The sequence below is a fragment of the Nonomuraea sp. NPDC049625 genome, assembly GCF_040675285.1.
Taxonomy (GTDB): Bacteria; Actinomycetota; Actinomycetes; order Streptosporangiales; family Streptosporangiaceae; genus Nonomuraea; species Nonomuraea angiospora_A.
This window is the reverse complement of the sequence record NZ_JBFAOQ010000027.1, coordinates 1-43,748: the sequence shown is the minus strand read 5'-3', so window position 1 is coordinate 43,748 and position 43,748 is coordinate 1. Positions and strand designations below refer to the sequence as shown.

The following is a 43,748-nucleotide window of genomic DNA, read 5'->3' as shown; positions in this document are numbered from 1 at the left end:
GCCGTACGCCTTGAAGGGGACGACTGTCGTCCACCCCGTCGTCCACCCCTGCTGCCATACCCCGCTGTATGAGCCGTCCTTGTGGAACTTGCTGAGATCCGCGTTTCCCGGCCCGCTCTTGTACGACAGAAGGTACGGCTCGCCGTATAGCTCGAACGGAGCGAGTGTCGTCCACCCCGCCGTCCACCCCTGCTGCCATACCCCGCTGTATGAGCCGTCCTTGTGGAACTTGCTGAGATCCGCGTTTCCCGACCCGCTCTTGTACGACAGGAGGTAATACTCGCCGTACGCCTTGAAGGGGACGACTGTCGTCCACCCCGTCGTCCACCCCTGCTGCCATACCCCGCTGTATGAGCCGTCCTTGTGGAACTTGCTGAGGTCCGCGTTTCCCGACCCGTTCTTGTACGACAGGAGGTACGGCTCGCCGTATAGCTCGAACGGAGTGAGCGTCGTCCACCCCGCCGTCCACCCCTGCTGCCATACCCCGCCGTATGAGCCGTCCTTGTGGAACTTACTGAGATCCGCGTTTCCCGACCCGCTCTTGTACGACAGGAGATAATACTCGCCGTATAGCTCGGACGGAGTGAGCGTTGTCCAGCCTGTCGTCCACTGTTCTTCCCAAACTTGAGTTATTTGCATAGTGGGAGTCTTACTTGATGGTCGGACGGTGTCAACCGGCATGAGCGAACGGCATGATCCGCCTTTCCCGACCGAGTGAATCCGATGTAAGCATTCACGTCGTGCACAGGCCCGCGGAGGAGATCTGTGACTCCCCGACGCCACCCGGCCGTGCTCACCAGTTGTGATCACGACCGGTGGCCTGACAGCAGTCTTGCAGGCCCCCAGGTCACAGCAGATGACCTGAGCCCCGCGCAGACACGAGTTTCGGTCAGGACAGCCGGGGGATGAGTCCGGCGGTGGCGGCCGTGACAACGCTGCGGGGCGCGTTTTCCCATGTCGCGTTGCCCGCTAAGTGCTTTATGTCAAGCCGTCCCGGAGCTCCCGGTCACGCACTGTCGCTTTGGGCCGTGTGCCTTGATTCTTACTGGCACCCCTACTCGTGGGCGTGCGCTTGGCATAGGCGCTCCGAACCGGCCGGTTCACGTTGAGAAACGGGCATCTGAGAGCACTTCTAAGCGCTCCGAGGAGCTTTGCGACCCCATCCCCGGCGCGCGACGCGCGTTTGGAAGCGCTCGCGCGCGATTCTGGCCACGCGTAGACGCAAGCCAGAGCGCTCGCATCAGCGCGGTCACGGGCGGAGATCGTGCGAGTCCGGCGAGGTCGTCAGAGGGGTGCCGGCAGCAGTAACCGCGCGATATTTAGTTTGAGTACTACAGCGACCCTTCAGAAGAAAAGGACGGGTGACAATCGTGACGCTGGCAGAAGAGCGCACCGAGAAGCTGTTTGAGCAGTTCGAGCAGTTTTACAACGACGGCGACGGCTATTTGACTCGAAGGCAGTCCGACCCATGCCGGGCACGGTCATCCAGAATAGAAACTTCGGCGTCCGGCCCGGTCGCCTGACTTGCAGTTTCCGGTGAACGCGGCCCCTTTCAGCCGTATTCGAGCGGTCCTGCGGCGGGGCCTGCCGCGCCGCACTGCGGTTCGCGCTCCCGCCGCGCCCGACGCACCGCCTGCAACCGAGCCTTCTCCCCGCGTCGGCAAGCTCAAAGGCAAGCAATCCAAACCGCCCGAACCCGCCCGGTGCTCCATCCGCTGCCGCTACACCGAGGGCGAGGTCTCCCTCACAGACCTCGCCACCGACTACAGCATCGGCCGCTCCACCATCCATCGCGTCATCCACGACCCCCACGAACTGACCGGCCCAGGCTCCGCAACCGGTCAGTTCGTGGGGTCGTGGTCCGGGGCGAGGACGCCCGGGATCAGGCGATGGTGAGAGGTCCATCGGCCAGGTACGCCGCCAGCGGACCGGTCATCCGGTCCCGTGCCGGCGGATGCAGGTCCAACCCGTTGGCGTAGGTGGCGAGGTGGCCGACCTCATCGGAGGCCATGGAGTCGAGGTCGCCGAGCAGTTCGACCGCGCGCGGAACCACCCGGGAGAGGGTGTCCTGCACGCAGTACCGGACGTACAGCGAGTCGGCGAGCGTCGACTCGTCCGGGTCTCCGTCGTCGATCCGGCGGGCGACGCCCTCCGCGGCCGACATCACGCCCTCGGCCTCCACCAGCAGCTGGACCCGCTCGGACTCGGGCACCCGGTTGTCGAGCAGCACCCGCTCGACCAGTGCGCCGGCGGCCCCGAGGTAGCTGCCCGTCATCAGCAGTTGGAACCAGGCGAAGCCCGCGGTCAGCATGACCTCCGGCCGCCCGTCGGGGGCCGAGGCCTGCACCAGCAGCTCCGGCGGCACCAGGACGTCGTCGAGAGTGACCTGCTCGCTGTCCGCCCCCGCCCCGCCGACGCTCACACCCTCGCTTTCTGCGGACACCAGCGCCACCGCCGGTACCTCGCCGCCGTCGTCGCCCCAGGCGGGGACCATGACACTGACGGCGAGCACGTCCATCGACCGGGCCAGACTGCACGGGCGCGTCCTCCCGCTGACCGACAGCCCGTCGGGCCCCGCCGTGGCGGTCATCAAGGGGGACAGGATTCCGGCGCCGGGGCGCTCCTCGGCGAAGCCGAACGCCACGAGCTGATTGCCGGCTGCCACCCCCTCGACAAGCATCGACTCCTGGCCATCGTCGGTGGTGGCCAGACCGACCAGGGTGGCCATCGAGAAGTGGTGCAAGATGGTGGCCACGGCCAGCGACGGTGTCCTGCTGCCCAGCGCGCGCTGCACCCGCAGAGCGTCCAAGGCGGTGGCTCCCCGCCCCCGCTGGGCGATCGGCACCAGCAGCCCGGGGCCGCCGCTGTCACGGAACAGCTGGATGCCGGGACTATCCGGGCCCTCCAGCTCCATGAGGGATACCGCCCGCAGGCTCTCGTCCAGCCCCGGCAGCAGCTTCGCCACAGTGGCGCGTTCCCGCTCCAGAAACCGCATATCCCCTCCCACTTTCCCTGGGACGACCGACAAGGATGGGCAACAAGCCGATCAAGTTCACCCACACCGCAGCGCCGAGGGCATCAACCCGGCGGAATGGACTCCCCGGGAACTGCGGCACAGCTTTCGTCTTGCTGCTCTCAGCTCATGACGTGCCAATCGAGCACATCGTGATGGACGAGATCTTCCCGCTCGCTCCGGAACCGTAGTCACGCAGATAGACACGCGGACACAAATATGCCCCGTCCATGTGATCACGGGCGGGGCATTCCTGCTGGTAAATAATGGTGGTCAGGGGCAGGGTCGAACTGCCGACCTTCCGCTTTTCAGGCGGACGCTCGTACCAACTGAGCTACCTGACCCAGAGCGGTCCTGACGGGACTTGAACCCGCGACCTCCACCTTGACAGGGTGGCGAGCACTCCAAACTGCTCTACAGGACCTTGCGTTTCTTGCTGTTCTTTCCGTTTGCGCTCGTTTAGCTTACCAGCTTTTCGGTGGTCTTCGACCAGCCGTTTTCCGGTGCGCTAACCGCTCGCAGTGCCCCCAACGGGATTCGAACCCGTGCCGCCGCCTTGAAAGGGCGGTGTCCTAGGCCGCTAGACGATGGGGGCTCAGGATTCCCTGTCGCCTTCCGTCGGAGACCTCTGAAGCATAGGGGACGATTGCCCCTGATGCCAAAGTGGCTTACCGGCGGACGGCGTTTGTGTGCCAGAGATCGGTCCCGTTGGCGACGGGGCGTTCGTTGGCTCCGGGGAAATCATACGTTGTGGGTCGGGCTCCACGTGACGCTGGATGTACACCGACTGCTCCCCCAGCCCGCCCAGCGTGATGTCGTCCCATGCCTGCATGCGCTTCGTCTCCCTGTCGAAGTACAGGACAGAGGCCTGGACGGGCGTGGGCTGGGCGTGTTCGAGGGCGCGCAGGCCGGCGCCGCCGGTCGAGCCCTGGACGAGGAGGCGGGTGCCCGAGGGGAGCATGGACGTCTTGCGGGCGTGGGTGTGGCCGGCGAGGATCATGGGGGTCGCGCCGGAGAAGCCCTTGCCGACGTCCGGGTCGTGTACGGCGATCACGTCCGGCTTGTTCACCTTGGCGAGGTGGGAGCGGGCGTAGTCGCCGAGCACGGTCGGGTCCGAGTCGGCGGCCACGGATTTGTCCGGGGTGAAGCGGGGGTCGCCCAGGCCGTAGATCTTCAGGCCTGCCACGGTCTCGGTGGTGTCGTCCAGGACGATGGAGTTCTTCTGCTTCTCGACCGCTTTCTGGGTGGTCATCGAGTCGTGGTTGCCGCGTACGTACACGTACGGGACCCCGAGGCGGCCGATCTCGTCCACGAACTTGTTCTCGGCCTTGGTGCCATGGTCGGAAATGTCGCCCGTGTCGATGACCATGTCCACGCTGAACTGGTCCTTGAGGGAGCGGATGACGTTCCAGGCGATGGGGTTGATGTGGATGTCGGAGACGTGCAGGACCCGGATGGTCTTGGGGTTGGCGTCGTACAGCGGCAGGGTGGAGACCGTGTCGTACAGCTTGGAGACGTTCGTGACGAGTTTGGTGAGTTGCGACCGGTACGACTCGAAACGGGAGACGATCGACTCGGCGCTGCCCACGAGCGACGGCGCGGCGGCGACGAGGCCCGAGTAGCGGGGCTCGACGAGAGAGCTGGGGCGGAACGTCAGGGCCGCGAGGACCCCCGTGCCCGCCAGCGCCACGGAGGCGGCCAGAAGGCCCATCAGGGCCACCCTGGGGCGCCTGAAGACCATCAGGACCGCGATCAGCGCCCCGGCGCCCGCACAGAGCAGCGAGCGGATCACCAGCGCGCGTACGCCGTCGAGGAGGTCGTCCTCGATGAGCCCCGGCAGGCGGTCGGCCAGGCGCGGGTCCTCTATGAGGGCTTTGGCGCGTTCCTGGTCGATGTTCTCGAGCGTGATGCGCAACCGCAGCGGCGCGTCGTGCGTGCGGAACGTGAGCGTGCCGAGCGGGCTGGCGTCCACGATCGTCTCGCCGCTCCAGGCCGGCCGGAGCGACATGCCGGTCTCCACGGGCCCGATCTGAGCTCGTACGGTGCCGCTGAGGAAGATGCCCAGCCAAGCACCCACCGCGGCCACGAGGAGCACCGCCGCGCCCTTCGCCACCCTGGACTGAATGACTGCCTTTGACCTGTGAACGAACTTCATACGCTTTCTTGCCTACCCGAGGAACGGGGCAGAATGGCAAGTGTGATCGAGGTTACGCGGGAGAAGTTCGAGGAACTCGTGGCCGAGGCATTGGACACGATCCCCCCGAACCTCACGCGCGCCATGAGCAATGTCGTCGTCACGGTCGTCGATGACCCGCCGGAGCCCCACCTGCTCGGCCTGTACACCGGTGTCCCCCTCACGGAACGCGGCGACTGGTACTCAGGGGTCCTGCCCGACCGCATCGAGATCTACCGCAATCCGATATGCCAGATTTGCGATACGGAGGAAGACGTCGTCGCCGAGGTGCGCGTCACGGTCATCCACGAGGTCGGCCATCACTTCGGCATCGACGACGCTAGACTTCACGAGCTGGGCTGGTAACCCTTTGCTTTTGGTTGACTTCTTTGGGTTGCGGCTTGCCATAATGATCGGGCACCTTAGGTGACGTAGCGAACACTGTAAGTCAGGCACAGCGGAGTCCAATGGGGGCCATGCGGGCAGGTCGTCCGCCGGGACGGCATCGCCGTGCTGAAGGGCACGCCACATATCGGGAAGTCATCGCACTCAGGGAGTTCAGAGCACTCTGGTACGGACAGGGCCTTTCCCTCCTTGGCGACCAGCTCGCCCAGGTGGCACTCGCCGTACTCGTCTATGACCGCACGCAGTCACCGCTGGCCACGGCGGCCGTCTACGCGCTGACGTACCTCCCGTCCATCGTGGGCGGGCCGTTGCTGGCCGGGCTGGCGGACCGGTTCGCGCGTAGGGCCGTGATGCTGACCTGCGACCTGATCCGGGCCGCGCTGGTGGCCGCGATGGCGGTGCCGGGCATGCCGTTCTGGGCGCTGTGCGCGCTGGTGTTCCTGGTGGTGCTGCTCAGCGCGCCGTTCTCGGCCGCCCGGGCGGCGCTGCTGCCCGAGGTGCTCGAAGGCGACCGGTACGTCATCGGCTCGGCGATTCAGAACATGACGAATCAGGCCGTACAGATGCTCGGTTTCGCGGCGGGCGGAGCGGTGATCGCGACCATGGGCCCCTACCGGGCGCTCGCTCTGGACGCGGCGACGTTCCTCGGCTCCGCGCTGATCCTCGTGTCAGGGGTACGGCGCCGGCCCTCCGCTACCCACGACGGCTCGAAACCGTCCATGTGGACGATGACCGCGGCGGGAGCCCGGCTCGTGTTCGGGTCGCGGAAGCTGCGGACGCTCGTCCTGTTCGCGTGGTTGTGCGGCTTCTACATCCTGCCTGAGGGCATCGCCGTGCCGTACGCGGCCAAGCTGTCCACGGGGACCCTGTTCGCCACGTGGACACTGCCGGTTCCGGTGATCACCGGGCTGCTGATGGCGGCGATGCCGACCGGGACGGTGCTGGGGGCGTTCCTTTTCAGCAGGTTCGTGCCGCCGCCGCGGCGGCTGCGGCTCATGGGGTGGCTGGCCATGCTGAGCTGCGCGCCCCTGATCGTGACAGCGCTGTATCCGCCGCTGGAGGTGGTGCTCGCCGCATGGGTGCTGTCGGGGGTCGGCGGGGCGTACCAGCTCGCGGCCAATGCCGCCTTCGTCCAGCAGGTGCCGGCCGAACGTCGCGGCCAGGCGTTCGGCCTCGTGCAGTCGGGGCTGATGTCCGTACAGGGGATCGGGATCTTGGTGGGCGGGTTCGCGGCGGAGAGACTCGGTCCTGAGCCGGTGGTCGCGCTGGCCGGATTCACCGGCCTGATCTGCGCGGCCGTGCTGGCCCTGTTCTGGACCGAGCCTCGCGAACGCGTGCCCGCCGCAGCCTGATCACGACTGGGGCTTCTGCTCGCCGCTCCAGTCCGTCCTGCTGCGGTCCTGCTGCTTGTTGATGAGGTCCTGCACGATGGAGGTGTCGCTGTCCTCTTCGGGCATGAGGAGCCAGCCGATCGCGTACACGCCGACGCCCAGCCCGCCGAACAGCGTGGCGATCGCAAGCGCGATGCGCACCAGGTTGGCGTCGATCCCGACGAACTCGCCGATGCCGGAGCAGACGCCCGCGATGATCCTGCCCTTGTGGGTCCGACGCAGCTTCTTGACGTTGTATTCGCTCATGTCTCAAGACTGCCCGTGGGCCCGGTGTTAGCACATCAGGATTCCCCCTGGTAGAACCCTGGTAGCCCCCTATGTGATGAAGGGACCCGCGATGGACGACCTGCTCCGCCTGGACGACCGGCTCGACGCCGACCAGCGGCTGATCCGCGACACGGTCAAGTCGTTCGTCTCCGACCGCGTCCTGCCGCACGTGGGCGACTGGTTCGAGGAGGCGGTCTTCCCGGCGCGCGAGCTCGCGCCCGAGCTCGGCGCCCTCGGGCTGCTGGGGATGCATCTGCAGGGGTACGGCTGCGCCGGGACGGACGCGGTGTCGTACGGGGTGGCGTGCCGCGAGCTCGAGGCCGGGGACTCGGGGCTGCGCTCCTTCGTGTCGGTGCAGGGCTCGCTGGCCATGTTCCCCATCTGGCGGTACGGCTCCGACGAGCAGAAAGAGGAGTGGCTGCCGCGGATGGCGGCCGGTTCGGCCATCGGCTGCTTCGGCCTGACGGAGCCGGACTATGGCTCCGACCCCGCCAACATGCGGACTTATGCCAAGAAAGACGGATCCGACTGGATCCTCAACGGCTCCAAGATGTGGATCACCAACGGCTCCATCGCCGACGTCGCCGTGGTCTGGGCGCAGACCGACGAAGGCATCCGCGGCTTCGTCGTACCGACCTCCACCCCCGGCTTCTCCGCCCCTGAGATCCACAAGAAACTGTCCCTTAGGGCCTCGGTCACCTCGTCCCTCTATTTCGACGACGTACGCCTGCCCGCCTCCGCCGCCCTCCCGGGCGTCACCGGCCTCCGCGGCCCCCTCTCCTGCCTCTCCGAGGCCCGCTTCGGCATCGTCTGGGGCGTCGTGGGCGCCGCCCGCGCCTGCCTGGAGGCCGCGGTGATCTACGCCAAGAGCAGGGTCCAGTTCGACAAGCCGATCGGGGCGTTCCAGCTGACGCAGGAGAAACTCGCCTGGATGTACGTCGGCGCCGCCCAGGCCCAGCTCACCGCCCTCCATCTGGGCATGCTCAAGGACGCCGGCCAACTGGAGCCCCGGCAGATCAGCTTCGGCAAGCTGGCCAACGTACGCGCCGCCCTGGACATCGCCCGCCAGGCCCGCTCAATCCTGGGCGGGAACGGAATCACCCTGGAGTACCCTGTGATCAGGCACATGAACAACCTGGAGTCTGTGCTGACGTACGAGGGCACCCAAGAGATTCACACGCTGGTGCTGGGGGAGGCGCTGACGGGTCTGGCCGCTTACCGGTGATGTAGGCGTCGCGGGTTGGGCGGTAATCTCTGTACCCTTGCTGTTGCGAGGGGCGTTAGCTCAATTGGCAGAGCTGCGGACTTTTAATCCGTAGGTTCCGGGTTCGAGCCCCGGGCGCCCTACCACTCCCACCTTCGGATCGAAGAATCAAGCGGTGGGTCATGCCTGGATCACGTCTGGGGCAAACCGACACCACGGGTACTTTCCGGCAAAGCACTCAGCGGGGCTGCCGGTTCGCAGGGCGGCGCCGGAGCTGAATCGTCCGCTTCCCTGTGCCCGTATTGCCCGGTTCGCCCGAGCCTCTCGCGGACGAGGAAGGCGCGGCGGCCCAGGCGGCGAAGATCGGCTACCCGGTCGTGCTCAAGGCGCCGGCCGGGGGTGGCGGACGCGGCATCGTCCCGGTCCACGAGCCGGCCCGGCCGGCGGAGGCGTTCGGCGCCGCCCGTTGCGCGGGGCCGCTCCGTGCAGGGGCACCAGCGGAAGATCATCGAGGAGTCATCGGCCCCCGGCCTGCCCGATGATGTCCGGCACGCCTTGTGGGAGGCCGCCGTCACCGGAGCCCGCGCCATCGGGCTGCGCAACATCGGCACCTTCGGGTTCTTCATGGAGACGAACGCCCGCCTCCATATCGAGCACCCGGTGACTTCACTGCACCAAAGCAAGCCGACACACCCGATGGCGTGTCACCCAACACCCCAACATTCGTGGTCAGAGCTGTAGCGACTGAGTGCCCAGGACGATGGCGAGGGCCAGGCGGTCGGCGTCCTCGGTGCCGGGCTCGGCGGTGTAGACGGTGATGCGCAGGTCGTCCAGGGCGACGAACAGCGTGTCGCAGTCGAGGGTGATCGGGCCGACCGCCGGGTGGTTAATGGTCTTTTGTCTGGACGCGTCGGTCAGGGGTGGTGGTGTCTCGGCGTCCCAGAGTTCGGCGAAGCGCGGGCTGCCGGAGGCCAGGTCGGTGATCAAGCGTCGCAGGGTACGGTCGGCGGGGTAGCGCGAGGCCGTCAGGCGCAGGTCGGCCACGAGCCGGGCTTCGTGCTCGGCCTGCTCCTGCGGGGTGTGGACGACCCGCGAGGGCAGGCGGGCGACGTTGCGCCAGACGGCGTTGCGTTCCAGGCCGCGCCAGGTGGCCGTCTCGCCCATGAGCGCGTCGTAGGGCTCGTTGGCCAGCACGAGTGTCCAGCTGGCGTCGTACACGACGACCGGGGTGTGCGACAGCCGGTCGAGCAGACGTTGCACGCTCGGGGTGACCCGCGACGGCACGATGTCCGGGCCGGGCGCGGCGTGCCCGGCCAGCCGGTAGAGCAGGTCGCGTTCGGTGTCGGACAAGCGCAGCGCTCGGGCCAGCGACTCCACGACCTGCGCCGACGGCGCGGTCGCTCGCCCCTGCTCGAGGCGGGTCAGGTAGTCGGCCGAGATGCCGGCGAGCGCGGCCAACTCCTCGCGGCGCAACCCGCTGGCCCGGCGTCGGCGGCCCACCTGCACACCGACGGCCTCGGGTGCCACCCGGTCGCGCCAGCGGCGCACCGTCGGGCCGAACTCCCACGCTTCCACGCTCTCCATTCTGCGCATCTCTGCATGGGTTGTCCTGGCCCTGGCAGTCCTACGAAAACCGGACGAATGGCTGCGGCCCGACCGGTCCCGCAGGCTGGGGCCATGACCGAACCCGGAACCGTTCTGATCACCGGCCCGACCCGCAACCTGGGCCGTCACGCCGTGCTGGCCATGGCCGACCGCCCGGACGGGCGGCGACCCGACCTGCTGCTGGTCGGCCGCGCCGGGCGGGACCTGACGGCGGTCGCCGATGAGGCCCGCAGCCGCGGCGCCGGCGTCCACGAGATCGGCTGCGACCTGTCGCGCCTGGCCGACGTCCGTGCCGCCGCGGCCACCGTGCGCGCCCTGCTCGCCGCCGGCGCCGTACGGCCGCTGCGCGCGCTGGTCGCCAACGCCGGCACCATGTCGGCCGACACCCGGCGGGCCTCGCCCGATGGCTACGAGATGACGTTCGCCGTCAACTACCTCGCCCACGCCCAGCTCATCGGCGACCTGCTTGGTTCGTTCACCGCCCCGGCGCGGGTCGTGCTGCTCGGCTCGAACACCTATCACGCCAATTTCTGGCGCAAGCTGCTGGGTGTGGCCGAGGCCAAGTGGGCCGATCCCGTCGAGCTCGCCCGCCCGGCCACCGGTGAGCGGGCCCCGGGTATGGCCGCGTCCGGCGTCGCCTACTCCAACGCCAAGTTGGCGATCCTGTACTACGCCCATGAGCTGCAGCGTCGCGCCGGCGCCGGGATCAATGTGTCGGTGTTCGAACCGGGCTGGATGCCCGGCACCGCGCTGGGCCGTGGCGCCCCCGAGGCGGTTCAGGCGATGAGCCGCGCCTTGGGCCGGGTACCCGGCGTGTCGACGCCGCAACGCTCGGGGCCGCTGCTGGCTGCGATGGCCCTCGACGACAGGTGGGCGCACCTGCGCGAGGGCGCGTTCGTGGTGAAGACCAAGCTGACCGAGGTGCAGCCGGTCGCCCACGACCGCGACCGGGAGCGGCGCCTGTGGGAGGCGACCACCGAGCTGTTGGAACGCGCAGGCGCGTCGCGTCAGTAAGTACCGCCCAGGCCGTGCCGTATCGGGCTGTCCGCATCGCCGTGGCCAAGATCCCCCCGCGTCGCCCCAACTGCAAGCCGCACGCTGAGCGCTTCATACGTTCGGTACGCGAGGAGGGCACCGACCGGATCCTGCTGTTCAACCGCGGTCACGCCGGGGCCGGGTTCTGTATGTCGGAGAGCAGGCCGGGCTGAAGCGTCTTCTCCAGGTCGGCCGATGTCCAGGCATCGCCCTTCGTGATGGAACGGTAGGGCCGTTCCGGGAAGGCGCGTTGTACGAGGCCGCCCATCAGGTGAAACACCTCACCGTTGATCCGGGCCGCTTCGTCCGTGCACAGGTAGATGATGGCCGGCACGATGAATTCCGGGTCGGGCAAGGAGTGGGCTTTGCCGCCGGTCTGCTCGACCCCGGATTTGTCGCGCATTTCGTTGACACGGCGACCGTAGCCGAGGGTCACCCGCGTCTCGGCGGCAGGCGCTATGGCGTTGGACGTGATGCCGTACTCCGCCATCTCCCGGGCGAGGGCTCGGGTGAGACCGATGATGGCGCCTTTGGCCGCGCCGTAGTTGGCCGCTGCGGCACGCCCATGCGTCGCCACCCCGGATGAGAAATTGATGATCCGGCCGAACCCTTGCTCTCGCATAGAGGGAAGCGCCGCTTGGATGCAGGCGAAATGCCCTTTCAGATGCACGTCGAGGACGGCATCCCAATCCTTCTCCGGCATGTCGAAAATCATGTTGTGGCGGAAGATGCCCGCGACGTTGACGAGGATGTCGAGGCGGCCGAAGTTGTCCACGGCCGTCTTCACGAGGGCCCGTCCCCCGTCCATCGCGGCGATGTTTCCGGTGTCCGGTACCGCGGTCCCGCCCCGCCCCAGGATTTCCTGGACAACCTCACTGGCGGGACCGTCATCCGTTCCCGCACCCTCGGGGTCGACTCCGAGGTCATTCACGACGACACTTGCGCCTTCGCCGGCCAGCCCTATCGCGACCGACCGTCCGATGCCGCGTCCGGCACCGGTCACCGCGGCTACTTTTCCCTTGAGCAGGTCGCCCATTCGATTTCGCTCCTTCTGGATCGCCGCTCCGCGGTCACGCTCTTGCCAGCGTCGGCATCAGTTGTGACAACTCCTGCGACGGCCACATCCCCGGGTGGAAGAGCGCATCCCCCGGAACGGGGTGGCTCAGGACGGAGATGGTCCGGCCCTTGACCTGGAAATGCCGGCCGTTGATGCCGGCCGCCTTGCCGCCACCGAGGTATACCGCCAGTGTCGCGGCCGTCTCCTCGTCTGCGGGTTGCGGGTGCCGAGGCGTCACGATCATGTTGACCGTGACCCCGTACCTGCCGACGTCTCGGCAGACCACGCGGGTGAATCCGGCGATCCCGGCCTGCGCCGCCACGAAATTCGCCTGCCCGCCGACCCCCTGGAGGCCCTCCTCGGAGGCCACGTTGACGATGCTCCCGGCCCTCTTCTCGCACATGAGCGCGGTCGCCGCTCTGCTACAGGTGAAGAGCGCGCGAAGGTGGCCGTTGACGACGGCGTCCCAGTCCTCCTCCAGCATGCCGGCCAAGGACACATCGCGAATGGGGCGGGACGTGTTCACCAGCAGATCCACGCCGCCCAGGCGATCCACGGCCGCCTGGATGAGCCGTTCCGCCCCCGGCGTCGTCGTGACATCCTCGTCAGCGGAGACCAGTGTCCCGCCATCCTCTTCGACGGGCGCGAGCCTGTTCGCCACGACTCCACCTCCTGCTTGCGCAGCTCGGATGGCGATGGCTCGTCCCAGGGCTGTGCTCGCGTCCGTCACGACGACGGCCTTGCCGTTCAGTGCATCCATCGGTCCTGACTTCCTGCCGGTAGCGGGGTTGTCACCAGGCGACCGGCAGTTCGTGGACGCCGTAGGCGGACATGTCATGCCGGAACTTCACGTCCTCCAACGGCACGGCCAGGCGCAGCCCCGGCAGCCTGCGCAGCAGTGCGGGCAGCGCGACCTGCAGTTCCACGCGCGCCAGGTTCTGTCCCAGGCACTGGTGGATGCCGTAGCCGAAGGCCAGATGCCCGCGGGTGTTGCGGCCGAGATCCACGGTGTCGGGCTGGTCGAGGAAAGCCGTGTCCCGGTTGGCGGCGGGCAGGTTGACGGTCACCGCTTCACCGGCCCGGACGAGTTGCCCGCCGACGGTGAGGTCCTCGGTGGCCACCCGTACGATCATGTCCTGGGCGATGGACAGATAACGCAGCAGTTCCTCGACGGCGTTCGCCACCACGGCGGGGTCGTCGGTGTCGCGGATCCGGGCGGCCTGATCCGGATGCTGCAGCAGCGCCAGCGTGCCCAGGCCGATCATGTTGGCCGTGGTCTCGTGCCCGGCGAACAGCAGGATCATGCCGTTCATCGCGGCTTCTTCGCGGCTGAGCTCGCCCGTGGCGACCCGCTCGGTGAGCAGGCGGCTGATGAGGTCGTCTCCCGGCTCGCGTTCCTTCTGCTCCACCAGGCCGAGCAGGTAGCCGAACAGCGCCCCGCTGGCCTGCGCCTTGTCCTGCGGCGAGGCGTCGGCGTGGTTCATGGTGGCGCTGTGCTGCTGGAAGAACTCGTGGTCGTCGTACGGCACTCCGAGCAGGAGCGAGATCACCAAAGATGGGAGAGGCAGCGCGTACTCGCGAACCAGGTCCGCCGGCTGCCCCTTGCCGATCATTTCGTCGATGAATCGTTCGGCCATCTCGTGGATCTGCGGACGCATCGCCTCCACGCGCTTGACCGTGAAGTCGGCGGTGAGCATGCGGCGCAGCCGGGCATGATCGGGATCGTCCATCCGCGGGAACGCCGGGACCTGCGTGTGCGGGAGCACGGACGGGTAGCGCTGGGCGTCGGCGCTGAGCCGCGGGTCGCTCAAGACCGCGCGGACGTCCTCGTACCGCGTCACCACCCAGGCGGTGTGGCCGTTCCACATCCGGACGTGCTGCAGGCCGTCGGCCTGGCGCCAGCCGGCGTACTCGGCGGGCGGGTCCAGGGGGCAGCGCTGGGAGCGTATGCCGGGGAAGACCGGAAGGCCGGAGTTGTCGTGGGTGTCGGTCGTGATGGTCATGCGAAACTCCAGAAGGGTGTCGTGGGCGGGGTCGGCGACGCCACGGTGCGAGTCACGCGGCTGTCGCGCCGGCGTGGGCGATGCCACGGTGCGAGTTACGCGGCTGTCGCGCCGGCGATGGCGGTGGCCCATGGGGTCCGAGCCGCGATGAGGGCGCGCCAGGCGCGCAGGATCCTGGGTGACAGGCCGGCGGCGAGCACTCCGGCCAGCCGGTCGCCGGTGCGGTAGGCGATCAGGAGACGGCGTTGGGAGACGTCGCCGTCCAGGACGAGTGCTTCGTCGTGGTCGCGCAGGTGACCGTAGGCCTGGATTTTCATGCCGTACTGGTCGGACCAGAAGTACGACACCGGCGCGAACGGCCGCCGCGCCTGCGGGTGGAGCAGGTTATGGGCGACGGCCAGGCCCTGCTCGGCCGCATTGGTGCGGTGCTCGATGCGCATCGCCGTGCCGAACAGCGGGTTGTGCCAGCGGGCCACGTCCCCGACCCCGTACACGCCGGGGGCGGCGGCGCTGAACTCGTCACACACCAGCCCGTCGCCCAGGGGCAGCCCGCTGCCGTCCAGCCATGCGGTGTTCGGCACCGAGCCGATGGCCACCAGCACGTCGTCCGCCGGCAGGACCGTCCCATCGGCCAGCCGTACCCCCGTGACCGCCCCACCGGCGCGAACGATCTCGGCGACGGCGGCGTGCGTGCGCAGCTCGACGCCATGGTCGCGGTGGGTCCGGGCCAGCACGTGGCCGGCCTGCTCGCCGATGGCCTGCGCCAGCGGAAGCGGGCCCGCCTCCAACAGCGTCACCTTCACACCCAGCCCGCCGGCGACGGCGGCCACTTCGGCGCCCACGAACCCGGCACCGACGATCACCAGTCGCCGCCCCGGAAGCAGCCGCGCCTTCAGCGATACGGCGTCGTCCAGGGTGCGCAGCGTGTGCACGCCCGACACGACCTCGCTGCCCGGCAGCTGCCGGGGACGCACTCCGGTCGCGATGACCAGAGCGTCGTAGGGCACTTCGGCGCCATCGGCCAGCGCCACACTCCCGCCGCTCAGGTCCAGCCCGGTCGCGGGCACGCCCAGACGCAGTTCCAGGCCCAGCGCGTCCAGCTCCGCCTTGCCGCGCAGGGCGAGCCGGTCCGGCTCCCACTCCCCGGTCAAGACCTGCTTCGACAGGGGCGGGCGGTCGTAGGGCAGCTGCGGCTCCTGGCCGATGAGCGTGATCGCTCCCCCGTACCCGGCCCTGCGTAGCCCCTCCGCGGTGGCCAGCCCGCCCGCGGACCCACCGACGATCACTATCCGATTCACGACTCGGCCAGATGGATGGCGGCCGCCGGGCAGACCGCGGCCGACTCGCGGACCGCGTCGTGCACCTCAGGTGCGGGCGTCTCGTCCAGCAGCACCACGATGCCGTCCTCGTCACGCTGGTCGAACACCTCGGGCGCGATCAGCACGCACTGCCCGGCGGCCACACATTTGTCGGCCTCGACTGCCACCTTCATCTGACTCTCCTTGGTTGAGCTCCGGCGGCGCGCTCCTCGCAGCAGGCAACGGCAGCCAGCGGCCGGTAATCGATAGCCAACTATTACTTATTGCGCCAAAGGAAGTCAACAACAATCGATAGCCAACTATCGGTTGCTATCCTTGCCTGGTGACCACCGACAGCTCACGGCCGCTGCGTGCCGACGCCATACGCAACAGCGAGAAGCTGCTGCGAGCCGCCAGGCAGGTCTGGGCCGAACAAGGGCCTGACGCACCCCTCGAAGAGATCGCCCGCCGCGCGGGGGTAGGCATCGCCACCCTTTACCGCCGATTCCCGGACAAGGCGGTGCTCGCCCGGAACGCTCTCGACCAGAGCTTCACCGAGGACATCGCTCCCGCCATCGAGCAGGCCATGAGCGACGACGACCCCAAGCGTGGCCTGGTCACCGTGCTCGAGGCGACGCTGTCCGTCGCGGCCCGCGAGCACAACACCGTGGCCGCCGCGAGGGACTCCGGCGCCATCACCCGCGAAGCCGGAACCCGCTCCTTCGAGTCACTCACCCTCCTGGCCCGCCGGGCACAGGAGGCCGGCCTCATCCGCGCCGACCTCGTGCCCGACGACATGCCCCGCATCATGGTCATGCTCGTGGGGCTGATGTGGACCATGGATCCCCACAGCGACGGCTGGCGGCGCTACCTCTCGCTCATCCTCGACGCCCTGGCTCCCGACGCAGCCAACCCTTTGCCGGCCGCGGTGCCGCTGCAGCAGCCGGACAACTGGCTCCTTTGACACGCCACAGCCTGCGGTGCCGACGGCATCGGCGGGATGCCGCACGAACGGAACGGCACGCGGCGAGACGTTGGCCGCACTCCTGAGGGAAGCCCGTGCCCGGTAAGCGGCGATCACCTACGGTTCCCGTTATGCGGACTCCTGCGCTCACAACCGACGTGCTCGTTGGCAGGCACGAGTTACAGCAGCGCGTCGACGAACTGACCGGCGCTGCTCGTACGGGACAGGGCGGCGCGCTGGTGCTGGAAGGCGAGGCGGGCATCGGCAAGAGTGCCCTGCTGGAATACGCCCGGAATGCGGCGTCCGGGTTCCGGGTGGTCCGGACAGCCGGGTCGGAGTTCGAGCAGGAACTGCCGTACTCCGCGCTGCACCAGCTGTGTGTGCCGATGCTGAAGCACCTCGTCGAGCTGCCGGACCGGCATCGCGACGCTTTGCGGGTGGCCTTCGGGCTGGCCGAGGGCACACCCGACCCGTTCCGGATCGGTCTGGCGGCTCTGGGGCTGGTGACAGCGGCGGCCCGGGAGCGGCCCCTGTTGTGCTTGATCGATGACGCGCAGTGGGTCGATACCGCGTCGGCGCGGGCGATGGTCTTCCTCGCCCGCCGGGTCGCCGCCGACCCCGCAGCGATGATCTTCGCAGTGCGCCCGACGTACGCGGCGCATGGATTCGGCGAGCTGCCGCAGCTGGCCGTCCGCGGTCTGAGCGACGAGGACGCCAAGGTTCTGCTGACGACGCGAAGCCCGTTCCCCCTCGATGATCAGGTCCGGGACCGGCTCGTCGCCGAGGCCCACGGGAACCCGTTGGCTCTGCTGGAGCTGCCCCGCGCCGGTGGCTTCGTCCCGCCTGACGGGTCCTCGGTGCCGACCCGGATCGAGTACGGCTTCCGAGCCAGGCTGGCCGGCCTGTCCGCCGAGGCCAGGCTGCTGCTGATCGTGGCGAGCGCGGACCCGACCGGCGACCCCAACCTGCTCTGGCCGGCCGCCGGTCAGCTGAACCTCGATGTGACACCGGCCAGCGCGGAGGCGGACGCGACGGGACTGGTCGAGTTCGGTGCCCGTATCCGCTTCTGCCACCCGTTGGCACGTTCGGCGGTCTACCGCGCCGCCGGCGCCGGCGAACGCCGCGCGGCGCACGAGGCGCTGGCGGCGGTCACCGACCCGGTCACGGCGCCGGACCGCCGGGCCTGGCACCGCGCCCAAGCCGGCCCCGGCCCCGACGACGACATCGCCGACGAGCTGGAGCGGTGCGCGACGCGTGCTCAGGGACGCGGGGGCGTGGCAGCCGCGGCGGCCTTCCTCGAGCGCTCGGTGGCGCTGTCGCTGGATCCAGAACGCCGGATCGTACGAACTCTGCATGCCGCCCAGGCCAGCTTCGACGCGGGGGCGTCCGGCAAGGCGGCGAGCCTGCTCGCGATCCTCGAGACCAGCCCGCTGGACGAGTTCCAGCACGCTGACGTCGACCTGCTGCAGGGCCGGATCGCCTTCACCAGGCACGGCGACGGCTCCGGACCGATGTTGATGGTGCGTGCCGCCCAACGGCTGGCGAGTCTGGATCCGGACCGGGCACGTGACTGTTTCCTCGATGCCGTCGAGATGAGCCTGTCCGTGGGGCGCGGCGGTGTCGTCATCGATCGGGTCCTCACCGCGGCCCGGTCCACGGCGCCGGCTCCGAGCTCGCCGGATGCCCTTGACGCCTTGATCGTGCTGGCCACCGACGGGTACGAGGCCGCGGTTCCGCTGCTTCGCCACGCCCTTTACGACAGAGGCGAGCGGTTCTGGACGCGCCGTCCCGCGCTCGCCACGATGATCGCCGTCGAGCTGTGGGACCCGGACACCCTGGCCGCCATCGCCGCATGGCTGGTGAAGGCGGGCCGGACGTCGGGCTCGCCGCTGCTGCTCAGGCTCGGTCTCGCGCAGAAGGCGGTCGAGGCCATCCTGATCGGCGACATCGGGCAGGCGATCGCCACCACCGCGGAGGAGGCGGCGATCGCCGACGCGACCGGCGCTCCCCCGCTGCTCCATCACCGGCTGCATCTCGCCGCGCTGCGCGGCCGCCGCGACGAGGCTCTCGAGCTGTGCGAGGCGGCCACCGCGGCACCGACCACCGGATGGCCCGGGCAGGTCACGAACCTGCACTGGACCACAGCCATGCTTCACAACGGGCTGGCCGACTACCCGGCCGCGCTGGCCGCGGCCCGTAAGGCCACCGAGCACGGTGACCTGTTCCTCACCGGAGCGGCCCTGCCGGAGCTGATCGAAGCCGCGGTCCGTTGTGACGACCGCATCACCGCAGCGCAGGCGCTGGACTCCCTCACCGAGCGCACACAGGCCGGCGGAACCATCACCGGCCGGGGAGTCGCGGCCTACTCACGAGGGCTGGTGACCGGCATCGAGGATCACTACCGCGAAGCCATCGACCTGCTCGCCGGGGGCCCGCTGCTCCCCTACCTGGCCCGGGCGCACCTCCTGTACGGGGAATGGCTGCGGCGCGAAGGGCGACGGCGTGACTGCCGCGAGCACCTGCGCACCGCCCACGAGCTGCTGTCCGGAGCCGGGGCGGAGGCATTCGCCCGGCGGGCCGCCGACGAGCTGCGCGCCGCCGGCGAGAAGGTCCCGGCCCGGTCCGAGCGAACGTACGGGAAGCTGTCCATGCAGGAGGTCGCCGTCGCCCGCCTCGTGGCCTCGGGCGCCACCTCGAACGAGGTCGCCGTCCAGCTCTACATCAGCAAACGCACCGTGGACGCCCACCTGCGCAACATCTTCCGCAAGCTCGGCATCAACTCACGCAGGCAGCTCAAGGATCACCCCGACCTCGCCGTCCAGGACAGACCCGACGGCCGGTGAGACTGCTCCCCGGAAGGGAACCGCTATCCGGCGTCGGGCACGAGGACGACCTTGCCGGTCACGGTTCGCGACTCGGCGAGGGTCAACGCCGCCGCGGCGTCGGAGAGCGGGAGCCTCGCGGCGATCTGCGGGGCGAGAGTGCCGTCGGCCAGCAGGCGCAGCACCTCGGTGAGGTCGTCGCGCAGGCGGGTACGGAAGGCGTCCGCGTGCCGGCGGCCGGCCCAGAAGTCGTAGAAGCAGGCGTTGCGGCCGTTGGGGAGGTAGTTCCAGAGCATCAGCCGGAAATACGACTTGAGGACCGGAATCCGGGCATTGCCCTCGCCGTCCTTGGTGGCCGCGGTCCCGTACGACACCAGGGTTCCGCCGCGGCGCAGCAACTGCCACGACTGCCGCAGCCCGGTGCCGCCGACGTGGTCGAACACCGCGTCCACGCCGTTCGGGGCGAGTTGCCGGATCCGGTCGTACATGCCGGGGTCGCGGTAGTCGACCGGGGTCGCACCCAGCTTCCGCACCGTCTCATGGTGACGTGCCGACGCGGTGCCGATCACCGTGATCCCGGCGTGGCGGGCCAGTTGCACCAGCGTCGTGCCGACGCCGCCGTTGGCACCGAGGACCACGATCGTCCCGCCGCGGCGGACCTTGGCCATCCGGTGCAGCATCTGCCAGGCAGTGATCCCGTTGACGACGACGGTCTCCACCTCGGCCGCGTCCAGGCCGTCCGGCACGGGCACCAGGTCGGCGGCGTCCACCTGGACGTGGCTGGCCCAGCCGCCGATCTTGGTCACGGCGGCGTACCGCTTGCCGATCATCGTGGCGTCCACGCCGGGGCCCGCCGCGACCGCCGTGCCGACCACGTCGTAGCCGGGCACGAAGGGGAAGCTCGGCTGGTCGTAATACCTGCCACGGCGCATCTGCTGCTCGGCGAACGAGATGCCGGTCGCCTCCATCCGCAGCAGGATGTTGCCGTCGGCCGGTGTCGGCAGCGGCCGGGTGCGGATCTGCAACCCGTCCGGATCGACCTTGCCGGGCATGACGATCTCAAGGGCTGTGCCGGTCATCGAAAGCTCCTCGGTTGGATTGTTGTCACGTGCTACTTGGCCGGCACCGCTGAGGGCCGTACACCGGTCTCCCGCAGGAACGCCGACGACAGGTGTCCGGGACTGCTGAAACCACAACGCCGGGCCACCTGGCTCACCGTCATTCCCTTCTCCAGAAGGTGCGTCGCGTGCGCGATACGCAGCCGGGTGAGGTACCGGCCCGGGGTCTCTCCCGTCGCCTGCTTGAACACCCGCAGGAAGTGATACGGGCTCAACCGCACTTCCTCGGCCAGCTCCGCCAGGCGCACCGGCTCGCTCAACCGGTCGCGCATGTACGCGATGGCCTTCCGCACGCGAACGTCCTCACGCCCCGTACGGTCCGCCGAGCCTCGCCGGCCGTCGCGGATCGCCAGGTGCACCACCAGAAATCGCGCGGCCGCATCGGCATAGAGCTCGTCCGCACCCGCCGCGGTGGCGGCGGCCAGCGACTTGAGCACCGCGCCGATCAGTTCGCCGCTGCCCGAGGCCGGATCCCGCGCCGGGGGTGCCGGGCCACCGAGCTCGGCAGCCGTCCGGCCGACCACCTCGGCGGGGAGATGGACGTGGATGGAGTGCATCGGCGCCGTCGTCTCGTACCGCAGGCGAGTCGGTACGCCCGGTGTGGCCATGCCGATCTCGCCCGGCGTGATGGAGGTGGTCCGCCAGCCTTCGCCGGTGTCGATGTGCAGCTTGCCGGCGCCGCCGGTGATCAGCCACAGGTGCGTGTCGGCCGAGGCCGGCATGACCATCTCACCGGCGGCCTCGAGGTGCTCGAACTTCTGGACGAGCAGCGAGCGCCATCCGGGCCGTTCCCAGCTGCACAACGATCGGCGGACGAACCGGTCCAGGTCCAGGCCGGCGTAGCCGCCCATGTCGAAGCGCGATTCCCTCTGCATCAGCGAGACCACTTCTCCGGTACGGGTGACGAGCAGCGCACGCGCAACCATTGCGTTACGCTGACTCACTTCTGTTACACCATATAACTGCCTCTCCATTTTCGTCAATCGCGATAGTGATAGCCTCTAACTCCAGTTAGTCGCGCGGAAATCGGAGAGGCTGACCCATGGACAGCGATGTGGTGAGCCCGCGCGAGCGCTACCGGGCGCAGGTGCAAGCCGAGATCAAGCAACACGCCTGGCAGCAGATCGCCACCACGGGCGTGTCGGCGTTGTCCCTCAAGGCGATCGCCAAGCACCTGGGCATGAGCGGCCCGGCCCTCTACCGGTACTTCGCCAGTCGCGACGATCTGATCACGGCGCTCATCAGGGACGCCTACCGCAGCCTCGCCGACGCCGTTCGCGAGGCGTACGACTCCGGCGCCGACATCGCCGCGCTGGCTCAGGTCGTACGCGCGTGGGCCCTGAGCGATCCCCACCGGTACCTGCTGATCTACGGCACCCCCGTGCCCGGGTACCAGGCGCCCGCCGACACCGTCGCGATGTCGCAGGAGATCATGTCCGTGCTGATCGCCGCCTACCGCAAGGCGGACATCCCGTCGCCGGAAACCCCTTTTGCCGCTCACCTCGACAGCCACCGGCACTGGTCGCCTGATCCCGCGGCGCCGGCGGCCGTCCTGCGCCAGGCCATGACGTTCTGGACCCGGCTGCACGGCGTGCTGTCCCTCGAACTCGCCGGCCACTTCACCGGCATGGGCATCGACGCCGCGCTGCTGTACGCCGACGAAGTCGATTCACTGCGGCAGTAGAACCTCCTCGGCCGGTTGTTCCGATGGCTGCCGCCGCGCCAGCGGTGCCAGCGTGCGCTGGACGATGAAGTACTCCGCGACCAGCACATTGCCCAGCAGGGACAGCCACGCGGCCGACTCGTAGACAGAGCTGTATTCCAGTGACGGCATGACGTTCATCAGCGGCAGCAGGGCCAGCTGGTAGAGCCGCAGGGTCACGGCGGCGAACGTGAACGCGTAGTTGCGGACCATCCAGATCCGGTGCAACTGCACCTCACGGCGCCGGATCGCCCGATACGCCTTGGCGGCCGTGTACAACCACACCACGACCAGCCCGAAGAACGCGACCTGCAGCGTGAAGCCGCTCGGCGTCACCGCGGCGGAGTAGAGCGCCGCCAGCGCGGCGGCCAAGACCGAGATCAGGTACACCCGCCCCGCTATCCGGTGCGCCCTGGGGAAACGGGCCCGCAACCGCGGCACGAACTGCCACGGCCCGATGAGAAGTGCCAGGCCGGCAGGCACCCCATGGATCACGAGACTCGTGTAGTACCCCGGGATGCTCATGTCGAGATTCGGAATGTTCGTACTTCCGATCAAATACGGCGGAACGAAGTAGGCCGTGATGCCGATCGCCAGCACGGTGAGAAGACTCCACAGGGTCCACCACCAGCGGCGGCGAACGGCCCGTGACATGGTCGCAGTGGACACGCGAACTCCAATACCTGCGCGGGAACGAGAAGGAATGGGCGCAATGCGCGAAGTCGGCGGCAGCGGGCCTTCGCCTCGCCACAAGCGATGCCGATCAAGCGGCAACCGTAGGCGCAGGTGGACCATGAAGTCGATGCGGGAGATTGCGGAACAGCCAGCTTGAATTGCGGTCGGCCGGGGGGCACCTTTGCCGACAGGCGTGTGCCTACGCGCCGTTGCCGTCGAATAGGCAACTCGTGCCGATGCGACGAGGAACCAGGCCAGTTCATAGTCGGGTGCTCAGCACCGTACGCGCGGTGGGCGCGCGCCGTCGTCAAGGCCAGGCCGCTGGACCTCTACGTTCCGCACCTACGAAAAGGAGCACGATGATTTACCACAGCATCCGCATGAAGGCCAAGGCGGGCGTGACGCAGGAGCAGGTGGAGGAGGCGCTGGAGAGCATGCGCAACCAGGGCCGGGTCATCTCCGCGGTGAAGTCGTTCGTCGTCGGCCGCGACTTCGGAGGCGATTTCGACTGGGGTGGCGTGTTCGTCATCGAGGACCTCGACGGCTACTGGGAGTACCTGACGCATTCGGCGCACGCGCGCACCGACCGGATCGGTATGCCCCTGGTCGAGAAGTATGAGTCGTACGACATCACCGACGATGACGACCCGCAGATGGGAGAGAAGATCGCCGACCTGCACCGGCGACGGTACGAGAGCGACCCCGAGTTGGCCGCGCTGGTGGGCATGCTGCCGTAAGGCAACCTGTCGGCAGAGATCGTGGAGATGCCGATGGCGGGCCGGGGTCATCAATGCCCTCCGATTCTCTGTGACTCGCGTAGACCTCGAGGCTTAGTGTTCTAGTTCACTTGCTAGTACACTAGAACACTTTGTCGCCTGTTCTGTGGCAGTTTTGCATAGAGCTCCGGCCAGCGTTCATACGATGTACGCATGACACTCGATACACCGTACGCACTTGGGCGCAAGTTGACCGTCTCGCGCACCGACATACGGTCATGGCACCGTCCCCTCGTGATCATGACGGCGGCCATGTCCGTGCTCGTCGTCGTGGCGGGCATCGGCCTGTTCGCCGACGGTCGCGAACTCATGCACCAGTCGGTGTGGGCCAAACCGTTGAAGTTCGGCGTGTCGTTCGTCATGTACGGTGCGACGCTCGCCTGGCTGATACCGCAGCTGAGCCGGGCACGGCGCACGATGTGGACCCTCGGGACGGTCTTCGCCATCGCAGGGGTGATCGACGTCGGGTTCATCGCGGTGCAGGCCGCGCGCGGCACCTACAGCCACTTCAACGTCGGCACCGACCCGTTCGACCAGATCGGGCAGCAGATCTTCTCCGGCGGCGTGTTCGGGCTGTTCGGCGCGAGCCTGATCGTCGCCGTCATGCTGCTCTTCCAGCGTGTCGGCGACGCGGTGCTCACCTGGTCCCTGCGTGCCGGGCTCGGCCTGGCCGTCGCCGGCATGGCGCTGGCGTCCTTCATCACCGGGTGGACGTCCTCGGCCGGGCCTCGCACGGTCGAGGACGCCTACGGCCGCCCGGTCCCGCTGGTGGGCGGGCACGGCGTCGGGGCACCGGACGGCGACGGCATGCCGATCACGAACTGGAGCATCACCGGCGGCGACCTGCGCGTCCCGCACTTCATCGGCCTGCACTCCATCCAGGTGTTCGTGCTCACGGCGCTGGTCCTCGCCGCCCTCGCGACCCGGGTGGGCCGGCTGCGCAGCGAACGCGTCCGCGCCCAGTCGGCCGGAGTCGTCATCTTCGGCTACGGCTCCCTGTTCGCCATCACCGCCTGGCAGGCGCTGCGCGGCCAGTCGCTGATCCACCCCGACGCGGCCACAGGCATCGCATTCGCGGTGGCAGCCGCCATCACCGCGCTGCTGGCGGTTCTGGTCGTCACGGCGGCCCGTCGCGGCCAGTCGGCCCTTCGCGCCGAAGCGGCACGCCGCAGCGAACACGTCCGCCGGAGCAGGGCGGCGCGCCGCGATGAGCGCGCGCACGGCGGCGGGTTGGCGAGCACGAGCCAGGTCTCGCTCCTGACCGATCCGACCGCGCGAACCAGGGGGGAGTCCTAGCGCGACTCAGCCAGGTGGGAACCACGATCTGCTCATCCCGATGGCGGCCGAGGCGTGCCGCGCTCGGGCAGACGCAGCACGAACCGGCCCCCGCGGGGACTGTCCTGGGCGGTCAGGGTTCCGCCGTGGGCCTGGGCGATCTGCCGGGCGATCGGCAGCCCGAGCCCGGTGCCGCCGGGGTCGCGGACGCGGGAGGCTTCAAGGCGGATGAAGCGCTGGAAGATGACCTCCCGCTGCTCGGGGGCGATCCCCTCACCGTCATCGCTCACCTCCAGCGACACGACGCCGGCATCCAGCGTCAGGGTGACGGTGACGGCGGATGTGGCGTGCCGTTCGGCGTTGTCCAGCAGGTTGTTCAGCAGCCGGGACAGCTCGATCCGTGAGCCGTCCACCATGACGCCGGGCATGAGGCGGTGGCGCAGGTCGGTCTTGGTGAGGCGGCGCTCCAGCTCACCGGCGACCAGTTCGGTGAGATCGATCGGCTCGTGGCGGCCGGTGACGCCGGCGTCCAGCCGCGCTTCCTGGAGCAGGTCGCAAATGAGGGCCTGCATGCGTTCCACGCTGTCCAGGAGCGCGTAGGCGGGCGCGTCGACGCCGCCTACCGGCAGGGCAATCGGGTCACCCCCGCGTACGACTCCCTCATGGCCAAGCTGGTCGTGCACGCGAGCACCCGGGAGGACGCGATCGCCAGGGCACGGGAGGCGCTGGCCGCCTTCACGATCGCGGGTCCGAAGCAGAACCTGCCCTTCTTCACCGAGCTCCTCGACGAGCCCGAGTTCGCCGACGGCTCCTACAGCACCGCGCTGGTCGCGCGGATGCGCGCCACCCCAAGGAAAGGAAGCTGAGATGGGCCGGCAGATCACGTCCGACCTGGCGGCCAACGTCTGGAAGGTGCTCGTCTCCACGGGAGACAGCGTCGCCGCCGGCGACACGCTGGTGATCCTCGAATCCATGAAGATGGAGATCCCTGTCGAGGCCGAGACGTCCGGCGTCGTCACCGGGCTGCCCGTCAGCGAAGGCGACGTCCTGGAGGAAGGGGATCTGATCGCGGAGATCTCCTGACCCTTCGGACCGTGGTTTTCCGCTGAGTGTTGCGCCGGTGACGCCTGGTAGCGATGCTGGCAGCATGGGCAGTGGAGGTCGGGGCCGCTGGGTGGTGTCGCCGGTCGCGCTCGCGGTGGTGCCGGTCGGGATCGGGCTGGTGGGGAATCTGGCGACCGGCACCGTTGAGGTGAAGGCTTGGTGGTGGACCCCGGCCACGTGGGTGTTGACCGGCGTGCTGGTCATGGTCGCCACCGCGTCGCAGATCGTGCAGTCGCGCGCTGTGCCGCAGAGCCGGGAGGCGGCGATGCGCAGCGCTGCGGCGGGTTTGCGACGGATGGTCCGCGAGCAGTGGGAGCACGAGACGGTGCTGCGGGGCGTTCGGCAGCCGGTGCCGTTGCGGGTGCGGTGGTCCTCGACCGACCGGCAGGTCGCGGAGACGCGTCAGGTGGTGCTGGACGAGCCGGAGACCACGTGGCAGGACAGGCCGTTGGAAGGCGACGTCACGCAGGTCGTCGAGAAGTTCTGCGAGCTGCCCCATCGGCAGTTGGTGGTGCTCGGAGAGGCGGGCGCGGGCAAGAGCGTCCTGGCGATGCTGCTCACCCTCGGGCTGATCGAGCGGTCGGTGGAGGACGACCCGGTCCCGGTGCTTCTGTCGATCACTTCCTGGAACCCGCAGGACGAGTCGGTACGCCGGTTCGCGGCTCGGCGGATGGCTGAGGATTATCCGATGCCGGCCGGTTTGTCGGAGGGCCGCTGCGTGGCGGAGCTGCTGATGAGCGAAGGCCTGGTACTGCTGGTGCTGGATGGACTGGACGAGCTCCCGGCCGAGTCGCAGGAGCGGGCGCTGCGGAGGCTGGACGAGTTCGCCGCGACAGGACGGCCGCTCGTGGTGACCTGCCGGGCCCGCGAATACCAGCGAGCCGTGGACGCCAGTCGTTCGATCATCTCCCGGGCCGCGGTCGTGGAGATCATGCCGGTCGATGTGGAACAGGCGATCGCGTTCCTGTCCCACCCCGAGCCGTTCCGGCATCGCTGGGAACCGGTTTTCACCCACCTCCGCCACGACGGCGAGGGTCCGCTGGCGCGGGTGTTGTCCACGCCGTTGATGGTCTCACTGGCCCGTACCGCCTACAGGCCCTCGAGCACCGACCCCATCGCCTTGACGCGCCTCGACAGCCAGGACGCCATCGCCGCGACGCTTCTGGACACGTTCGTGACCAGCGTTCATGACCCCGACCGGCCGATGCCGCCCGAAGGCCGGCCGGTGCGCCGCTACAGTCCCGCCGCCGCCCGGCGCTGGCTCGGCTGCCTGGCCCTGCACCTGCAGTTGGTGGGCAGGACGGAACTGGTGTGGTGGCAATTGTCCCCCGACCTCTTCACCTTCAATGCGGAGGCGATCAGGACCCGCGCAGTGCTGGCTGTCGCAGTCGGCGTGGGTGCCGGTGTCAGTGCCGCGGCCGGGCCCGTGCCGGGGGGCGCAGCAGCGCTCACCGTGTCCGCCGCGGCCTTGGCCGCGGCGGCGGGCCTGCTGCGGCCGCTGTGGCCCCACGCTTACCCGGCGTACACCCCCACCTCCTACTCGCTGGCTCGCGAACGTCGTCGCCGGGTCCTGGCGCTGCGGGCCGGATTCGGTGTCGCGCCGGGGCTGCTGACCGGGGTCATTCTCGGCAATCCGCTGATCGGAGCGGCCGGTGCCCTGGTCACCGGGCTACTCGCGTTGGTCATGCCCACCCTGCCCTCCAGGACCCGCCCTCGGGGCACCACTCCACGCGCCACGCTGAACGCCAATCACCACGCCACCGCCATCGCCGCCGCCCAGCACGGCATCACCGGCGCATTGGTGTTCACCGCCTCTGTCGCAGTGCTCGCCCCAGCATCAACCCTCTGGATCCCCGCCGTCACCGCGGCCGCCGTCTACGGATGGGTCGCAGCCTGCGGTGCGGGCCTGTGGACCTGGATCGATTACAAGATCACCCATCTTCGTCTTGCCGCCAAGGGCCGGCTCCCCTGGAGACTGTGGACATTCCTCGAAGACCAGCACCAACGCCAGACCTTGCGCCAATCTGGAACTGCCTGGCAATTTCGCCACGCCTTGCTTCAACACCACCTCGCCGCCACCCCGTACACCCAGCACCTGTATGCCTGCGCCCGCCAAGGTGACGCGGGCGCCCTTGGACGCATCGCCGACCGTCTGGTCGAAGAGGACCGGCTTGATGAGGCCATCACCATGCTCGGCGCCTGGGCCGACCACGACGCCTCCGGCACCGCCGCGTCGGCCAGCCTGAAACTGGCCGACTTGCTGGCCAAGCACGACCGTGTCGAGGAACTGCGCACCCGTGCCGACGCGGGCGACGGGCATGCCGTCGCGATACTGGCCTACCGGCTGGAACGACAGGGCCGGATCGAGGAGGCCATCACCGTACTCCGTCCCCACACGGACCGAGGCTCCGCCCCGCAGCTGGCTCGGCTCCTCGCCCGCCACGATGGCGCTCAGGAGGCCATCGACCTACTCAACGCCCACCCCGACCAGGACGACAACTGGACTCTCATGATGGCCGAGCTGCTGGCGCAGCAGGGCCGGACTGAAGAGCTGCGCGTCCGCGCCGACCAAGGCGACCGGGCCGCCGGCAACCAACTGGCCAAACTGCTCGCCGAACAGGGCCGCGTAGAAGAACTGCAGGCCCGCGCCACAGCAGGCGACCCCGACGCCGCCTTCCGGCTCGCCCTGCAGAGCTGCGTGGAGGACGCCATCACCCTGCTGCGCCCCCATGCCGACCAGGGTGACTGGGCCGCCGGCGACCGGCTGGCCCGGCTGCTGGCCGAACAGGGGCGTGTAGAAGAACTGCGGGCCCGCGCCACGGCAGGCGACCCGCACGCGGCCCACAGCCTCGCCCGGCTGCTTGCCCGACAGGGGCGGTTGGAGGATGCGGTCACCCTGCTCCTGCACCACGCTGTCCCAGCGGTTCAATCCGTCGAAGCGTATGCCGTCCTGCCGTTGCTCAGCCATCTCCTGACGATGCTGGGGCGGGAGGAGGAGGCCATCACCGTGCTCCGCGCCCACGCCCATCTGGGCAACACCGTCGCCGTCAGCCTGCTGGCCGACCGCGGTCTCGCGCCTGAGCGCGCAGAAGGGGCCGTTTGAACGCGGTACAGGGTCGGCGCCACCGGAGCCGCCCGGCGCGTTGACCTCAAGCAAGGTTGAGGGGACAGGATGACGGCATGACCTCTCCTCAGTACGGAAAAGCGCTGGTCCTCGGTGCCGGCGGAGTTGTCGGCACGGCGTGGCTGTCGGGCCTCGCCGCAGGGCTGCGCCGCGAGGGCATCGACCTCGCCGAGGCCGACCTCATCGTGGGCACCTCTGCCGGCGCGATCGTCGCAGCCATGCTCACCACCGGCCGGGCCCTGGCCGATGTGGAGACGCTGCCGTCCACGCGCGCCGGACGTTCCGGGCCACCGGACCTGGCCGCGATGTCACAGGCGTTCGCCACGCTGGTCGACCCGACCCTGGAACCGGATGACAAACGCCGTCGAGCCGGGCGCATCGCGCTCGCTGCCGAGGCCCCGTCCGAAGACGGACACCTGACCGGGATTTCCTCCCTGGTCGAGACCGAGAAGTGGCCCGATCGCCCCTTGCTGATCACCGCAGTGGATGCCGAGACCGGCGAACCGAAGGTATGGGACCGCGACGGCGAGGCGACCCTGGTCGAGGCCGCGGCGTCGAGCTCCGCGTTTCCCGGAACGGTCGCTCCGATCACCGTCAACGGCCGCCGTTACATGGACGGCGCTCTGCGCAACGGCGTGAACGCCGACCTCGCCGCCACCGCCGTGACCCGCGTTTTCATCGAGCCGATGGCCGACCGTTTCCCGGCGAGCGACCCTCGGGACGTGCGCATCGGCCCGGATGCCGAGGCGTTGGCGGCGTTCGGCCCCGACCTCGGAAACCGGGAGGCATGGACGCCTGTCTACCACGCCGGAGTCCGGCAGGCCCCGCAGGTCGCCGTGGTGCTGCGTCCTGTCTGGGACGCGGCCCCCGTCACCTGATCAGCAACGGCCGACACCCTGCTCGTCGGCGGCGCCGTTGTGATCGTCATCTCGTTCCTCCGGTGAGATGATCTCCGCGGACGCGCGGCGAACCTCAGGCTCCCGCCCCCGTACCTGCTCGTGACGGATCGCCGGCCCCCACCCCCCACTCCGGAGGCAGCACATGCCACAGCCAGATCCCCATCACCCCCTCATCGGGCGCAGAGCCTTCGGCCTCGGAGTCGCCGCGGCCTCCTTGACCGTCGCGCTCGGTCCCGCCTTGTCCGCGAACGCGACGACGTCCCGGCGGCGGGCGACACTGTCCGACAGCACGGCCTTCGACGAGACGACGCTGTGGGACAACACCGTGGATCCGCTGGAGAGCTACCACGTCCACGGGCTGGCCGTGCTGCCGGACGACACCATCCTGGTCGTCACGGAAGGCCGCCACGAGGTGTGCGACGCGGGCCCCCGAGACCTGCTCGTACGCCGTAGCCCCGACGGCGGCGACACCTGGCAGCCGACCCGAACGCTGGTCGCCTCGGTCGGAGGCCAGTCGTGGGGGAACCCGACCTTCGTGGTGGACCGGCTCACCGGCGGCATCTTCCTGTTCTACATGCTCTCCACCCGGCTGCCGGAGAACACCGGTTGCTCCGGCGACAAGGGCGACCTCTTCATGATCTCCAGTGAAGACGGCGGTCTCACCTGGAGCGCGCCGCGCGATATGTCAGGCTTGTTCAGCCAGTTCCCCTACGAATGGACGCTGCACGGTCCCGGCCCCGGACACGGCATCCAGCTGGACAACGGCCGGCTGCTGCTCAACTGCGCCCACCGCCGGGAGGTCACCGGCAACACCGTCGCCGAACGCCGCTACGGCGTCGCGTCGATCTACAGCGACGACCACGGCAAGACCTGGCACGCCACCGGGGAGGTACCCGTCTCCGCCGCCTATCCCATCAACGAGGCCAGGCTGATCCAGAGGTCCGACGGCACGGTGCTGATCAACGGCCGGGCCGCGGCGGGCGGCAACCGGCAGCGGATCGTGTCGGTCAGCGCCGATCGTGGGCTCAGCTGGTCGCCGCCGCAGCTCGACGGGGCCACCGGCACGTTCAACGCCGTGGACGCCAGCCTGCTGCGCTACACGGGCGGGCCGGGCACGTCCGAAGTGAGCCGGGTGTTGTTCAGCCGCCCCGACTCCCCCGTCCGTACCAACCTGACCGTGTCGATCAGCTACGACGACGCGCACTCCTTCCGCTACAGCCGCGTGATCAACGAGGGCCGGTCGTACTACTCCGAACTCGGCCGGCTCTCCGACGGCAGGATCCTGCTCCTCTACGGCCGTGACGGCGACGACCCGAGCTTCCCCCGCCGCGTGGTCATGAGCCGGTTCTCGCTCGAATGGCTGAGCGGCGGCCGCGACAGCCTGTCCGGCGGCCCCGGCTACACCGAACGTCTCATCGACCTCACCACCGGCGCCACCACGTCCGGCGGCACCATGTCCGTCGTCCAGGACCCCATGGCCCGCGGCGGGAAACGGGTGGCGTTCACCACTTCCCAGACCGGCACGTACTTCGAATACACCGTGAACGTCCCGGCACCGGGAACCTATGAGCTGCTGCTGCGCTACTTCCGTACCGCTGACGGAGGTCTGGTCACCGTCTCGGTCGACGGCGTCAAACCCCGGGCCGCGCTGGTGGACACCACCGCCGACCGGGCTGACGGCCACGACGTCGCGCAACTCGGCAGCCTCGATCTGACGGCCGGGTCGCACAAGATCCGGTTCACCGCTTCCGGGGTGGGCCGCGGCGGCGGCAGGCTGGTCTCGCTGGACACGCTGAGCCTGATCGACGCGCCCTCCCAACCCGACGTACGGGAAGAGGCGGTGGTCGACAACGACGAACTCGGCTACGAAATCATCAGCGGCACCTGGTCTGCCAGCTCGAGCGTGCCCGGCTACCGGGGCGGCAACTACCACTACGCCCCCGCCGGTACGGGCGGACACGTCGTCCGGTGGCGGCCCGTGGTCCCGCTCACCGGCGACTACGAGGTACAGGTCTCGTACACCGCGCACGAGAACCGCGCCGGCAACGCGCCCTTCACGGTCCGTCACGCCAGTGGCACGGCGCTCGTACGTGTCGATCAGCGCAGGAGCGGAGCGACGGAGGCGCGCGGCGGTTCCTGGGTCTCGCTCGGCACGTACCGCATCAGCGAGGGGGTGGGCCGGGTCGAGCTGAGTAACAACGCGAACGGCGTGGTCATCGCCGACGCCGTCCGGCTGCTCCGCGCACCTGGATGACATGGCGTCCGCAGAACGCCGGAAAATGCGACAGAAGGTGTCGGGTTTTTGGTCGAGGATCGTGTCACCGGTCGGCAGATGTGGACCGGCCCCACGGATAGACAGGACCTCGATGCGCGAAACGCCAGAAGATCTCAGAAGGCTCCAGGCCCTCCTGGACGCCTCCCTCTCCCGCTCCACCTCGCACCTCCGCTCGATCATCAACACCGAGAGGACGCTGACCGCAGAGCAGCTCACCGGGCTCCTCACCGGCATGTGCACCCTTGCCCTGTCCACCGTGACGGCCAAGGGCGAGCCGCGAATCAGTGGCGCGGACGGGCATTTCCTGCACGGCAAGTGGCACTTCGGCACGGCGCCCGGCGCCGCCAAGGCCCGCCACCTGGCCGCCCGCCCCGCCGTCAGCGTCGCGCACATGCGCGGGGAGGACCTGGGCGTGTTCACGCACGGCACGGTGGAGATCCTCAACCCCCAGAACGGCGAGCCGGCCGAGGACTGGCCGGACCTGCTCGCGTACTTCAAGGACTTCTACGGCGACGACGCCTTCGACTGGGACAACGACGTGGTCTACTACCGGCTGCATCCGCACTGGATGACCGCCTACGCCCCCGACATCGCCAAGCTCACTGCGGCGTCGCACGAGGGGGACGAAGGTTGACCGCATTCGTACGGGACGTCGAGACCATCGAGGTGGTGGGGGCTCGTACCAACAATCTGCGGGACGTGTCGGTGAGCATCCCCAAGGGCAGCTTGTCGCCTTCACCGGAGTGAGCGGCAGCGGCAAGAGCAGCCTGCTCGGCGCGCTCGGGACGAGCGTGGAGGCCGCCCTGCCACAGAGCTGTCCGGCGGCGAGGCGCAGCGGCTGAAGCTGGCGTCCGCGATCCAACGCGGTGCGGCGAGCCGCAGGGCCGGCCTCGTCGTTCTCGACGGGCCCGTCTCGGGCCTGCACCCGTCTGACCTCCAGCGGGTGGTGGGCGCGCTCGATGTGCTGCCGTCGCGACGGCGGGCACCCCGACCGCCGGTTTCTTCCGGCGGTACGCGGCGGGCCTGCCGCTCCTGGAGGCGCGATCTTGTTAGGTGTCCCCGGCCGCTCGTCGTGATCGGGTGGCTGTTGTCGGCTCCGTCGGCCTGCAATGAGGTCGCATACGTGACCGGCGCGACGATGTCGGCGTTGCGGGGCTGGGAGCCTTGAATCCTCATCGGAAGGATCATTAGGCTCTCATTTGGTGCCTGCATTGGAGGTACGGTGACCCCGGACTCAGCCTCCGAAATCGACCATATTTCGGCCGGATACGACCCTGATCCCGCGCTGTCGATGTCCTTGCATGCCGATGCCTACACCGATGTGAAGTGGTTCGACGTCGACCAGCGGGCGATCTTCGCGCGTACGTGGCAGTGGCTGTGCCATGTGGAGAAGCTGCGGGAGGCAGGCAGCTACGTGACGGGCACGGTGGCCGGCATGCCGATCGTCGCCGTCCGGGACGAGGCCGGCACGCTGCGGGCGTTCTACAACGTGTGCAAGCATCGGGCGCACGAGCTACTGTCCGGTTCCGGCGTCCGGCGCAGCATCGTGTGCCCGTACCACGCCTGGAACTTCGAGCTGACCGGCCGGCTGAGGCGAGCACGCAACACCGGTGCCATGCCGGGCTTCGACCCCTCTGCGGTGTGCCTGGATCAGATCCAGGTTGCCGAGTTCGGCGGCATGGTCTACGTCAACCTCGACCCCGGGGCGACCCCGCTGCCGGAGCAGGCCGGAGGCCTGGGGGCGGAGATCGAAGCGCGGGCGCCGGACGTGGCCAAGCTGACCCTCGCCCGCCGGCTCACTTACGACATCGCCTCCAACTGGAAGAACGTCGTCGACAACTTCCTGGAGTGCTACCACTGCCACGTGGCCCACAAGGACTTCGTCTCCCTGGTCGACATGAGCACCTACAAGGTCACCACGTACGGGATCTACTCCAGCCATATGGCCCAGGCGGGGAAAGCGGAGAACACCGCCTACGACGTGTCGGGGGCGACCGTCACCGAGCACGCGGTCTGGTGGCTGTGGCCCAACACCTGCCTGCTGCGCTATCCCGGCCGCGGAAACTTCATGGTGCTGCAGATCGTCCCTGACGGCCCGGAACGCACTCGCGAGATCTGGGACTTCTACCTGGAGACCGCGGAGCCGAACGAGGCCGAGCTGGACGGCATCCGCTACATCGACGAGGTTCTCCAGGTGGAGGACATCGCCTTGGTGGAGAGCGTCCAGCGCGGGATGCGCACTCCTGCCTTCACCCAGGGGAAGATCGTCTACAACCCCCAGGAGTCCGGGTTGTCCGAGCACGCGGTCCACCATTTTCACGGCCTCGTCCTCGACGCCTACCGACATGAGCTGGAGCGAATCAGCTCCCCACGGGTCACGCCGTGAGGGCGGCCGCGGCTTCCCGGTAGATGACGCTCGGGTCCTCGGACAGCCACGCCTTCACCTGGTGGCTCCAGGCGTCGGCGAGCACCTCTGACCGGTGCGCCTCGATGCCGTCGAGGGCTGCCGCGACGATCGTCTCGGGGGCGGTCTTGTCGCCGTCGTACCAGGCCATCATGTCGGTGTCCGCGGCGCCGAGGTGCAGGCCCGTCACCAGAGTGCGCTGGTCGGCCAGCTCCAGGCGGACGCTGTTGGTGAGCGCCCACTCGGCGGCCTTGGCCGCGTGGTAGGCGCCCGCGCCGTTGAAGGCGAGCCACGAGATCGCCGACAGGACGTTGAGGATCGCGCCGTCGGCCAGTTGGGGCGCGAAGGCGCGGATCACGTTGAGGGTGCCGTAGAAGTGGGTGTCCATCTCGCGGCGGATCGTGTCGAGGTCGCCGGTGACGAGGTTCGCGCCGGTGGAGATGCCCGCGTTGTTGATGACGATCTTGACGTCCGATGCGGCGGCGGCCGCGGCGGCGACCGACGCCGGGTCTGTGATGTCCAGGGGCAGCGGGATGACTCCTGGTACGTCGATGAGGTCGGGACGGCGGGCGGTGGCGTACACCTTGCCGGCGCCGCGGTCGAGGAGGGAAAGGACGAATTGCCGGCCCAGGCCCCGGTTGGCGCCGGTGACCAGCACATGTGCTCCGTTGATCTGCATACCGGATAGGCTAAAACCTGACGTTGACGTCAGAGGCAAGGGTTGTGATGGAGGTCACGATGCGTATCGGCGAGTTGGCGGCGCGGTCGGGCGTCAGCGTACGGGCCTTGCGTTACTACGAGGAGCAGGGGCTGCTGGAGGCGGGCCGGAGCGGATCCGGGCAGCGTCACTATCCCGAGTCGGCGGCCGACCGCGTTCAGCTGATCCAGATGCTCTACTCCGCCGGCCTGTCCAGCCGGACCATCGCCGAGCTGCTGCCCTGCGTCGATGCCAAGGTCAGCACCCCCGAATCACGTGCCCGGCTGGCCGCCGAGCGTGATCGCATCGATGCCCAGATCGCCGCGTTGACCCGTACCCGTGACAAGCTGGACACGGTCATCGCCTTCGCCGGAAGCCCGGCCAGCGGCTGCGCGTGGATCGCGGACGGAGACGTCGCCGCGCAGGTGAGCCACTCCGCGGCGTCATGATCGTACGCGCGCTCCTGCGCTGCACGCGTCACAACGGGCGCAGGTGCTCGATCGTGACGCGGTGCTGCTCGGTCAGCCGCTGGGCGATCAACGAGCGGTGGCAGGCCTCGGCGTCGCGCTCGACACAGAGCAGCGCCGCGGTCCCGCCGCTCGGCAGCGCCGACACGATCGGCGTGAGGTCGGCGCGGTCGAGGATCTCGGTGGTGTAGCGGCGGGTGTACTCGGCGGCGAGCTCGCGGCGCGAGCGCTTGCCGACCCCCTGGCGGTCGTCCTCGGCGTACTGGAGCCGGCGTAACTCGGTGGTCGGGGCGAGCTCAAGGTGGTGCTCGTAGGTGATCCCGGCATGCGCGAGGGCCGCCTGCAGCCGGAGCGAGTTCGCCCAGGCGTACTCGGGTCCGCGGACACCGCGGCGCTGGCGTACGTCGAGCAGCAGGCGGACGTCCGCGTGCCGCAGTCGTTGCAGGAAGGACTCGCCGTCGAAGCCGTACACGCCGATTGTCACCATTCTGAGCACCGGAAATCACCCACCTGCCTACCAGCTCGTGCCGCCTCCGGCAGTGCGGCCCTGCCGGAGGCGGCGAGGCCCATCACGCGACGGCGGTCCCCTCAAGCTCGACCATCAGGTCGGGGATCGCCAGCCGCGTCACCCCGAGCATCGTGGTGGACGGCGCCACCCCGGCGGCGCCCAACCGCGACGCCAGCACGCCGTAGTGCTCGAAGAGCCGATCGACGTCGGTGGTGTAGACGTTGAGCCGGACGAGGTTCGCGAGGGACATGCCGGCCTCGCCGAGCACGGCCGCCAGGTTGTCGAGGCTCAGCGCCAGCTGCGCCGCCATGTCCTCGGCATGCTGGGGCTTGCCTTCGCCGCTCATCGCGGTCTGCCCGGAGCAGTACAGGGTCCGGGTGTGCCCGGAGACGATCTCACCCTGGTTGTAGCCCATCTCCACTGACCACGCCCACGGGTTGACCGCCGTTCGCTCCATTGCCACATCAGCTCCATTCGATTGATGCACGTAGATCGCGTCATCTTCTTGGTCGCGCTGATGAGCCTCCCAACAAATCACGACATCCTGTGTCGTGTATTGCTTGTAATGTTTCCGTGTGCGTGCCGACCGGTTGGTCTCGCTGGTGCTGCTGCTGCGGCAGCACGGTCGGCTGTCCGCGGTCGCGCTGGCCCGCGAGCTGGAGGTATCCACCCGCACCGTGCTGCGCGACATCGAGGCGCTGTCCTCGGCCGGCGTCCCGGTCTACGCCGAACGCGGCCGGCACGGCGGTTTCGCGTTGTTGCCCGGTTTCCGTACCGAGCTCACCGGACTGAACCACGACGAGGCCCTTGCCCTGCTGATCGCCGGATCGCGGCGCGGCGCGCAGGCGTTCGGCCTCGGCTCGGCGCTCGCTTCGGCGATGCTCAAGGTGGTTGACGCGCTGCCCGAGAGCTATCGGGACACCGCGGCCGGCGCGGCCGAGCGGTTGCTCATCGACCCGGAGACCGACCTCCTCTCGCGTCGGCTGGTCGCCGAGGAGGTGCCTGACACCGTGGTGGCCGAGGTCCGGCGCGCGGTGCTCGCCGGGCACAAGCTGCGCATCCACTACGCGGCTGTGGACCAGAGCCCGAAGTGGCGCACGGTGGACCCGATCGGCCTGGTCACGGTACGCGACCAGGGCTACCTGTTGGCCACGAGGTCTGGCGAGGACCGCACCTACCGGCTGTCCCGGGTCCTGGCCGCCCAGGAACTCGCCGAACCCGCGCAGCGACCGGACCGGGTCGATCTGGACCGGGCCTGGCAGGAACGCAGCACGCGGTTTCGGGCCGGCGGCGACCAGGTCATCGTGCTGCTACGGGTGAATCCGGCGCGGCGGGAGGACCTGCTGGGCACCGCGCTGGCCGTTCGCGCCGAGGAGGCCGACTCGGACGGCTGGCTGCGGATGGAGGTGGCCTTCCAGGATTCGAGACACGCCGAGTGGGCGGTGTGGCAGCTCAGCACGAACGCGGAAGCCCTGTCCCCGCAGTGGTTGCGCGACTCCCTGCGTAACCGCGCCACCGCGCTCGCCACCCGCTACGGAGTGTCGTCCTGAGAGCCGGCCGGTCTCCGACGCGATTACGTCGAGCGGCTTGCCGCTCTCCGACACACAGGCATCGCGTCAGGCTGCCGCCGGACGGAGGACGCAGAACTCGTTGCCCTCCGGGTCGGCGAGGACGATCCACGGGACGTCGCCCTGGCCGACGTCGGCGAGCGTCGCGCCGAGGGTCTGCAGCCGGGCCACCTCCGCCGCCTGATCCTCACCGCGGTACGGCAGCAGGTCGAGATGGACGCGGTTCCACACGGTCTTCGCACCGGGCGCTGTGCGGAGGAACTCAAGATACGGCCCGACACCCTTGGCGGAGCGCAGCCGCGCGTGATCGTCGGTCACCTCGTGCACGGTCCAGTCCATCGCCTCGCCCCAGAACCGGGCCATGGCCCGCGGGTCGGCGCAGTCGACCACCACCGCGGCGATCGGCCCGGTGTCCCGGTAGATCTCCCGAGGCTCCAGCACGCAGAACACGTTGCCCTCCGGGTCGGCCAGCACCGTCCACGGGACGTCACCCTGGCCCACATCGGCGGGTGTCGCACCGAGCTCCTTCAGGCGCGCGACCAACTCCGCCTGATGGGCCGCAGAGGTGGTGGCGAGATCGATGTGCACGCGGTACTTCACCGATTCGGGGTCCGGGACGGTGACGACATCGACGCAGACGGCGGTGGGGTCCGGCCAGACGAAGCCGATGGGCTCGACGTTGGTCACACCGGGTCCCTCGCTGGAAACACCCCAGCCGAGCGCCTCCGCCCAGAACCGGCCGAGCGCCGAGTCATCCCGAGCCTTGAAATTCACCTGAACGAATTGCAGCCCCATGGCGCCCACCCTATGCCCAGCAAATACCGGCGGTAGCGGGCAGGTCGGGGACTTCTCCGAGCGGCCGAAGGCTCTGGGCGGGCGGCAACGGGACCCGCGGAGCGTTCGGGAACCGAGCCGCCCGCGTAAGTGGCCGCCTCAGACAATCTCGGCCGTACGTGAGCCCATCTACCGCCTTACAGCCCGGCCTGAGCTGGCCTTTCTCGCCATCGGATCACCTGTCAAACGGCGCGTACGCCCGTACGGAAAAGCCCGTCGAACAGGCTGACAACACCGATCTTCTACCGGACACGCGAGCGAACCGAAACGTTGGATCCCGCCAGACCGGATTCGCCCCAGCCCCTGAACCAGGAGTAACGATGAAGCTGCCCTCACGCGCCGCCGCCCTCATGGCGGCCGTCCTGTTCACTTCGCTGACAGGAGTGTACGAGGCGTCGGCGGCGACACAGACGGCTGACGCTGAGGCCCTTCCGAACGTGAACATGGAAGCCACCGTCAAGGCGGCCCAGATCGACCCGCGGCGGCCCGACAGCACGCTGACTCCGGGCGCCAAGGCCAGCGTGCTCCTCGTCGAGCAGGCGCTGCGTGACGGACGCTTTCTCGACGCGAAGTGGGTGGACGGCTACTTCGGCTCCACGACGGTCACCGCCTACGCGAAGTACCAGAAGTCGCTCGGCCTCAGTGGTCTCGACGCCAACGGCCTGCCAGGCAAGACGTCGCTCACCAAGCTCGGTGCCGGCCGCTTCAAGGTCACCGACGTCATCGACCCGGGCGCCCGGGTTTCCACCGGCGGTTTCGTCATCAACGCTCGCACACGAAACATGCTGGCGGAGGCCAAGCGGCTGCTCGGTCGCGACCTCAAGCTGGATCAGGGCTCGTACAACCCCGGCGGCGACCCCACATCCGCGGGCACCCACGACGGCGGGGGCGTCGTCGACATCTCGGTCAAGGGGATGAACTCCGCCACCCGCACGGCGACCGTCCGCGCGTTGCGCCTCGTCGGCTTCGCCGCATGGCTGCGTAACCCCCAGCAGGACGACTGGCCGTGGCACATCCACGCCACCGCCATCAACGACACCAGCCTCTCCGGCCAGGCCCAGCACCAGATCGGTGACTACTACCTCGGCCTGAACGGGCTCGCCGGCCGCGGCCCGGACGACGGCCCGAAGGTGACCATCCGTACCTGGGAGGAGTACCAGCGCCGCTGACTCCTCCATCCGAAACCCAGACTCCGCACATAGAAAAGGAACAGCACATGAGAACGCTCGCCAGGATCCTCACCGCGACGACCGCAGCGATGGCACTCAGCGGGACGGTCCTCGCCACCGCATCGCCCGCCTCGGCCGCGAACCGCGACGGCGTCTGCGATACCGGCGAATTCTGCTACTACTTCAACAGCAACAACCAAGGGTCGGTCTCCGACTTCACCGGATCGATCGACGACTACGCCACCACCCAGCCCACCTGCTACGACTTCAAGGGCCCCGGCGAGGGCAAGGGCAAATGCATCAAGAACGCCGCCGCCTCCGTCTGGAACCGCAGCAGCAAAACCGTCCGCGTCTACTTCAACAGCGGCCACACCGGCACCTACCAGGACTTCGCCGCAGGCGCCAAGGGCAACCTGAACGCCACCCTCAAGAACCAGAACGCCTCGCACCAGTTCAGCCCGTCGTCGTCGCCGTCGCGCAGCAACATGTCGACCTCGCTCTACAAGGCCAGCGGCACGATCACCTGCGGCTTCGACGGTTACACCTCCACCTCCGGCCGGCACGAAGGCATCGACATCGCCCGCGGCCTGGGCTCGAACGTGTACAACCTGGTGGCGGGCCAGGTCATCAACGTCGTACGCGGATCCACCGGCAGGGCGGGACTTTCCACGATCGCCGTCTACAACGCCGCATCGAACAAGACGGTGATCTACCTGCACTCCGCTCCGTCGTCCTCCCTGCGCGTGGGCCAGCAGGTCAGCCGCGGCCAGATCATCGCCACCGAGTCGTGGCATGGAGTGTCGAGCCGTTCATCCGCGCACACCCACGTCGAGATGCGCCCCGGACGGGTCACGCGTGCGGCCAAGAGCGTCGGCGACCCGCACCTGGAGAACCCGAACCCGACCTCGTTCTGGAACTCCCAGGGCTACACCGTCCGATAACGCTTCGCGGCCACCGACAAGATGAGGAAGACAACTGTGCCTTTACGAACTGTCCGGCTGATCTCGCGGCTCGCGGCCGCGGCGACCGCCGTGATGGCGCTCGGCGGGACGGTCCTCGCCACCGCATCGCCCGCCTCGGCCGCAAGCCGCGACGGCGTCTGTGACACCGGCGAATTCTGCTACTACTTCAACAGCAACAACCAGGGATCGCTCTCCGACTTCACCGGATCGATCGACGACTACGCCACCACCCAGCCCACCTGCTACGACTTCAAGGGCCCCGGCGACGGCAAGGGCAAATGCATCAAGAACGCCGCCGCCTCCGTCTGGAACCGCAGCAGCAAAACCGTCCGCGTCTACTTCAACAGCGGCCACACCGGCACCTACCAGGACTTCGCCGCAGGCGCCAAAGGCAACCTGAACGCCACCCTCAAGAACCAGAACGCCTCGCACCAGTTCCTGAGCTCCACAACGCCGACGCCGACCGGTTGCAAGACCGACGGCACGGACACCAAGCTGCCCACGACGATCCTCGTGTACCGGAAGTCCCTCGATCGCGTGGAGCGGGTGGAGTTCAAGACCTACGTCAAGAACGTCCTGCCCAACGAGTGGGTGTCGAGCTGGCCGAGCGAGTCCCTCAAGGCCGGGGCGATGGCCGTGAAGAACTTCGGCTGGTACTGGGCGCTGCACTCCAACCGCAAGACGGCAGACGGCCGGTGCTTCGACGTCTACGACCACACGTCGAGTCAGGTGTACAAGCCCGGCTCCGCGAAGGCGGTGACGAGCGCCGCGGTGGACGCGACCTGGGGCACCCGACTGACCCGCAGCGGGAAGATCTTCCGAGCCCAGTACTGCTCCACGACGACGGCGTGCGAAAATTGGGTCGACGGCGACTGGATGTCGCAGTACGGCTCTCGCGATAAGGCCAGAGCCGGCTGGAGCTACTCCAGGATCCTCCAGAACTACTACACAGGGATCGTTCTCGGCTCCTGACTCCCCTGAGACCGTCCGACTCCGGTTCCCCGGCGTGCCACGCACGTCGGGGAATCAGAGTCCGTCGACGATGATCTGGAAGTTGATCGGCCGGCTTCCGGGGAACACGACCGCTCCCGAAGCGTCCACCATCTTGAATCGCACGTAGCACAAGCCCGGCTTCTTGGGCGTGGTGATGTCGGTCCGGATGTCGACCGTCTCGCCAGGTTGCGTGTCCTTGATCGGCACGTCGGAGATGGTCTGGCAATGGTCAGCCTGCTGCGTGGGGTCGAGGCGCCGCAGCGAATATCCCTTCCACGGCACGGTCCCGGCGTTCTTGAGCCGCCATACCTTGGTCATGGTCTTGCCGGGACCGACGCGCGTGCAGTCGGCCAGCGTGACGTCCTCGATGAACGCGGCCGCATCGCCCTTGTACAACGGCGGGGACCAAGGCGGGTTGGTCGAACGCACCGGGCAATCGGCTGGGGACAGCGCGGCGATCGATGGGCTGCCGGTCGGGTCCGGGCTGTTTCCCACGGGCTCGGAGCCGCGATTGACGACGACCACGACGAGGACCGCTGCCCCCACGATGACAGCCACTGCTGCGAACGCGGCCGCGCTGGTCAGCCGTAATCGTCCTCTGCTCCTCGGCGCGGGGAGCAGAGGCTGGATGCTGCCCGCGAGCTCGTCGGACGGCGGCCGCGGCGTAGGCACGGATGCCGAGGTCTCGCCGACCAACCGGGGCGCTTGCATTGTCCGAAGCTCTGTGGCGGACACTGCGAGTCCACCGGACAGACCGTCCACCGAGGCGTCCACGCGGATCGCGGGATCCCCGGCGCTCGTCGATCTGACCGCCTGGTTCGCCCTCTCCCAGAGTTCGCGGTACGCGGCCGGGTCCGCGTTACACACCTTGACGAATTCGACGGTGGTCTCCCAACTCGGGAGCCGGTTACCCTTCGTGGCTTCATGCAACGTCGTGTGAGAAATCGCCCCTGACCGGCCGGACATCTCACGGAATGGTGGGTTGCCGACCGCGTTGCGTAACTCCCGCAGCGTCGCCGCAAAGTCCTCGATTATCTCCGCCCGTGCACGCCTGTCGTCCACCGTGTGAAGGTAACAGCACTCACGGTCGTCACTCAACTCGAACCGGAATCGGTGCGAAGCCGGGCAAGATGAGCGCGCAAAAGGCCGTACGGCTCATCCCGCTGCGACTTGAAGTGGCCGCTGACCAGGCCTTACAGGGCCGCATCCCAGTCGAACACGCCGAAGGAGACCGGACCTCCACCCCCACCCAATAATGCTGGATATAGGGACACCACGTTGACCGGAACGCCCTTAACCGAGCCGGTCCCGGCGGCGTATGTTCAGGTCGATGATTCGTGCGGAGTCCATGGCCAGGGGCCGGAATATTACGCAACGGAGCGGCTCGGTCACGGCTTTAAATACGGTGTGGCTGGCCCGGGATAATTACTGTCGGCTTTTAATCGGCAGCCGGACTCTTTCCCTCTCTCCCGGAATCCGCAGGGCCGCCTTCGCGTCGGCACCGGCGGCGTGAGCGAGCGTGGCCGCGACCGAGCGGCTGGACCACGAGACCGAACTCGCCGTGGTTCCGCTGGGACGCCACTCCGGCAGTGAGGGTTACTCCGTCGTGAGCCGTTCGTGGCCGCCCCGGACAGGCGACGACCCGAGGCCTTGATTACGGATTGTTCAACCACTATGACCGCGCGTTTCCCTGAGCCGGACCTCGTGCGGGACCCCCGTTGAGCGAAGCGTCCAAGGTGGGAGGGCCTTTGTAGCTCTTTTGGATGTTCTTTGTACGCGGGGCTCCCAATCTTGATCACCGGCAAGGGCGCTACGCAAAGTCAACAGTCAAGATTTCGCGCACCGTCCGGGGCATCGGCCCTCCGGTGCGCGCAGAAAGGTATCCGCATGAGAACCAGAGGGGTGCTTACGGCCGGGCTCGCCCTGCTCTTCAGCCTCACGACGGGCCCGATCGCGACGGC

General features: G+C 68.6%; 43 protein-coding genes and 4 tRNA genes. 25 read left to right on the top strand and 22 right to left on the bottom strand.

Features of this window, described 5'->3' with window-relative positions; all coding sequences use genetic code 11:
• On the bottom strand, positions 1–681 hold a 681-nt coding region (locus AB0J87_RS58720; protein WP_363983896.1), incomplete at its 3' end, for a hypothetical protein.
• 680 nt (positions 682–1,361) lie between these two features.
• Here AB0J87_RS58720 and AB0J87_RS58715 point away from each other — a divergent pair.
• Positions 1,362–1,523: a hypothetical protein gene (locus AB0J87_RS58715; RefSeq protein ID WP_363983894.1), complete on the top strand. Its 162-nt coding sequence runs from the start codon at positions 1,362–1,364 to the stop codon at positions 1,521–1,523.
• 359 nt (positions 1,524–1,882) lie between these two features.
• Here the strand turns inward: AB0J87_RS58715 and AB0J87_RS58710 are convergent, their stop codons facing one another.
• From AB0J87_RS58710 to AB0J87_RS58690, 5 genes are all read right to left on the bottom strand, one after another.
• Positions 1,883–2,995 (bottom strand): hypothetical protein, encoded by a 1,113-nt coding sequence (locus tag AB0J87_RS58710; RefSeq protein ID WP_363983892.1) that lies wholly within the window; start codon positions 2,993–2,995, stop codon positions 1,883–1,885.
• Between the two features lie 285 nt (positions 2,996–3,280).
• Positions 3,281–3,357, bottom strand: a tRNA-Phe gene (locus AB0J87_RS58705).
• A 5-nt stretch (positions 3,358–3,362) separates the two neighbouring features.
• Positions 3,363–3,437 (bottom strand) — tRNA-Asp (locus AB0J87_RS58700).
• 98 nt (positions 3,438–3,535) lie between these two features.
• A tRNA-Glu gene (locus AB0J87_RS58695) sits at positions 3,536–3,608 on the bottom strand.
• On the bottom strand, positions 3,609–5,126 hold the full coding sequence (locus AB0J87_RS58690; protein ID WP_363983890.1) for a metallophosphoesterase: 1,518 nt from the start codon (positions 5,124–5,126) through the stop codon (positions 3,609–3,611).
• Between the two features lie 84 nt (positions 5,127–5,210).
• Between AB0J87_RS58690 and AB0J87_RS58685 the strand changes: the two genes are divergently transcribed.
• Both AB0J87_RS58685 and AB0J87_RS58680 read left to right on the top strand, forming a co-directional pair.
• A complete protein-coding gene (locus AB0J87_RS58685; protein ID WP_363983888.1) occupies positions 5,211–5,552 on the top strand; it encodes a metallopeptidase family protein in 342 nt (113 codons plus the stop codon).
• A gap of 101 nt (positions 5,553–5,653) precedes the next feature.
• Positions 5,654–6,943, top strand: coding sequence for an MFS transporter (locus tag AB0J87_RS58680; RefSeq protein WP_355207557.1), 1,290 nt, complete (start codon positions 5,654–5,656; stop codon positions 6,941–6,943).
• On the opposite strand, the gene AB0J87_RS58675 is transcribed toward AB0J87_RS58680, so the two are convergent.
• A complete protein-coding gene (locus AB0J87_RS58675) occupies positions 6,944–7,228 on the bottom strand; it encodes a PspC domain-containing protein (protein ID WP_363983886.1) in 285 nt (94 codons plus the stop codon). It lies immediately after the preceding gene.
• Positions 7,229–7,319: 91 nt separating this feature from the next.
• Between AB0J87_RS58675 and AB0J87_RS58670 the strand changes: the two genes are divergently transcribed.
• The 4 genes from AB0J87_RS58670 to AB0J87_RS58655 all read left to right on the top strand — a co-directional run bounded on the left by AB0J87_RS58670 (position 7,320) and on the right by AB0J87_RS58655 (position 9,194).
• Positions 7,320–8,474: an acyl-CoA dehydrogenase family protein gene (locus AB0J87_RS58670; RefSeq protein ID WP_350737561.1), complete on the top strand. Its 1,155-nt coding sequence runs from the start codon at positions 7,320–7,322 to the stop codon at positions 8,472–8,474.
• 49 nt (positions 8,475–8,523) lie between these two features.
• Positions 8,524–8,599 (top strand) — tRNA-Lys (locus AB0J87_RS58665).
• A gap of 147 nt (positions 8,600–8,746) precedes the next feature.
• Positions 8,747–8,995: a hypothetical protein gene (locus AB0J87_RS58660; RefSeq protein ID WP_363983883.1), complete on the top strand. Its 249-nt coding sequence runs from the start codon at positions 8,747–8,749 to the stop codon at positions 8,993–8,995.
• The gene (locus AB0J87_RS58655) at positions 8,937–9,194 is read left to right on the top strand and encodes a hypothetical protein (RefSeq protein ID WP_363983881.1); all 258 of its coding nucleotides are present in this window, start codon (positions 8,937–8,939) and stop codon (positions 9,192–9,194) included. The genes AB0J87_RS58660 and AB0J87_RS58655 overlap by 59 nt, the downstream gene beginning before the upstream one ends.
• On the opposite strand, the gene AB0J87_RS58650 is transcribed toward AB0J87_RS58655, so the two are convergent.
• On the bottom strand, positions 9,183–10,037 hold the full coding sequence (locus AB0J87_RS58650; protein WP_363983879.1) for a helix-turn-helix transcriptional regulator: 855 nt from the start codon (positions 10,035–10,037) through the stop codon (positions 9,183–9,185). The genes AB0J87_RS58655 and AB0J87_RS58650 overlap by 12 nt on opposite strands.
• A 93-nt stretch (positions 10,038–10,130) precedes the next feature.
• On the opposite strand from AB0J87_RS58650, the gene AB0J87_RS58645 reads away from it, so the two are divergent.
• Positions 10,131–11,072 carry an SDR family NAD(P)-dependent oxidoreductase gene (locus AB0J87_RS58645; RefSeq protein ID WP_363983877.1) on the top strand — a complete coding sequence of 314 codons (942 nt, stop codon included), beginning with the start codon at positions 10,131–10,133 and terminating at the stop codon, positions 11,070–11,072.
• Positions 11,073–11,220: 148 nt separating this feature from the next.
• On the opposite strand, the gene AB0J87_RS58640 is transcribed toward AB0J87_RS58645, so the two are convergent.
• The 5 genes from AB0J87_RS58640 to AB0J87_RS58620 form a co-directional block, all read right to left on the bottom strand.
• On the bottom strand, positions 11,221–12,129 hold the full coding sequence (locus AB0J87_RS58640) for an SDR family NAD(P)-dependent oxidoreductase (RefSeq protein WP_363983875.1): 909 nt from the start codon (positions 12,127–12,129) through the stop codon (positions 11,221–11,223).
• A 34-nt stretch (positions 12,130–12,163) separates the two neighbouring features.
• Positions 12,164–12,910, bottom strand: a complete 747-nt coding sequence (locus tag AB0J87_RS58635; RefSeq protein WP_363983873.1) for an SDR family NAD(P)-dependent oxidoreductase — start codon at positions 12,908–12,910, stop codon at positions 12,164–12,166.
• 31 nt (positions 12,911–12,941) lie between these two features.
• Positions 12,942–14,153, bottom strand: a complete 1,212-nt coding sequence (locus AB0J87_RS58630; protein ID WP_363983871.1) for a cytochrome P450 — start codon at positions 14,151–14,153, stop codon at positions 12,942–12,944.
• A 95-nt stretch (positions 14,154–14,248) separates the two neighbouring features.
• Positions 14,249–15,451, bottom strand: coding sequence for an FAD-dependent oxidoreductase (locus AB0J87_RS58625; protein ID WP_363983869.1), 1,203 nt, complete (start codon positions 15,449–15,451; stop codon positions 14,249–14,251).
• The gene (locus AB0J87_RS58620) at positions 15,448–15,645 is read right to left on the bottom strand and encodes a ferredoxin (RefSeq protein ID WP_363983867.1); all 198 of its coding nucleotides are present in this window, start codon (positions 15,643–15,645) and stop codon (positions 15,448–15,450) included. The genes AB0J87_RS58625 and AB0J87_RS58620 overlap by 4 nt, the downstream gene beginning before the upstream one ends.
• Positions 15,646–15,794: 149 nt before the next feature.
• Between AB0J87_RS58620 and AB0J87_RS58615 the strand changes: the two genes are divergently transcribed.
• Positions 15,795–16,415, top strand: coding sequence for a helix-turn-helix domain-containing protein (locus tag AB0J87_RS58615; RefSeq protein WP_363983865.1), 621 nt, complete (start codon positions 15,795–15,797; stop codon positions 16,413–16,415).
• Positions 16,416–16,546: 131 nt separating this feature from the next.
• The gene (locus tag AB0J87_RS58610; RefSeq protein ID WP_363983863.1) at positions 16,547–19,258 is read left to right on the top strand and encodes a LuxR family transcriptional regulator; all 2,712 of its coding nucleotides are present in this window, start codon (positions 16,547–16,549) and stop codon (positions 19,256–19,258) included.
• Positions 19,259–19,281: 23 nt separating this feature from the next.
• Here the strand turns inward: AB0J87_RS58610 and AB0J87_RS58605 are convergent, their stop codons facing one another.
• Positions 19,282–20,316: a medium chain dehydrogenase/reductase family protein gene (locus tag AB0J87_RS58605; protein WP_363983861.1), complete on the bottom strand. Its 1,035-nt coding sequence runs from the start codon at positions 20,314–20,316 to the stop codon at positions 19,282–19,284.
• Positions 20,317–20,348: 32 nt separating this feature from the next.
• The gene (locus tag AB0J87_RS58600; RefSeq protein WP_363983859.1) at positions 20,349–21,281 is read right to left on the bottom strand and encodes a helix-turn-helix domain-containing protein; all 933 of its coding nucleotides are present in this window, start codon (positions 21,279–21,281) and stop codon (positions 20,349–20,351) included.
• Between the two features lie 116 nt (positions 21,282–21,397).
• On the opposite strand from AB0J87_RS58600, the gene AB0J87_RS58595 reads away from it, so the two are divergent.
• Complete coding sequence (locus tag AB0J87_RS58595; RefSeq protein ID WP_363983857.1) at positions 21,398–22,039, top strand: TetR/AcrR family transcriptional regulator; 642 nt, start codon at positions 21,398–21,400, stop codon at positions 22,037–22,039.
• Here the strand turns inward: AB0J87_RS58595 and AB0J87_RS58590 are convergent.
• Positions 22,025–22,657: a DUF2306 domain-containing protein gene (locus tag AB0J87_RS58590; protein ID WP_363983855.1), complete on the bottom strand. Its 633-nt coding sequence runs from the start codon at positions 22,655–22,657 to the stop codon at positions 22,025–22,027. The genes AB0J87_RS58595 and AB0J87_RS58590 overlap by 15 nt on opposite strands.
• 434 nt (positions 22,658–23,091) lie before the next feature.
• Here AB0J87_RS58590 and AB0J87_RS58585 point away from each other — a divergent pair, with 434 nt between their 5' ends.
• Positions 23,092–23,469, top strand: a complete 378-nt coding sequence (locus AB0J87_RS58585; protein ID WP_363983853.1) for a Dabb family protein — start codon at positions 23,092–23,094, stop codon at positions 23,467–23,469.
• A gap of 273 nt (positions 23,470–23,742) precedes the next feature.
• On the top strand, positions 23,743–24,804 hold the full coding sequence (locus tag AB0J87_RS58580) for a hypothetical protein (RefSeq protein ID WP_363983851.1): 1,062 nt from the start codon (positions 23,743–23,745) through the stop codon (positions 24,802–24,804).
• A 32-nt stretch (positions 24,805–24,836) separates the two neighbouring features.
• Here the strand turns inward: AB0J87_RS58580 and AB0J87_RS58575 are convergent, their stop codons facing one another.
• Positions 24,837–25,466 (bottom strand): ATP-binding protein, encoded by a 630-nt coding sequence (locus tag AB0J87_RS58575; protein WP_363983849.1) that lies wholly within the window; start codon positions 25,464–25,466, stop codon positions 24,837–24,839.
• On the opposite strand from AB0J87_RS58575, the gene AB0J87_RS58570 reads away from it, so the two are divergent.
• The 7 genes from AB0J87_RS58570 (at position 25,350) to AB0J87_RS58540 (ending at position 34,571) form a co-directional block, all read left to right on the top strand.
• Positions 25,350–25,649 carry a hypothetical protein gene (locus AB0J87_RS58570; RefSeq protein WP_363984025.1) on the top strand — a complete coding sequence of 100 codons (300 nt, stop codon included), beginning with the start codon at positions 25,350–25,352 and terminating at the stop codon, positions 25,647–25,649. The genes AB0J87_RS58575 and AB0J87_RS58570 overlap by 117 nt on opposite strands.
• Position 25,650: 1 nt before the next feature.
• Positions 25,651–25,866, top strand: coding sequence for a biotin/lipoyl-binding carrier protein (locus AB0J87_RS58565; RefSeq protein ID WP_363983847.1), 216 nt, complete (start codon positions 25,651–25,653; stop codon positions 25,864–25,866).
• 91 nt (positions 25,867–25,957) lie between these two features.
• Positions 25,958–28,990 carry an NACHT domain-containing protein gene (locus AB0J87_RS58560; protein ID WP_363983845.1) on the top strand — a complete coding sequence of 1,011 codons (3,033 nt, stop codon included), beginning with the start codon at positions 25,958–25,960 and terminating at the stop codon, positions 28,988–28,990.
• A gap of 77 nt (positions 28,991–29,067) precedes the next feature.
• Complete coding sequence (locus AB0J87_RS58555) at positions 29,068–29,889, top strand: patatin-like phospholipase family protein (protein WP_363983843.1); 822 nt, start codon at positions 29,068–29,070, stop codon at positions 29,887–29,889.
• A 163-nt stretch (positions 29,890–30,052) separates the two neighbouring features.
• Positions 30,053–32,164 carry an exo-alpha-sialidase gene (locus tag AB0J87_RS58550; RefSeq protein ID WP_363983841.1) on the top strand — a complete coding sequence of 704 codons (2,112 nt, stop codon included), beginning with the start codon at positions 30,053–30,055 and terminating at the stop codon, positions 32,162–32,164.
• Positions 32,165–32,276: 112 nt separating this feature from the next.
• Positions 32,277–32,819, top strand: coding sequence for a pyridoxamine 5'-phosphate oxidase family protein (locus tag AB0J87_RS58545; RefSeq protein ID WP_363983839.1), 543 nt, complete (start codon positions 32,277–32,279; stop codon positions 32,817–32,819).
• A gap of 588 nt (positions 32,820–33,407) precedes the next feature.
• On the top strand, positions 33,408–34,571 hold the full coding sequence (locus AB0J87_RS58540; RefSeq protein ID WP_363983837.1) for an SRPBCC family protein: 1,164 nt from the start codon (positions 33,408–33,410) through the stop codon (positions 34,569–34,571).
• On the opposite strand, the gene AB0J87_RS58535 is transcribed toward AB0J87_RS58540, so the two are convergent.
• The gene (locus AB0J87_RS58535) at positions 34,561–35,268 is read right to left on the bottom strand and encodes an SDR family oxidoreductase (RefSeq protein WP_363983835.1); all 708 of its coding nucleotides are present in this window, start codon (positions 35,266–35,268) and stop codon (positions 34,561–34,563) included. The genes AB0J87_RS58540 and AB0J87_RS58535 overlap by 11 nt on opposite strands.
• 59 nt (positions 35,269–35,327) lie before the next feature.
• Here AB0J87_RS58535 and AB0J87_RS58530 point away from each other — a divergent pair, with 59 nt between their 5' ends.
• Positions 35,328–35,735 carry a MerR family transcriptional regulator gene (locus AB0J87_RS58530; protein WP_363983833.1) on the top strand — a complete coding sequence of 136 codons (408 nt, stop codon included), beginning with the start codon at positions 35,328–35,330 and terminating at the stop codon, positions 35,733–35,735.
• A 28-nt stretch (positions 35,736–35,763) separates the two neighbouring features.
• Here AB0J87_RS58530 and AB0J87_RS58525 read toward each other — a convergent pair whose 3' ends face one another.
• On the bottom strand, positions 35,764–36,240 hold the full coding sequence (locus AB0J87_RS58525; RefSeq protein ID WP_363983831.1) for a DUF488 domain-containing protein: 477 nt from the start codon (positions 36,238–36,240) through the stop codon (positions 35,764–35,766).
• A gap of 82 nt (positions 36,241–36,322) precedes the next feature.
• Positions 36,323–36,718 carry a RidA family protein gene (locus AB0J87_RS58520; protein WP_363984023.1) on the bottom strand — a complete coding sequence of 132 codons (396 nt, stop codon included), beginning with the start codon at positions 36,716–36,718 and terminating at the stop codon, positions 36,323–36,325.
• A gap of 118 nt (positions 36,719–36,836) precedes the next feature.
• Here AB0J87_RS58520 and AB0J87_RS58515 point away from each other — a divergent pair, with 118 nt between their 5' ends.
• Positions 36,837–37,811, top strand: a complete 975-nt coding sequence (locus AB0J87_RS58515) for a WYL domain-containing protein (RefSeq protein WP_363983829.1) — start codon at positions 36,837–36,839, stop codon at positions 37,809–37,811.
• Positions 37,812–37,877: 66 nt separating this feature from the next.
• Here AB0J87_RS58515 and AB0J87_RS58510 read toward each other — a convergent pair whose 3' ends face one another.
• Positions 37,878–38,624 (bottom strand): VOC family protein, encoded by a 747-nt coding sequence (locus tag AB0J87_RS58510; protein WP_363984021.1) that lies wholly within the window; start codon positions 38,622–38,624, stop codon positions 37,878–37,880.
• A gap of 359 nt (positions 38,625–38,983) precedes the next feature.
• Between AB0J87_RS58510 and AB0J87_RS58505 the strand changes: the two genes are divergently transcribed.
• Genes AB0J87_RS58505 through AB0J87_RS58495 form a run of 3 tightly spaced genes read left to right on the top strand, consistent with a single transcriptional unit; the run spans position 38,984 to position 41,766 of the window.
• Positions 38,984–39,832: a peptidoglycan-binding protein gene (locus AB0J87_RS58505; RefSeq protein WP_363983827.1), complete on the top strand. Its 849-nt coding sequence runs from the start codon at positions 38,984–38,986 to the stop codon at positions 39,830–39,832.
• 47 nt (positions 39,833–39,879) lie between these two features.
• Positions 39,880–40,773 carry a peptidase inhibitor family I36 protein gene (locus AB0J87_RS58500; protein ID WP_363983825.1) on the top strand — a complete coding sequence of 298 codons (894 nt, stop codon included), beginning with the start codon at positions 39,880–39,882 and terminating at the stop codon, positions 40,771–40,773.
• Positions 40,774–40,809: 36 nt separating this feature from the next.
• A complete protein-coding gene (locus AB0J87_RS58495) occupies positions 40,810–41,766 on the top strand; it encodes a SpoIID/LytB domain-containing protein (RefSeq protein ID WP_363983823.1) in 957 nt (318 codons plus the stop codon).
• 54 nt (positions 41,767–41,820) lie between these two features.
• Here the strand turns inward: AB0J87_RS58495 and AB0J87_RS58490 are convergent, their stop codons facing one another.
• Positions 41,821–42,849, bottom strand: a complete 1,029-nt coding sequence (locus tag AB0J87_RS58490) for an NBR1-Ig-like domain-containing protein (RefSeq protein WP_363983821.1) — start codon at positions 42,847–42,849, stop codon at positions 41,821–41,823.
• Between the last annotated feature and the right edge of the window lie 899 nt (positions 42,850–43,748).

Coding starts and splice junctions, on each gene's coding strand:
- AB0J87_RS58710 (WP_363983892.1), bottom strand. CDS start 2,995: ATGCGGTTTCTGGAGCGGGAACGCGCCACTGTGGCGAAGCTGCTGCCG.
- AB0J87_RS58680 (WP_355207557.1), top strand. CDS start 5,654: ATGGGGGCCATGCGGGCAGGTCGTCCGCCGGGACGGCATCGCCGTGCT.
- AB0J87_RS58675 (WP_363983886.1), bottom strand. CDS start 7,228: ATGAGCGAATACAACGTCAAGAAGCTGCGTCGGACCCACAAGGGCAGG.
- AB0J87_RS58670 (WP_350737561.1), top strand. CDS start 7,320: ATGGACGACCTGCTCCGCCTGGACGACCGGCTCGACGCCGACCAGCGG.
- AB0J87_RS58650 (WP_363983879.1), bottom strand. CDS start 10,037: ATGGAGAGCGTGGAAGCGTGGGAGTTCGGCCCGACGGTGCGCCGCTGG.
- AB0J87_RS58645 (WP_363983877.1), top strand. CDS start 10,131: ATGACCGAACCCGGAACCGTTCTGATCACCGGCCCGACCCGCAACCTG.
- AB0J87_RS58640 (WP_363983875.1), bottom strand. CDS start 12,129: ATGGGCGACCTGCTCAAGGGAAAAGTAGCCGCGGTGACCGGTGCCGGA.
- AB0J87_RS58635 (WP_363983873.1), bottom strand. CDS start 12,910: ATGGATGCACTGAACGGCAAGGCCGTCGTCGTGACGGACGCGAGCACA.
- AB0J87_RS58630 (WP_363983871.1), bottom strand. CDS start 14,153: ATGACCATCACGACCGACACCCACGACAACTCCGGCCTTCCGGTCTTC.
- AB0J87_RS58620 (WP_363983867.1), bottom strand. CDS start 15,645: ATGAAGGTGGCAGTCGAGGCCGACAAATGTGTGGCCGCCGGGCAGTGC.
- AB0J87_RS58610 (WP_363983863.1), top strand. CDS start 16,547: ATGCGGACTCCTGCGCTCACAACCGACGTGCTCGTTGGCAGGCACGAG.
- AB0J87_RS58605 (WP_363983861.1), bottom strand. CDS start 20,316: ATGACCGGCACAGCCCTTGAGATCGTCATGCCCGGCAAGGTCGATCCG.
- AB0J87_RS58600 (WP_363983859.1), bottom strand. CDS start 21,281: ATGGTTGCGCGTGCGCTGCTCGTCACCCGTACCGGAGAAGTGGTCTCG.
- AB0J87_RS58595 (WP_363983857.1), top strand. CDS start 21,398: ATGGACAGCGATGTGGTGAGCCCGCGCGAGCGCTACCGGGCGCAGGTG.
- AB0J87_RS58585 (WP_363983853.1), top strand. CDS start 23,092: ATGATTTACCACAGCATCCGCATGAAGGCCAAGGCGGGCGTGACGCAG.
- AB0J87_RS58565 (WP_363983847.1), top strand. CDS start 25,651: ATGGGCCGGCAGATCACGTCCGACCTGGCGGCCAACGTCTGGAAGGTG.
- AB0J87_RS58555 (WP_363983843.1), top strand. CDS start 29,068: ATGACCTCTCCTCAGTACGGAAAAGCGCTGGTCCTCGGTGCCGGCGGA.
- AB0J87_RS58550 (WP_363983841.1), top strand. CDS start 30,053: ATGCCACAGCCAGATCCCCATCACCCCCTCATCGGGCGCAGAGCCTTC.
- AB0J87_RS58545 (WP_363983839.1), top strand. CDS start 32,277: ATGCGCGAAACGCCAGAAGATCTCAGAAGGCTCCAGGCCCTCCTGGAC.
- AB0J87_RS58535 (WP_363983835.1), bottom strand. CDS start 35,268: ATGCAGATCAACGGAGCACATGTGCTGGTCACCGGCGCCAACCGGGGC.
- AB0J87_RS58530 (WP_363983833.1), top strand. CDS start 35,328: ATGCGTATCGGCGAGTTGGCGGCGCGGTCGGGCGTCAGCGTACGGGCC.
- AB0J87_RS58525 (WP_363983831.1), bottom strand. CDS start 36,240: ATGGTGACAATCGGCGTGTACGGCTTCGACGGCGAGTCCTTCCTGCAA.
- AB0J87_RS58520 (WP_363984023.1), bottom strand. CDS start 36,718: ATGGAGCGAACGGCGGTCAACCCGTGGGCGTGGTCAGTGGAGATGGGC.
- AB0J87_RS58510 (WP_363984021.1), bottom strand. CDS start 38,624: ATGGGGCTGCAATTCGTTCAGGTGAATTTCAAGGCTCGGGATGACTCG.
- AB0J87_RS58505 (WP_363983827.1), top strand. CDS start 38,984: ATGAAGCTGCCCTCACGCGCCGCCGCCCTCATGGCGGCCGTCCTGTTC.
- AB0J87_RS58500 (WP_363983825.1), top strand. CDS start 39,880: ATGAGAACGCTCGCCAGGATCCTCACCGCGACGACCGCAGCGATGGCA.